The sequence below is a fragment of the Micromonospora zingiberis genome, from assembly GCF_004331455.1.
In the GTDB taxonomy this organism is placed as follows: Bacteria; Actinomycetota; Actinomycetes; order Mycobacteriales; family Micromonosporaceae; genus Micromonospora; species Micromonospora zingiberis.
This window is the reverse complement of sequence record NZ_SJJR01000033.1, coordinates 1-40373: the sequence shown is the minus strand read 5'-3', so window position 1 is coordinate 40373 and position 40373 is coordinate 1. Positions and strand designations below refer to the sequence as shown.

Below are 40373 nucleotides of genomic sequence, written 5' to 3'. Positions count from 1 at the left end.
GGTGACCGTGCCGGCGAAGCCGCCACCCTGACCAACATCGGCCGCGTGTACGACGGGCTGGGGGATCGGCAGCGGGCTCTCGCCTACTACGGGCAGGCCCTGCCCATGATGCGGGAGGTCGGTGACCGTGCCGGCGAAGCCGCCACCCTGACCAACATCGGCCGCGTGTACGACGGGCTGGGGGATCGGCAGCGGGCTCTCGCCTACTACGGGCAGGCCCTGCCCATCCGGCGGGAGGTAGGTGACCGTGCCGGCGAAGCCGCCACCCTCAACAACATCGGTGCCGTGTACGACGGGCTGGGGGATCGGCAGCAGGCTCTCGCCTACTACGGGCAGGCCCTGCCCATCCGGCGGGAGGTAGGTGACCGTGTCGGCGAAGCCGCCACCCGATACAACATTGCGATGATCCACCGAGCGGAGGGGAACCTCGACCTGGCTATCGGCGAGCTCGAACTCGTCGTCGACCTCGACCGCCAAGTCGGCCGTCCGGACCTTGCATCCGACCTTGCTGTGCTCGAACAGGTACGCCAAGAACGAGCAATGACTCGGAACTCGAACTGACCGTTGTTCAGATCGTCTCCGGATCACTCCTGCCGCTGCCTGCCCAGCAGCAGTCTTACCTGTCAGCCGCTACCCGTAGCGGAGTCGACCCGGATGTCCACCCGTAGCCGCTCCCGGTAGCGCCGCCGACAACCGGCGCTCCGCAGCATCGCCGGCATGGAACCCGAGCATCACGATCCTTGGAGCGAGGGCAACCAGCGCGCGATGGAACGGCTCATGGCCCTCGGCGTACTTGTCGAGGCCGGGTCGCGGCTGGCAGCTGAGAACGCCCGCGCCAAAGCCAACCGAGCCGAACAGGAACTACGCGACCAGACACGCCGGGAACAGGACAAGCAAAAGGCGAAGCGGGACGAGCAGAAGGCGAACCGGAAAGCCGAGCGGCTCGCCGCAGCGGACGCCTCCCGACGCAAGCGGGAATGGGTCCGTCTCGTCGGGGACGAGAACGGGCTACGCGGCTACCTTGCGGACCTGCCCGCCGTGGAGGTGGCGCGGCACTGGGGACAGGCGGCCCGGAACGCCGACCGCAATCCCACCGACGCCGCTGTGCTGACCGCCGCCGAAGAGGAACTGCGCCGCCGCGCCCCGAGCCTGATCGACTTCTACCAACGGGGCCGCGACGCCGGCCTGTCACGCCAGGACGCGATGGCGGACGCGGCCCGCTACGTCTGGTCCGGATCGGGTCCCGCCCGTCCGCATGGTGGCCAGCCCTCCACCGTCGGCGCGCTCACCCAAGTCGGTGACGAACTCGACCAGGAAATCACCCGACTCGCCGGCACGCTGGACCCGGTTGGCCGGGCCCGACTGCTACGCAACCTCGAAGACAGCGGCTGGTCCGCGCAGTCACTCGCTCACATCGAGACCCTCCTCGACCGGGCCGAGGCCGAGCAGCGCACTGCGGCCACCACCGAAGCCACCCCTGACGACCCCGCCACCGCCGTCAACGAACACCAGGCAGCTCGCGCCGCCGCAGCAGCGGCAACCGGCCGCGCCGGTGACCTCGCCGCCGATGCCAGCGCCCACGATGCGACCGCGCCAGCGGCGGCGCGGCTGGCGGCCGAGTCCTTCGCCCTGCCCGCGCAGCGGGCACTCACCGCTCACCCGAGCGCCATGCCAGCCCGTACCCCGACCGCGCATCCCGCCCTGAGGAGGACCCGGTGACCAGCCGCCGTGACGAGGACCTGGTCGGAATGGTCGCCGCCTTGCAGACCCAGGTCGCGGAACTCACTCAGCGGCTCGACGACCAGGCGCCCGGTGCCACCGAGGCGCCGGCCGCCTTGAGGTTCCCGACCGTAGAAGCCTGGGTCACCGGCTTGTTCCTCCCGATGTTCGCGTGGCGTGTCGACGGGCAACGCTGGCACTGGTGCCCGCAGTGGTGGCGCCACGCAGAGGCCATCTGGCGCCTCGAACTGCTCTGGCGTTCCTGGGAAGTCAGCCGTCTCGCCCCGACCGGCATGTCCGGCTGGTCGGTCGAGGTCGACCGGCACATCCACGAACTACTCGGCGACAGCGGGTCCTTTAAACAGTGCCGGGCCGCCGACGAAGATCGCGCAGCCCGTCACACCGACCTGCCGTCGGCGACCGCCGACTCCGCCCCCGACGGGTGGTGGGACTGATGACCGCCCCGATCCGAGCGGTCGCGTTCGGCGGAGGCGTCCAGTCGACGGCGCTGCTGGTCCTCGCCGCCACCGGAAAGATCAACTTTTCCACATTCCTCTTCGCCAACACCGGTCGCGACTCTGAGGACCCAGCAACTCTGGCGTACCACCAGCGGTACGCCAAGCCGTACGCGGCGGCGCACGGCATCGAGCTTCACGAGCTGCACCGCCCACGCCGCGACGGCACCGTCGAGACCCTGTGGGGCCGACTCACCCGCGAGGGATCACGAAGCCTGCCCATCCCGGTTCGCATGTCGAACGGCGCACCCGGCACCAGATCATGTACTGCGGATTTCAAGATCAAGGTCATCGGGAAGTGGTTGAAGCAGCACGGCGCGGGCCGTGACAGGCCGGCGACGGTGGGCATCGGCATCAGCCTAGACGAGGCGAGCGGGTCAACAGACGCCAGGCGATGCCGTACGAGATCCCGGTGTACCCCCTGCTTGACCACGATCCTCCACTACGCCGCCACGACTGCGCGGGCATTATCGCCAGAGCGAAACTCCCGGTTCCGCTCAAGTCCGCGTGCTGGTTCTGTCCTCTCAAGACGCCCCGAGGCTGGGGCGAGATGCGGCGCGATCGGCCGAGCCTCTTCCACTCGGCCTGCGACCTGGAAACTCTCCTGAACGCGCGGCAGAGCACGCTCGGCAGAGATCCGGTCTGGCTGTCGCGGTACAACCGCCCTCTCGCCGAAGCGATCCCCGAAGCGCAGCAAACCCTGCCAGGGCTCGACCTTGAACCTGGCGACGGCCTCTGCGACAAACAACTCTTGCTTCACCTGACCAGCGCCGACAACTGCTCGGTGCGAGCACCCGAGGGCGGATGCGACGCCGCTTTGGTCAGTTATTCACAGGGCTTCGCTGCCGTTGTGGACAGAGTTCTGGGCTGTGGAAAGGATCCGGGAATGGACTACATCACCGCGCTGCAGCAGGCCATCACTCGTGTGGAGGAACGGGGAATCGTCGACGACACGGAGGCGCAAGCCGGCCTGCGACTGGCCTGTCTGGCCTTCGACTCTCCGGACGTGCCCTCCCAGCAGTGGGCACTGCTCGGGTTCGAGTTGCTCACTGCGCTCGCCGAGCTGTATCCCGAACCGGCACCGATCGCCGTCACCGTCACCACGGCGCGGTCCTCGATCGCGTCCACCGCAACGCAACGGACCCTCATCCGCCTCGTCTCGGTGCTTGGGGACGGCTACGACCAGGCGAGTCAGCAGCCGGAGTTGTCGGCTCAGCGCCGCTTCGCCTACGCCGCGACAGCCGAGCGATTGAACGCCGCGGTGCGAGGTCTGGTGTGACGTACGGAGATTGGCTGTCGCGGGCGCACGACGAGTTGAGCGAGGCGCAAGCACGCCTGGCGTCGGATCCGGCGGTCACCCTCGACGACGTCGGAGCGACCGTCGTGGCCCGGCAGCGGGTCTATGCCCGGCTGGCCAAACTCGTGGAGCTGGTCGTCGGCGGCCAACCGGCTCGTGCCGACATTGACCGCGGAACCGTCGATGTCGCTCTGCGGATGCAGGCGGGGGATCACACGACACGGCTCTACCTGGGACTTTCCGCTGCGGCTCGCAGCGACCGGCGGCCCGTTCTCCCCACGGTGCCGATCTGCCGGGTCGGCCGCCATCTGGAGTCGGCGGCGGAGGCGATCGCGGTGGCCGGGGAGATCCTGGCCGGTCACGCGCCGCCGGCCCGGGAGCCGCTGACGCCGGAGGGCGCGGCAATTCGTGCCGGTGCCGGGCGGAAAGCCGGCTTGGTCGACATCGCCGTACTGACCACCGACATGCTGGCCATCGACGCAGGGCTACCTGAGTGGCTGTCCGGCAGCCATCGACTCGCGTACGGCGTCTTCGAGACGGTGGCGGACGAGGCCCGCTGGACGAGCAGCGGCTCCCTGACCGAGGTCGTGCACCAGATGATCTCGGACGCCGGCGACGCTCCATCGCTGCTGCACCTGCTGGAACCGCCGCCACCGGTCCCGGTAGGTCGCCCGGCGATCAGCGATGGCGCGTCGGCGCTGCGCTCGCTGGTCGCCACGCGAGACTGGATGCACCGCAACCCCGGCGAGGTGCGCGTCATGCACCTGGCCAAGGCGACCCAAGCGGCACTCGCGGTCAGCGCACTCGCCTCACCCGGCGCTGTTGGAGCGGACTGGCGATCGTGGAGCGCAGCGGCCCACGCAGCCGGTCAGCTACACGGCACGCCCCCACACGGCCCGGCAGCAGCGCAGACAGCTCGTGAGCTTGATCTGGTGACAAGATGGGTCCGTCCTGGGCCACCGCGACCAGGCCATGTCACCAGCCGTGGGTCCCGACTCGAAGCGATCGACAAGCTGGCGGCGGTGCTTCCGTCACTGTCGGAGGTTCTGCGTGTGGCAGCCCAGATGGCCGCTCGAAACCGCCACTTCTTCGTTCTCGGCCGCCGGGAACTCGAACGCGTGCCCAGGTCGCTCGTGTACCACGCTGTCGCCCGATGGTGCGTTGCGCAGCCAGACGACGAGCAGGTCTACCGGTTGAGGTCAGCGCTCGCCGCTGCGGGCTCCTCCGCACTCGCATCGACGCCGTCGCAGCTACCCCGCGCGGCACCACGCCTGGCCAAGCTCGCCTTCGCGGCGCCGGTCGACGCCGAGCCAAGCCAGCAGGCGAAAGGCGCGATAGACCGGGCTGCACGGGAGGTCGTGCCACGTCCGAGCCGCCACGATCATTCGCGCCGGTGAGTCGATGTCGCCGGACAGGTTGGTGCGAGGTGCCGGCTACGACGCCGGAAGCAAGGCTTCAATCGGTCCCCGGGTCTTTCCCGGGGACCGATTGCGTGTTCCGCGATCGGACGCACAGGGCCACAGCCGCTCAGCGCCAGCGGCCGGCGGCCGGCTGACCGAACCTTCGCACCGACTCGGCCTGCGGCGTCGTGACCGCCGCAGGTCCGGTTTCTGCGTCCGTGAAGCAGGTCTTGGCCAGGGCCGCCGGGGATCCTGACGCCGTCACCGTCGCGTGGGCGTTGGTCCTGGTCGTGGTGACCAGAGCCGGTGGTGCGGATCGGGCGTGGATGAGTAGGACCGTCGCATCTCGCGCGTTGTGCTGCCCGACCCCGCGGGCGAGCCGGTCGGCGCTGGCTTGGGCATCGCTCATGCCCGCCAGCTCTGCCGCGAGCTGGCGCTCGGGGATCGCGCGGTGCACGCCGTTGTTGCACAGCAGCAGGGGCCCTTCATCAAGAGGGCATACGCTGATGTCGCCGGCGCGAATGCTGGAGGTGAGCAGCACGTCTGCGATACCAGGCGTCGGGTGTTCTCCCCGATCGCGGCGTTGCCGGCTGGCGGTGTGATCGGCGGTGACCTGGGCAAGTTGGCCGGCGCGGATGGTGTAGGCGCGGCAATCGCCGGCCCAGGCAAGCTCCCACCGTACGCCGTGACGGTGTGTCGGGGATGGGTACGCAGAGACGACGAGCAGGGAGGCGTCGCCCGCCTGGCTGGCGTGGACCCCGCCGTAGAGGGCATTGATCGCTGCCCGTGCAGCGTGCAGCCCGGCCGCTGGCGTGGAGCGCAGGCTGACCGTCGCCGCGATGTCGGCCGCCATCTGCGCGGCGGTCGCGGCTTGCGCGTGGCGGCCGATGCCGTCGGCAAGTGCCCAGACGGTGATTCCGCTGCTCGGGTCGTGGCGTGTGATCGCGGCAGTGGTGCCGGCGCGGCGGCCCACCGTGCAGTGAGCTGTGGCCGAGACGGTCATGTCTGTCTCGGTGGCTGCACGAGGGCTGACGGGAGTCGAGCCCTCGGCCGGTGGGCCTGCCGCCGGTTGAGCGGCGGGGGCCTGGGCAGCTACGTCCGGCGGCGGGTCGGTTCCGCCGGGGGTGTCGGTGCGGGCGCTCCATGCCTCGATGACCCCACGCGCGACGTCGGTCGAGGCCAGGCCGAGCCGCTCGGCGGCGGCTTCGGCCATGTCACGGGTGGCGTGCGGCGCGTCGACGAACAACTCGGCGATAGCCCGGTAGGCGATGAGCCGATCTTCGACGAATCGGACCGGATCGGTGATCCGCTTGGTGGCGAACAGCCGGTCGATCATGTTGGTCATCTGGACCTGAGCGAGGGGTTGGATGGCGCCGATGATTTCGCTGATCGCCCAGGCGGGATCCATGGCGCCGAGCATGTCGGCGGGGTCCTGTCCCTTCGGCAGGCGTACTCCGGAGACCTGGCCGGGCCATCGAGAGGCGATCGGATATGCCCGGTCGACAGCTCGACGTCCGGCGTCGTCGCCGTCGAATGCCAGGATCAGGTGCGCACCTGGCAGGGTTTGTTGGATCAGGTCGAGCTGATCTCGGGTGAGGTTGGTGCCACATGGTGCGACTGCGTACAGCGACTGTTTGTCGGAGACAGCGGCGTGCGCGGCGGCCATGCGGTGCATCGCGAGGACATCGGCGGCGCCTTCGACGACGAACACGATCGGGTCGCCGATACCGGCGGGCCGGTTCGCGAGCTGCTGGCCGAGACCGTACAGCAGCAGGCGTTTGCGGTAGATGGCCGTCTCCGGCGTGTTCAGCCACTTGGCCTCACCGCGTCCGCCCAGGTCGCGGGCGGTGAATCCGACGACGCGGTTGTGCACGTCGGTGATGGGGAACATGAGCCGGTCGCGGAAGCGGTCCAGCAGGTGTCCGCTCCTGTTGTGGACGAAACCGAGGCCGGCGCTGGTCACCTCGTCTTCGGTGAATCCCGCTGCCCGGAGGTGGGTGGCCAGCTCGGTCCACCGTCCCGGTGCGTAGCCGACCTGCCAGGGGCCGGTGGGGTCCGCTGCGGTGCTGATGCCGTGGCTGTGCAGGTAACGGGCCGCCTTGCCTGAGGCGGGCAGCCGGCTGGCGTAGAACTGGGCGGCGGCGGCGTTGACCGCGTAGAGGCGTTCCGGCGGCGGGGCGGGGCGTTCACCGGGCATCGTCGGTCTCCGTCGGTGTGGCCGGCGCGACGGTGCTGTCCGTGTCCGCCCGCAGCGTTGCGAGGGTGTGCACATGCACGAGGTGGGACAGCGCCCGCAGCTCACCGGCGAGCTCGTCGATCTGCCGCTGCAGGTCGGTAAGCATCGCCTCCACCCAGCGCAGGTCGGCCGACAGCCGTGAGGAGTGGCCGCTCATGACAGGCCTCCGCGGTCGGTGGACTTTGTTGCGTCCGAACTCGACGGACCGAGGTGGTCGGCACCCAGGTCGGCGAGGGCGGTGCGGGTGATGGCCTCGACGTTGGCGGTGGTGTCGGCGCCGATGATTTCGGCGTGCTCGCCGCGGTACCACGGCATCAGATCGATCATCGCGGCTCGGGCGCCGGTGGCGAGCAGGATCGCCCGCCCCCGCTTGAGGGCGCGAAGGTCACCCGGTTCGAGGATCCGGCGCCGTTGAGCGCTGGTGGAGTAGCTGGTGTGACCGTTGCCGTCGCGGTTGATCGAGGTCGTCGCGACGTCGTGGTCACCGATCAGGCGGGAGATGTCCTCGGCGTGGCGGGCGTCGTCGAGCCCGGCACCGATGAGCTTGACGGTGGCGGCGGACCAGAGGGCCGTCATGCCGCGTTCACCCCACACGCCCTGGCCTTGGGCGATGTTCTGAATGATGGTGATCGGGATGACCCCTCTACCGCCGAGATGGCTGTAGAGCTGCGGCAAGTCATTGATCTTGCAGATGTTGGCCGCCTCGTCCAATACCGCCAGGACGGGCGGGTCGATGCGGCCACCGGCGGCCTCGGCGTGGACGACGGCGGTGCGGAACACGGCGTCGGTGAGCGCGGCGACCAGGGGAGCGGCGGCACCTGCACCTTCCTTGCTGAGCAGGTAGAGGGTGTCGCGGGCGCCGGGGAACGTGGTCACGTCGAGCCGGTCCAGGGCGCTGGTCGGCGGTGTTACCCAGGCCATGATTTCCGGATCAGAAAGGCACCGGGCGGCCGTACGCGCGGTTTCATAGACGCCGTCCCTGGTTTCCGGGGCCCCTCCTTGACGGCCGGCGAGCGCACGGGCGGCCTGGGGGTACCCGGCGGCGCGCAGCAGCGTGACCGGCTCGCGGCTGGTCACGTCGGACAGCCAGGCTTGCACGTCGGTGAGCGTGCCGCCGGAGTTGGCGGCGGCGAGGAAGAGACACATGAGCAGGTCCCCGGCGGCCAGCGGCCAGAACGGGTCGGAGGAACCGACGCCCCGGATCTCCTGGATGAAGTGGTCGGCGAGCCGTGCGGCTTCCTCAACTCCGTTGATGGTGGCCAGGGGGTCCCACCAGAGCGTTTGAGGTTGCCGGGTCACCCGCTGTGGGTCGAACGTCCAGACCCGGCCGACCCGCTCGCGGGCTCGGGCGGTGGCCGCCCACAGGTCGGAGCGATTGCTGGTAGCGAGCACCGGTCCCGGTGCGTCCAGGATCGGGGGCACGGCGAGGCTGGTCGTCTTGCCGGCCCGGGGCGCCATCACGGCGAGGAGCACGTCTTCCCAACTGGACCGCAGCACCGGCCCGCGGCGGTGGCCCCCGCTGACGAGTCGTCCAAGCGCGATGCCGATCGCGGTGGCGGGCACCTGCTTGGGTGCACGTCCGGCGAGGCTCGGCCGTAGCCGCTGTGCCCGCGCAAGCGCGGTCGTGCCGATGAGTTCGTCGACGTCGCGGGTGCGGGCGAGGGACGGCAGTGGGTCTCCGGCCTGCGGGCGGCGGGCCTGCCACCACGCCCACGCCCAGAAGCCGGGCACGACCGTCGTGGTGAGCAGTAGCGCGTAGATCAGCGCTACCAGTAGCGGTGGCACGCCGGGCCACAGATGCTGCCAGTCCTGGTCAAGCAGGCGCTTCGTGAACTCCCAGCCGAAGGATGGGCCGGTGTCCCAGGGGCGGCCGGCGGCCACGGCGGCGAGGCGGCCGGCGATCCACGCCAGCCAGGTCAAGGCCGCGGTGGCGGCGCAGGCCCCCAGGATCAGCCATGGGGCTAGGGGGTATCCGCCGGCGCTACCGCGTGGGTAGATCGGCTGCTGGTTGCGGATGCCGCTCATCGGGCACCTGCCCGTACGGCGGCGTCGGTGTCGTAGAGGGCGAGTTCTTCGCCGACCAGGTGCAGTGCGACGGGCATTCCCGCCCGCTCGCCGGTCTTGACGAGGTACTTTCCGCGACCGGGATGCATGGCGCCGGGCACCAGTGCTTCGGGGGCGGCCCAGGATGCGACCATGTCCCGCTCGGGCTCGGACAGCCGGACCATCTGGCTGATCCGGTCCAGTTCCCGGCCGGGCAACGCGGCCAGGACCTTGATGGCGCACCGTTCGGCCATGCCGCGTCCCTTGGCGCGGTCCTCGTCGCTGGCCAGCGCGTCCAGGTCGTCCAGCGAGTGGGTGAGCATGATCTGTGCGACGCCGAGGTTGCGCGACAGCCGGGTGAGCGCGTCGGCCGGCTCGACCAACCCGGGCGCTCCCCGGAGCGCCCGCCACAGCTCGTCCATGACGGCGAGGTGTCGTCGTCGGGGAGCGAGGCCCTGGTCGGCGAGCACGGCGGCAGCGTCGATGACGGCGTATCCGTAACTCCAGGTGGACAGCATCGCGGCGGCGACCAGCTTGTCGCCGGCGGCGGCCACCCGGGAGATGTCGATGCTGACCGCCTTGGCGGACAGGTCGATCGGGGTGGAGGTGGCGGAGTCGAAGACACCGGCGAGCGTGCCCTCGCACAACAGGCGCAGGGTGGCTACCAAGTCGTCGATTCGGCGGCGGTAGTCGGCCGCCGAGGTAGCCCGCGCCGCGGCGCGGATGGTGTCCGGCCCCTGGTCAAGCACCGCGAGCACGTCGGGGATCACCGGATCTCCGGTGCGCCGTTCGGCAAGCAGGTCGACGACCCTGCCGAGAACGACCTCTTCCGTGTTGCTGACCTGCCCGCCGTCACGCACAAGCGTGCACAGGGCGATGAGCAGGGTCAGCCGCCGCCCGCGTACCTCCAGACGAAGCTGGTCGGCGTCGGGTCCGCTCATCCGTGACAACACGGTGCCGAGCGGACCGGCGTCGAGCGGGTTGATCCGGTCCAAGCCCCTGCCGACCCGAATGACCTGGCCATCCAGGTGCTGCACGACCCGGGTGTAGTCCGGCTTCGTGTCACCGAGAATCAAGATCTGGGCACCGGTGGCGGCCATTCCCATGACCAGCCGCTTGGCCAGTGCGGACTTGCCGGCGCCCGGCTGGCCGAGCACGAAGACACCGGTGTTGGTGATCAGTCCGGCGTTGAGCCACTCGAACGGGTCGAGCAGCACGGACTCACCCCAGAGCTGGTGGCGGCCGATCGGCACGCCCAGCAGGGGAGCGCCGCTGCCGGCGGTAAACGGGTACAAGCCGGCGGCCTGCACGGTCGTGGCCTGGTACTCGGTACCGGCCGTTACGTGGACGGCGCGCCCGGCACCGGGTCGACGCCATCCCCAGGCCGGGGGCATGGGGCCGAGCGCGGACACGTCAATATCTGCGAATGCCATGGGAGTGCTCCTGGAAAGAGGAAGATCAGTTCGGCCACTGCTGGGCCAGCACCGGCGGGCAGATCCCGGCCGGGAGAGTGACGGCGAACCCGGCCGCCTGGGAACGCCACAGGCGACGAAGCCGCACCTTGCACGTCTCCGCGCGGCTTTCCACATCCGCGACGGCCCGGCCGAGGTCGGCCGGATCGAGCACGGTGGTGGTCACCCAGAGGCTGATCAGGCCGACACCTGCGCCGAGCGCTTCTTCTCGTGCGGCTTGCGTGGCCTGCTCGTGGTCGGCGATGTCCCGGGCGGTCGGATCGAGCTTGCGGGCTCGCCGGTAGGCGGACCGGAACTGGGCGGCGTTGACCTGCCGCTCGACCTCGCCGGCGGCTTGCCCGGCGGTCATCGGGCGGTACAGCAGCGTGACCCGTTTCGGCTGCTCGCCGGGGGCGAGCAGCCGGGCGAGCACGTGATGCGTGACCGGCTGACGCGGTGCCTCGTGCCACGCCCAGGTCACACTGGTGGCGCCATCGTGCTCGTAGCGATCGGTGTGCTCCTCGGCGGCGACCGGGCCGGCGTTGCTCCAGTCCAGCAACTCGGCTGCCGCGTCCGGCGCGGCGCTGAGCAGCCGGGTCACCTCGCCTCGACTGGTCGGATCGAAGGCGTGCCGCACGATTCCGGCGATCTGCGCCGCTGTCGCTCGCCCCAGCACCGTCAGCCCGCACCCGGCCAGCGCGTCCTGCAAGCCGGGCAAGGCGCGATCGACCTCCGCGAGACAGTCCGGCACCGTCCTGGGCCGGGCCGGCGACGCCGCCGGCTCGAAGGTGATCGACACGGTCGTTTGCACGTCAGCGGCGGCCTGTGGTGCGGCGGCGATGAGCTGCTGGATCACTCGCACCGCTGCCGCTGGCCCGTCCGGTGCCAGCCGGCCGGTGATGTAGTCAGCCAGCCGGGTGCCGGAATCCGGCGCGGTGTCCACCGTGACCGCGACCCACCGCACGATCGGCACGTGACCGAGGCCGGCCAGCCAGCCGCCCCAGTTCGACACCCAGGCGGTCGCCGCCTCCGGGTCAGCCAGCCAGGTCGACTGCGCGGCGCACCGCAGCGTGACGGTCATGGTCCTGAGCCGGCGATGCCACACCACGCCATACGTGCCGCCGTGGCCGTCATCGACGGACAGCAGGACGGTCGGGGCGAGCACGCCCGGCAGTTGCCAGGCGTGCTCCTGCGCCGACATCACGCCGCCGCGGAAGCTCGTGCGGCCACGGCCGGAACCGGTGACCCAGCGGAAGCGCTGCACGAGTGCCTGCGCCAGGGACACACCGTCCCACTGAGCGACGTTGCCGACGATGACGATCAGGCAGACGGGGCCGACCACCGCGAGAGCGGTCAGGCTCACCGACACCGTGATCAGCGCGACGGTCATCGCCGCCAGCACCACCATCGTCTGACCGAAGCCGAGCCCGAACATGCCCAGCGGTCGAGCGCGACGCCAACCGCCGTAGGTTCGTGTCTCCTCGGCCTGAGCCTTCGTAGACATCCCGATCACCCGGTTTCCGTCGATCGGGACGCGGTGCTCGCTGCGGACTTGACTGCTGCCCCCGCAACCTGCGCGCCGACAACGACACCGGCGACGACAGGCGCGGCAGGGCCTGCGGCGGCGGACGCCCCGGCCGCACCGGCGCCTGCGGCACCAGCGCCCGCACCCGTTGCGGCGCTGCCGCCCGCGGTCGCCGCCGTCGTCGTAGCGCTACCGGCTGAGGCGCCGGCGGTGGTGGTCGTCGCGGTACTCGCCGAGGGGGCGGCACCAGCGGTGGGGGAGGGGCCGGTGAATACCGGTGGGGTCGGTCGAGGCGTGCCCGATCCGCTGTCGCCGCCGCTGGGCTGCGGCGGGTAGCGGCGGTCCATGTCCCGGGCATAGTCCGTCGCGGACATGCCGGAAGAGCCGCGTCTCGACGCGACCGCGTGCAGCCCTGCGGCGCCCGCCGCAGCCAGCATGCCGGCGGAGTTCCCGCTGGTTTGTACCGCGCCGACGGTCCAGTTGAAGAACCGCATCATGGCCGGCAACGCCACGAGCGTCATGCCGAGCATCCCGGCGCCGGTGAACCATGTCGAGATGTCCCGGTTCTGCGGATCGCCGACGAGCATGAACGCGACCGCGTAGCTGGTGGCGGCGAACGGCTCGTAGAAGACCATCGCGAGCAGCCAGCCGAGCACCCGCTTCAACCAGTTGCTGGTGGCTGCGGTGAAGCTGCCGCTTGCGGCGAGTTGCAGCATTCCGGCGAGAATGATGATGGCGCCGTTGCGGAACAGCAGCAGCATCGCCTGCACGATGCTCGCCACGAGCACGACCATGCCCACGACGACCACCAGGACGCTGCTGATGCTCGGTCCCGCGGGAAGCAGCAGCATCTGCATCCGCGCGGCCAGCGCGTTGGTCTTGCAGCCCGGGTCGACGCCGAGACCTGGCGCGCAGTCCATACCCCAGGTGAGGACCCATTCGGTGTAGGACTCGCACGCCCGGAGCAGCATCTGCGTGCCGGTGAGGCTTACCGCGCCGAACAACGCGGTCGTGAACAGACCTTTCACCACCGCGACGAGCGGTTCCCCCTTGCGGTTGATGATCAGCAGGAGGGACTGCCACATGATGCCGCCGACCGAGACGATCAGGGCGAAGGGCAGCATCCATCGCTGGAGAGTCTGCGCCGCTGGCGCATGCTCGACGTCGACCGGCGGCAGGTACAGCCACCACGTCACGGTCGACGTGATCAGCGTGGACTGGGCCTGGCTGATCAGGTCCGCCAGTTGACCGATCATCGTCTCGGCCACGGCGCCCGCCACCTCGGTCGCGCCCTCTTTGAACTGGCATTTGAGATCCCACGCGTCGCACATGGCTACCTGCCCGGCAACGGCGTGTAGCTACGGGTGACGGCAGGGCCGACCAGAGCACGGACCGTGGACCAATCACCGCGGGGCGGAGCGATCAGACTCCAGTCCGTGCCCGTCCAGGAGACCTGCACCACCGTGGCCGCGCGAGCCACGCCACCGCTGCCGTCCGGCGCTTCGATGAGCAGCCGCAGGCTGGCCGCCTGCGGGCCGTACGAGTCGATGCGGACCCCGGCGATCGAGGCGTAGATCGGAGACAACGGATCGCCGTAGGGAATCTGCAACTGCTCCTGGGCAACGGCGTAGTCCTGGGTCACCGCGTCGATGTACGCCCCGACGTCCGGCCCGACGACCTGCTCACGCAGCGTCGGTTCCCAAACCCGGGGCCCCACCTGCGGACTGGTCCGCACCAGCAGATGCAGCGCGGCGAGAACGGCACCGGACGATGTCTGCGCGAAACCTCGCGCTCGCCCAGCGGCGGAGTCGCGTGGACCCGCGGTAGCGGAGACCGGCAGAGCGAGCCCCGCCACGGTGATCCAGGTCAAGTCGGTAGGCCAAGAAACCTCGACGGCCACCTGCTGGGGTACGTCGGGCGCCGGGGCATCCGCCGGCGGATTCGCCTCGGTGAGTGGCTGTCCGGGCGAGGCGTGATCGTTGCGGTTGTCGTCGCCACTGCGGGCGACCGCAACCGAAGCCAGCACAAGCAGTGCCAACCCGACGGTGACGATGACCGTGGGACTGATGCGGCGACGGGGTGTCGCTTGCGAGATGCGGCGGTTCACGAGAGCGCCACCCCCGCGATGCCGGCGGCCAAGCTGGTCAGCGCCAGTCCGGCGAGCACCCAGGGCACGCCCGCGGCACCATCCACGGCGGTCTGCGACCGGTTACGCCGTCCGATGATCATCATACCGGCGCAGATCATGAACCCGAGAACACCCGCGACCAGCAAGATCCACTTTCCCCAGCTGAGGAAGCTGGTGGCTACTGCTTCCATTCCGGGCGGTGCTGACGGCGCAGGGTTCGGGGCGTCCGCGGCGAGCACCGCTTGGCCGGCAACGACGAGCTTGAGGATCATGTTGATCTCCTCCGACAATCGAAGTGCGGCCCGGTTGGGGCCGCTGCCGGAGACGTTCGTTGGGGTGCGGAGCCGTTACGGTTGCTGCCGACGTTGACGGGAGGGCTACGGGCGCTAGGGGTAGCCCTGGTCCGGAACTGCTCTCCGCTGCTGCGCGGGTGTCCGGCGCGACAGGGCTCGTCCTCGATCTGTTGAGCAGGCCGGTCTCGTGGCTGGCTCTCCGTGCGTCGCCGGACTGATTGGTGCCGGTGAGGCGAATCCACGCCTCGGCTTCTTCTGCTCCCCGGGCGCGCGGAGCCGGTGGGTTACGGCGCTACGGCAGCGTCGCCGCCTACGGGCGGGCCTGAGCGTGACCAGCATGATCCGCTTCAGTCGCATTCCCGCCCTCCTGGCGGGCGCATTCCTGGCCGGGCTACTCGCTGCCTGTTCGGCGGCGGCCCCCCAGCCTCGTCCGCAGCCGTTCGAGGCGTCGCCTCTGCTCGTCGACCCGTCGGTGAACTACCGCGACCCGTACGCGGTGTGCGCCGCGTTCGCCGTCGCCGTGCATCGTGTGGACACCGCCGTCGACCGTGATCGCGCCGACGTCTACCGGCGGGCCGCGATGTACCTGGACGCCAGGTTGGCTGCGACGGTGGTCGACCAGGACTCGGCGCGCCAGACCCCGCAATGGCAGGAACTGGTCCACCACCGCGCCTACACCGAGGTTCAGCTCGGCCCGTATGTCGGAGACGCGCTTCCGCCCGATACCGCCGAGCAGCGGCACGTCGGCGCACTCGTGACAGTGCAACCGATCGGGCGTGACGGCTGGCGGGGCCCGCTCGTACGCCACACCGTCGTGTGCGGTCTGCGGCCGAGCACGGTCGGATGGCGGATCAGCGAATACGAGATCGGCTGATCGGCGATGACCGACACGAACGGACTGGCCAGCCCGACATCGGTGCGCGCCCTCGTACTGCTGCTCACCGGCGTGGTGGCCATTGCGGCCGGTCTGGTCGCCTTCGTGGCCTCGGGTGCCGCCGCCCTGCTCGCCGCGAGTCCAGCGCTGGTCGCCGCCCCCGCCAGCGGCCCACTCAACGCCGACGCCATACCGCCCCATGCGCGTTACCTCGCTCCCTGGGTGGTCCGCGCCGGATCGATCTGCCCCCAGATCACGCCGCCGATGATCGCCGCGCAGATCGACCTGGAGAGCAGTTGGCGTGCCGACGCCGTCGCCGACAATCCGCCCGAGCGCGGTGGGCCTGCCATCGGCATCGCGCAGTTCCAGCGCGGCACGTGGGCGAGTTGGGGCGACGACTACGACGACGACGGGCGCAACGGGCCGGACGACCCCGAAGACGCCATCTACGCGATGGGTCGCCTGATGTGCGACCTCGTCGCGTGGGCCTCCCGCAACATTACGGCGAACGTGCTGAAGGGCGACCCGCTCGACATCGCCTGGGCCGGCTACTTCTGTGGCCGTGGCTGCATCGCCAGCGCCGGCGGGGTACCGGCTGCGGGCAAGGCACACGACTATCCCCATCAGGTCCGCTCCCGCATCGGCAAGTACACCCTCGAAGCAGGAGGCACCGGCGCCTGGCGCCTTCCGCTACCCGCCGACAGCTACCAATTCGTCAGCAGGTTCCGGCCGCCATCGCGGCCCAGCCACGACGGTGTCGACCTCGCCGCGGCGACCGGAACTCCGATCTACGCCGCTGCGGCCGGCGTCGTCTTAGCCGCCCGGTGCGACAGCGCGTACTGCGACCGGCCCGGAAACCCGAACCTGTCGGGCTGCGGGCTGCTGGTCAACATCAACCACGGCAACGGCATCGCCACCCGCTACTGCCACGCGGTGCGTCTCGCCGTCTCCGCCGGCGAGCAGGTCCAGGCTGGGCAGCTCATCGGCTGGGTCGGCAGCACAGGTCGCTCCTCCGGTCCACACCTGCACTTCGAGGTCCACCGAAACGCGCCGCCGCTGACGGCTGCGAACGCGGTCGACCCGCTGTCCTGGTTGGACTCGGCGGGGGTGCATATCCGTCGATGAGCAGGAACTCGGCATTTCCGACCTTCTTGTCGCTGGTTCCTGCTGGCGCTCCTCGCGAGCCCGGCCATTTCTGGAGGCATCACCAATGTTGGTAAGTGCTTACGACTCTCAGTCCTCGCGACAGATCGCCGGCTCGATCACGGTACGGGCGGTGGGCCGAGCTGCTCATCGCAGTCATCTGGCCGAAACGCGCGTCATCGACGTCGGCGGCGGGTGGCACACGGGCACCTGGCGTGTCGACCTACGACGGCTTGCCGACCGCGCCCGCGTGACGGCACTCGCCCTGCGTACCCAACCCGGTGAGCGCCAACTCTCCGACCACGACTGGTCGGAAATCGTGCGCGGCATGGCGGACCGTATTGGTCTTGGGGACCGGCCATGGGTGGCTGTGCGAACCAACCCGACCACGCTCACCCTCCTCACCGACGCCACCAACGGGCCACTGCGCACCGAAGCCGCACGGGCTTATGCCCGTACGCCAGCAGTCACCTCCCGAACTACGCCCACCCATCCACCACCGGCGTCGGCAACACCCACCGCCGCTGCCGACCCCGGCACCGCCGGGACGGCCAACCCGGAAGCTCCGCCGAATGGCGTTGCCCAGCTGAGCTTTGCAGTCCCGCCCACTGCCGCGCCGGGCGCTGCCGCCGGCTCCCCGGCCCACCAACCCGGTGGAGCGCCGATCCATGGGGCAGGCACCCGTCCGCACACCAGATAGACGAGGAGCCGCAGCATGACGCCCAGCGCCGACGACGCCATCCTCCGCAAGTCACCGTCAGGAGACAAGCCACGCGAGGCCCCATCGGCGGCCAAGGACCACCACAACAACGGCCGGGATAAGGGCGACCGCAGGCAGCGGGGGATGTGATTCCATTGGCCAGGAAGCGCAGGGAGATAGCCGGGCAGCTGTCGTTCGACGACTACCTCTGGGCGCGTGCGTCGGAGCCGGACGACTTCGACGAGTTGGAGGTGGAGGCGAGTGAACCAGTACGCAGCGCAAGCAATGAGTCACTGGAGGAGCCACCTGCCGAATCGGTATCGGCAGGTCGAGGACCCGGACGAGTTCTTCACGGAGTTGGGGGAGCAAATCGCCCAGCAGATCGAGGAGCTGAGCAGGACGCTGGCAGGCCCGGACCCGGAGCAGGAGACGTACCTGAGCAAGGTCGGCCGGCTCAACAACGCCAGGCTGAGCGCCGAGGGCCAGGTCCTGCGGGAGATGCTGCCCGACCCGGCAACCGACCTGAGCCCGGCCCGCTAGAACCTGCCGTACCGCTACCGGGGGCTGCGCTACCGCCCCCGGTGGCGATGGCTTCACCCGACTCCACCGCGCCAGACATCACCCAACCCGCTCAGCGGCCGACGAACAACCCGACCGCGGCCACCGACCTGCTTGGCGAACTGGCGAACCTGCCACACTCCGCGCCGCCCGTACCCGCAATCGAGCCGGAGAACGATCCCGTTCCTTCCGCCCGCTCCTCCGGCTTCGAGTCGCACGACACCGAGGCGGCGCCGAGCGGACCGAGGTTCCGGCCCACCGAGCAGACGGACCTTGCCCCCTCCGGCCAGGCCGCCCGAATCAAGGCGAACATCGCTGCGCTGTGGGTGCTGCGCACGCTGCAAGCCGACCAGCGGCCCGCCACCGTCGAGGAGCAACAGGTACTCGCTCGCTGGTCCGGATGGGGTGCCGTTCCGGCCGTCTTCGACCCGGATCGCGACGACAGCACCTACGTGTGGGCGCGGGAGCAGCTTGCCGAACTGCTCGACGAGACCGAGTGGCGTGCCGCGCGACGGACGACGCTCAACGCGCACTACACCGACGTCTCCGTCGTCAAAGTGGTGTGGGACGCCGTGCAGCAGCTCGGCTTCACCGGCGGCGACGTACTCGAACCGGGATCCGGCAGCGGCAACTTCATTGCCTTTGCGCCGGAGCATGCGCGAATGGTCGGTGTCGAGCTGGACCCGGTCACCGCAGCCATCTCTGCAGCCCTCTACCCGGACGCCCGGATCCTCAACGAGAGCTTCGCTGACACCCGCATTCCCACAGGTGCCTTCGATCTCGTCATCGGAAACCTTCCCTTTGGCAAGGTCGCTTTGACGGACCGCCGGCACAACCCGGGCGGTCATAGCATTCACGACCACTTTATGATCAAAAGCCTTCACCAGCTGCGGCCAGGCGGGCTCATGGCGGTGCTCACCTCGCACTTCAGCATGGACCGGGCGAACCCTGCGGCCCGCCGGGAGATCACGGGACTTGCCGACCTGGTCGGTGCCGTTCGGCTGCCCTCAAAGGCCATGGCGAGAGCTGCGGGCACCGACGCCGTCATGGACGTACTGATCCTGCGCCGTCGAGAGGAAGGCCGCCCCGCCACCGCCGCGCGGGAGTGGGAAACCACCCGGCGGGTCACCTTGGGCGAGGATGAGGTACGCGTCAACGCCTACTTCCTCGACCGCCCGGGCCGGGTGCTCGGCCGGCTCGGCACCGGCGGCCTCTACAGCGGAGACGAACTGGCCGTCGTCGGTGACCGCGACTGCGCACAGGCCCTGCGCGTTGCTTTGCAGGAGGTGGTGGGGGAGGCGCAAGCCCAGGCGCTCACCTACAGCCCCGCCCGGCAGGCCACGCAGTCGCAGCCGATCGCGTTCGTCGCCGCGACGGAGCAGCAGCCCGATGGCTACCTGGCGCTGCGCAAGGACGGCATGTTCACCCGGGTGATCAACGGCCAGGCCGAGCCGTATGCGCCGCCGAAGACGCAAGCTGACGAACTGCGAGAGCTGCTGCGACTGCGCAACCTCGCCATGCGGCTGCTGGAGGCAGAGGCCGCGACGCTCGACGACACCGAGGAAATTGGCCATTTGCGTGCCCAGCTTGGCCGCCGCTACGACAGCTACGTTTCCCGGTTCGGGCCGATCAACCGTTACAACACGTACGAGACGGGCAAGGTCGACGAGGAGACCGGAGAACCGATTCTGCGGCGGGTCGCCCCCGCACAGGGCGGATTCCGTGCCGACCCTTTCTCCAACCTCGTCTACGCCCTGGAGCGCTTTGACGAGGCGTCGCAGATCGCCTACAAGTCCGACATCTTCACGACCCGGGCGATCGCTCCTCGCGCACCGAAGCTCGGCGCGGAGACGCCTGAGGACGCCCTCGCCATCTGCCAGGACGTGTACGGCCAGATCACGCTGGAGCGGGTGGCGTGGCTGCTCGGCGTAGACCAGGACGAGGCCCGTCAGCAACTGGGCACCCTGGTCTTCGACGAGCCCGGCACCGACCGGCTTGTCCCGGCGGCGGAGTATCTGTCCGGCAACGTGCGGGTCAAACTGGACCAGGCCCGCGCCGCAGCTGAGCAGGACGAGCGGTACGCGCCCAACGTCGAGGCCCTGACCGCCGTGAAGCCCGCCGACCTCACGCCGGAGGAGATTCGCGTACGGCTGGGCGCGAGTTGGGTCAGCGGTGAGACCGTGCAGCAGTTCCTGCAAGAGCTCTTGGATGATCCCACCCTCGCTGTCGAACACGGCGCCGGCGGAGCCGACTGGACGGTCACCTCGAAGCGGCGCGCTACGACCCTCGCCACAAGCACATGGGGCACCGAGCGGAGATCCGCAGTCGACATCGCCGAGGACCTGCTGAAACAGCGGCCCGTGCGCGTCTACGACATCGATCCCGTCACGGAAAAGCGCCGGTTGAACGCCGACGCCACACTCGCGGCGCAAACCAAAGCGACCGAGATCAACGAGCGGTTCAGCGACTGGCTGTGGGGAGAGCCGCAGCGCGCCAACGCCCACCTGGCCATCTACAACGAGCGATTCAACTCGCTCGTCCTGCGCTCCTACGACGGGGCAAAGCTGACACTGCCGGGCCTGGCTCTCACCTTCAAACCACACCCGCACCAGTACAGCGCCGTGGCTCGGATCGTCAATGAGCCGTCGGTCGGACTCTGGCACGAGGTCGGCGCCGGCAAGACCGCGGAGATGGTCATGGGGGCGATGGAGTTACGTCGGCTCGGCCTGGTACGCAAGCCGATGATCATCGTCCCGAATCACATGCTGGAGCAATTCAGCAGGGAATTCCTCCAGCTGTACCCCCAGGCGCGGCTGCTGTCCGCCAGCAGCGCGGACCTGACCGCGGACCGTCGCAGGTTGTTCCAGGCCAGGGTGACGACCGGGGCGTGGGACGCGGTCATCATGACCCACCGCGCGTTCGAGCAGGTGGCCATGTCGCCGGAGTACCAGCGCACGTACCTGAAGTCGAAAATCGAGAAGCTGGAGCGGCGGCTGGCGTCGGCGGACGCCGCCGGTCAGAAGCGGCTCGTCAAACAACTCGAAGGGGCCATCAGTCGGGCCGAGGAACGGATCAAGAAGAAGCTCACCACGAAGAAGGACCCCGGCCTGACGTTCGAGATGATGGGCGTCGATTACCTGTTCGTCGACGAAGGCCACCTGTTCAAGAACCTGGAGCGGCCGAGCCGAATCCCGGGCATGGGCATCCCTGGATCCAACCGGTCCACCGACCTGGACATGAAGCTGCGGTGGCTGCGCGAGACCAACGACCGGGTGGGCACCATCGCGACCGCGACCCCCGTAGCGAACTCGCTCGGCGAGGTCCACACCATGCTCATGTACCTCGCCCTGCACCTCATGCGTTCCCTGAACATCGACGAGTTCGACGCGTGGGCGGCGACATTCGGCGAGACGGTCGAGGGAATCGAAGTCGTCCCCGAAGGCGGCGGACTACGCATGAACAGCCGCTTCGCCAAGTTCTACAACGTGCCCGAGCTGCTGCGGTTGCTGCATCAGGTCGCCGACGTCAAGACGGCCGAAGACCTAGCCCTGCCCGTACCAGCGCTCAAGCAACGAGAGGACGGCCAGCGGCTGCCCCGCACGGTCGTCATACCCGCCAGCGACGGGCTGAGCGACTACCTCACCGCCCTGGTCGACCGGGCCGACAAGGTCCGGCGCGGCGACGTCGACCCCACCGACGACAACCTGCTGAAGATCACCCACAACGGCCGCTCCGCCGCGATGGACCTGCGGTTGGTGCCACCCACGGCAGACGAGATCGCCGACGTCCTGCGCCGCTTCGAGGTCCTCGAAGACGAGCCAGCCGCCGCCGTGGCTGCGAACCTCGCCGCCCTGTGGTCCCGGCAACGGCCCAACCCCTTGGACCCCACCACTGCCGCATGGCCCGGCGAGGTGTGGCAGGACGAGGGCGCTCCGCCTGAACTGCTGTGGTCCGGGCCATTCAGCGAGGAAGTCCAGTCCGCGCTGCTCGCCATCCGCGGCATCGACACCGAAGCGCCGAGCAAACTGGCCGCCGCGGCGGAGACCATCGCCCGCATCTACGCCGAACACCGCGACGACATCTTCAGCGACAGCGACGGCCAACCCCACCCGCGACCCGGTGCGCTTCAGATCGTCTTCAGCGACCTCGGCGTACCGGCGGCCGGCTGGAACGCCTATGACGAGCTGCGAGAGCAGCTCGTTGCTCGCGGCGTACCCCGGGCGCAGATCCGGTTCATGCATGAGGCCGGCAACGACGCGGAGAAAGCGGGCCTGTTCGCCGCTGCCCGCGACGGACGCATCAGCGTCCTGTTCGGCAGCACCGAGAAGATGGGTGTCGGCACGAACGTGCAGCAGCGCGCGGTCGCCCTGCACCACCTGGACTGCCCGTGGCGGCCAGCGGACCTCCAACAAAGAGAAGGCAGGATCCTCCGACAGGGCAACCAGAACGCTGAAGTCGAGATCATCCGGTACGTCACCGAAGGCTCCTTCGACGGGTTCATGTGGCAGACGGTGGCGAGAAAGGCCGAGTTCATCGCGCAGCTCATGCGCGGCCGGCTCGACGTCCGCGAGATCGAGGATATCGGCGACGCCGCGCTGTCCTACAACGAAGTGAAAGCGCTCGCGACCGGCAACCCCCTGCTGCTCGACCAAGCAGCACTGCAAGCCAAAGTGACCAAATTGGAGCGCCTGGAGCGCTCGCACCACCGGGAACGCGATCGGATGGCCTGGGTCCGGCGCGAACGTGAACAGGACATCACCATCCTGCGGACCGAGATCGAGGAAGCCACCGCGGCTCGGGCCCGTCGCATCGACACGAGCGGAGACAAGTTCCGCATCACCGTGCTCGGCCAGAGCACCGCAGAGCGCAAGCAGGGCAACCTCCTCCTACGCGACGCGCTCAAGGCGCTCACCGCCCCGCCCCCGCGCGGCGAGCAGGAGGTCGCCACCATCGGTGGATTCCACGTCGTCGCCGAACATCGGTGGATCGAGGCCCAGAACCGGCGCCTGCTGTACGTCAGCCTGCCAGACCTGCCCCGAGCCGAGTTCGCTCTCTCGCCCGCCGAGCTGGACAACGCGGACCTGGTCAACCGGTTGGAAAACCGGCTACGTGGACTCGACGCCATCGTCGGGCAACTGCAACGCGACCTCACGGCCAAGGAACAGGACCTCGACCGGATCACGAGCGGTCTGGACGCGCCCTTCAAACACGCCGACGCGCTGCGCACCGCCCTCCTTCGGTTGGAGGAGGTGAACGCGCAGATCGCCGACGCAAGCAAGTCCCAGCCTTCAACGACGCCGGCTGCCCCCGCCGAGACCACAGCGGCGCCGAAGCACGTCGATCCGGCTATCATCCGCACCGGCCGTCCCGGACACCCCGACGGCAACGACACCATGCAGGTCCTCACCCTCACCGCCGCCGCCATCCAGACCTACGGCTGGGTATCCCGCCGGGACGCCGACGCCAGCGACGGCAAGCTCGTCCCAACCGCCGCCATCGTCGACACCGCCATCAACGGCGACGGGTACGACGCCACCGGGCTGCGGCAGGAACTAGACGCCGCGGTCACCGACGAGACGCGCGCCTACGCCGCGGCGGCACGCGAGTACGCCATCGCGCTGCCCGACGCTGACGTCAGCGATTACGCGTACCAACTTCGGCTCGCCGCCACGGAAGACACCGTCGGCCCACGCCACTTCGCCACCCTGGTCTCCGCCGTCTCCAGCTACCGGCGGCACCTGCAAGACCAAACCATCCGTCATACCACGGCAACGTCCACCTGGCAGGGCCAGAAGGGCGACAAGGCCAGCTTCGACGCCCGTGTCCTCGCCGCTCGCAGCTACAACCGACACCGACGTGGTGGCGGCCAGTCCGCCGCCACCACGCTCTACCTCGCCGACGCGTCCGGAAACCTGTGGACGTGGCGGGCACCCAACCTCAACGCCTTTCGCGACGGCGCATACGTCCATGTCAACGGCAAGATCAAGGGCCACGACACCACGGACGGCCACCGGCAGACCGAACTCGGCCGGTGCCTACTCACCCCGATCGACCAGCCCGCAGACTGGCCCGGGGCGCACAAGGACACCACCAACCCGCCGACAGAAGCCGCCCCACCCCCCGCTGAACCTGAACCTCGCCGTGCCGAGCCGCCGCCGGACCGGGCGCAGCAACTCGCCGAGACACCTGAACCGTCGGCAGAGTCTGCGGGGACACTGCCAGCTGCCACCGTCGCCGTGACGGCACCGGTCAACCTTGATGCCTGGGCTGCCGGCCGCGGGACACGCGCGAGCGCAGACGACATCACCTGGCTCTCCGACGTGCTGACCAGTCTGGCCAACGATCCCCAGACGCAGATGTGGGCGCTGGCCAACTCCCTGGACAACTTCGCGCACCCGTTCGCCAACATGCTCGCCAACACCTTCATGGACGCCTTCGAGGAGCGCATCGACTTCCTCCGGTGGGCCTACTTCGGCGACAAGCAGGACCAGGCCGCGTTGCAGGAAGCCGCCACCGAAGCAGTCCACGCCGCAGTTCGATCCGCGGCCCGTGTTCAAGCCATCGCCGCTCGGGCTGAGGCGGAACCGGAGGCAACCCAGCCAGCCGGCATACCGGACGACGACGAGCCACACGTTGATCCCGACCACACCGCAGAGCCCGAGCGCGGTGCGGGTACGCCGGGGCCCGACCAGGCAGAACCTGCAAGCAGCGATGACCTCGATCAGCGGGAGCAGCAGATCCGTTATCGCCAGATCGCGCTGAAGATCGAGGAGCACGCCGCCGGCTACCACCGAAGCACCGGATCAGCGCACCGCTACATCGCCGAGATGGTCGGCGCTACCCCAACCGAACTCGAGTGGATCAAGACCTACATCGCCGACCACCCCGAGGTCCTCGAACTTCCGTACCGCACACCAGGCCAGTGGGACCAGATCCGGCAACGGCGTGGCGAAGAGGCATTCCAGCAGGCCGAGGCCGCCCACGCCGCAGGCGACCTGACCAGCGCACTGGACTGCCTCGACGAGGCACGCGCCTGCGGTGTGCTCTCCCTCGCCGAGTGGCACGCGGGCCGCGAATACGTGCTCACCCACGCCACCAACGAGATCCCGTCCCCGCCGACCCCGAACCCCGAGACTTCGGATCGTCGCGAAGAACCTCAGCAGCAGACGCCCCACGACGTCGCTCTCACGGACCGGCAAACCCGGATACGGCAGCGCCGGCTGGTACTAGCGCTCGAACAGTACGGCCCCGGAGAAGAGCAGAACCCAGGCGACGGGCTGCGGTGTGCCGCCGAAACAGTGCGCGCGACGGAGCAGGAGCGCAAGTGGATGGCCGACTACGCACAGGCCAACCCCCAGGTGCTGGAGGGCGAACGCCTCGGCGACGCGCGCATCCACGACATCAATCGCAGGGCCGGACGGAAAGCATTCGCGGCTGCCACCGAAGCGATGAGGCGAGGCGCTTTCGGCCTCGCCCTGGCGCGGCTCGATGACGCCGAGGTGCATTGCCCGGAAGGGCACCCTGACCGCGGCGTCACTTGGGATCACTACCGAAGAATTGTGCGATCAAAGGCGGGGCCCTGCGCCGATGGAGAGCCGGGCGCAGCCGCTCGCTCGGGATCTGGGCGGACGGACTCGGCGACACAGGAACACTCAGGGACGGCAGCCCTGGCGAGGGCCGGCCACGCAGCACTGCAGCCCGCGCCGACGGCCGATGCCAGCCGGGCACTGGCAAATCCGGCTCCACTGGCGACTGCCACGCGGCAGTGCTCAGGGACGTTGACCGAAACTCGGTGCCATCAGGAACGGCCGGGCGCCCGGAGGCCATGAGAGCAAATTCGATCACGAGGCCATACGTATCCACACCTAAAGGGTGGCCCGGTTGCCCAGGTGGAGGACTTGCCGCAGGCCGCGACGAACGGGCACACTCGGGACGTGAGTGATGAGTTCGGATCGTCGAACAGAGGCCATCCTAATCGGACTGCTGACCCTGTCGTAGATAGCCACACCTTGGACAATCACCACCACACGGTTCGAATTGTGACAGGCGTGGCATTTTTAGTAACCACGGTTATCGTCGCAGTGCTATCAACGGCTGCCGTCGTGGGACGCGCATCCTGGCTTTGGCTGCTGCTACTCATCGCATTGCCACTCACTGCCGCACCGTTCTACTTTTCCACACGGGCCGAGTTGGGTTGGCCCGTTGCGCGAGAGCGGGAAACCGGCGTCTCCTGTATGGACCACCGTCGGGTTAGGTCAACTAGCCTGTGGCTGTCCGTGCAACTTATCGAGATGTGGGTGATTCCGCGTTTCCTAAGCACGGAGCTGCTGGAGGCACGGAACCGACAAGATGCTGAGCAGGCGCTTCGCTACGCGCACCCTCTGCTCGCGGCGGAGTTCCTGGCCTCGGCGGAGAGACTTCGGGCGCTTCGCCTGAAAAATCCTGCCATGGGCGGCGAGGCCTCGGTTGGCGATGGCGCACGAGCCCCCGACAAAAGCGATGGCATACCCCTCTCGATGTCCACCTACCAGAGGTTGATCGAGAAGACTGATGTTATGCACGAGCTTCTGCGGGCAGAGCGGAATAGGCGCCGGTTGCGACACGCCCGCTGGGCGTACAGGCTGAACCTGCCACTCACCAAGGACGCGTCAACCAACTTCGCAGTCGCCCAAGCCAGCGATCGTGTCGACCGGTTCACCTCCGCCCTGTCTACTTACTTGCCAACGACAACGACGCCATCGGATGGCCATCATGTCTGAGCAGTCCGTACCAGTGTCAGCCCAGACGGCTTGGCCAAGTCTGCTCCCACCCGGCGTGATCGCCGAATGGAAGAAGGTGGATCCTGAGGCGCCAAAGGTGCTGTTAGAGCAGATAGCCGCAGATGCGAAGTTTATGCGAAGGATGGCATGGTCGCGGCTGGCTGCAGCTGTGCTGCTGTTTGCGGGCTCGCTGGCGCTGTCGGCGTACTTCGTTCAGACGCAGGCAGTAGAGACGGGCACCGTGACTGCGGGGGCCGGAACGATCACCGTGGTAACGATCCTGCTAACCGGCAGGCCGCCGATTCCGAAAAAAAGGTAAGCACTTCCGGCTCGGTCCTGGGCTTACGATAGCGCGGTCAGGTAGGCACTTCCTCGGGCTCACCATCGTCGTCGTCCCGTTCGAAGTTGCGCAACGTACGTCCCAGGGCCCGGATCATCTCCAGCCGGCACTGCCCCGCTCGGGTCAAGGTCAACGTCCGGTGGCCGTCGACGAACGTCTCTTGGGCGAGTCCGCTTTCTAGTAGGCGAGTTACGGTCCGGGTGATCTCGCCGTCGCCGATGCGACTGCCGGTCCATCCGGTGATGGCGCTGCCCAGCTCGCTGTATCGCAGGGGTCGGCCTTCACCCAGGCACACCAAGGCGCCAATGACATAGCGATGTTGGATAATGTCCCGAATCTCCAGAAGCTCTCCGAACTTCACCCCGCCCCCCGATACCCCGCCGCTGGAGTCGTTCGATGTCGGTTACCCGACAGCAAGGCAACAGTGTGCCGCTGGTGGTGTACCCGGTGTCAAGGGAAATGAGCGGAGAGTCGAATATTGCCGGGCGCATCTTCGGACAAAGCGGATCGAAGTGGGGTCAGCTGAGGGCTAGGTGCTCGGTGGCATGGGCGGGTGCCGTGAAGTCGATTACCTGACGCACCAAGTCGCAGACCTTGACGCCTTTGCCGGTGAGCGTGAGCAGGGGCTCTCCATCGTGGTCGGGCTCGGCCAGCTCGGTGACAACGCCTGCCTCCATCAAGGCCGCGATGGCTGCCTCGACGGCACCACTTTGGCTGCATGTCGCGGGGAGACTCCGGGGAGATCGCCCATCTCGGACGGCAAAGAGTACGTCGGCTATCAATGGGACGGCGAAGAAGTCGACCACGGACTGTAGTTCGCTGCGTTTTTCGGACATCCCTATCTGTCTCCCAGCGGGTACCAGCGGCATTCGGCGTCATCGGAGGCCGAGGCGCGATGAGCACAGTGTGACTGCGAGGAGGGGGCGGTACAAGAGGCAAGGTCTTCCAATGCCCGCCTGCGTGAGCTGCCGAGACACCCACCGAGAGTGAAGATCCCTCGCGTGGGGGCTGCGGTGCCGCGCATCGCGGCGGTCTGTTGCGAACGCACCCGAGAGCGCACACAGCCGAGTGCGTACAGCAGTGCTCGTTCGGCGGCGGCGTTCATTGCGGTACGTAGCGGCTTCCGATCATTTGCGCTAAGACCAATGGGTGCGTCCTACTGCGTGGGGAGGTGACAGGGATGCCCGCTGGCTCATGGCGCAGTCGTGGAACGAGGGCTCTCGGACTGCTGTCCGTCGGACCCGCCAGTGAAGCTGGTGAGGGGGCATCACTCCCACCGGTTGGTCCGGCTCTGCCGGGCCGCGCACGCAGGGAGGCGTCCAGATGACACGAATCGCCAAGATGATCAGCTCATTTGCCCTCGCGCTGGGCTTGGCGTACGCGCTCGCGGCTTGTTCCGGTTCGTCGAGTTCGGGCCCGGACGCCACACCGTCGGCTGTTCCGTCCACGGCGATGCCGTCTCCCGTGGACTCCGCTGAGGAGCAGGCTCGGCAGGATGTTATCGCCGTGTACGACGGCTATCTGGAGGCCTACGTCAAGGCGTCGGCCACCGCGGACTACCGCACGAAGGAGCTGGCCAAGTTTGTGGGTGAGCCGCTGCTGGGGCAGCTGCTCAACAACCTGCAGAACATGTCACGCAGCGGCGTACACAACGAGGGCCGCCCGACCTGGAGCCCGACGGTCACAGGGCTTCAGCTCGATGCAGGTGAGGCGGTGATCCAGGACTGCTTCGACTCGACGAACTGGAACGCCGTTGGCGGACAGGCCCCGCCCACCACCCAGGCGAAGCGGTATCCGGTGGTGGTGAAGGTCAAGCGGGTCAGCGAGAAGTGGTACGTGTACGAGTCGACAGCCCAACGAAGTTCGACATGTTGACGCCAATTCTGCGGGCCGCCGCAGCGTCCGGAGCGGCTCTCCTCCTGGTTGTCGGCTTGGCCGGTGCACCGGCCCGCGCCGACTACTGGGTCTGCCCGCCGATCGGGGACTGCTACGTCGAGGTCGAAGACCCTGGTGGTGGCGGTGCCGACAGCCCACCCGGTGCAGGTAAAGGCGGTGGAAGTCAGGAGTGCACCTCAAAGGGAGAGGCGGTCCCGTGCTGGCAAGCGGGGTGGGGGCACCTCAATCCGGCCGACGGTTGCTACTACATCGTCGAATCACCGCAGCCGCCTGCGGGTGACCCGGTCTGGGAGGGCCGTGAGCCCGACGAGGGCTCGGTCTATCGGCAGCGGTGCTACGGAGATCCCATCGGTGATCTGGTGTGGCGTGAGGACCCGCCGCCGGGAACGCCGGGCAGCTTGAGCCCGGCGCAGCTCGCGACCCGGGCCATCAGCGAGCTGCCAATGCGTGGTGCCCAGATTGGCATCAGCCCGAACCCGGACGGCGCCGGGCTGGTGGGCCTGCCGGTCTGGCTTTGGACTGCCGTGACACCGCAGACCTGGGGGCCCGTCACGGCGACCGCCTCAGTTCCCGGGATGTCCGTCACCGCCAGAGGCCAGGCCACCCGGATCAGGTGGGACATGGGGAACGGGCAGTCCGTCGTCTGCGACAACCCGGGCACGCCGTACAGCAAGGCGAAGAACAGCGCATCGGCGTCAACGACGTGTGGCTTCGACGGGTATGCCGGACCCAGCCGGACCCAGCCTGGCGGCCGGTACACGATCACCGCCACGACGACGTGGGAGATCGACTGGTGGGTCGCTGGTGGCGGTGTGACCGGGAGCGAGACGGTGACCCGTGAGGCGACCACATCCATCCGCATCGACGAGCTTCAGGTGGTGACCGGGTGACGTCCACAGCGGCTGGTGATGTGTCGGGTCGTCCCACGGCAGCGATTCCGCAGCGACGGGTGGTCCGCGAACGCAGCGTACGCCGGGGTCGTCTCGGGGTGGCGGTGGCCCTGATGGCGGTCTGTGCCCTCGGCGCGGTGGCGCTGTTCGGGTATGTGAGCCGTACTCAGCCTTACCTGGCGCTTGCTCGGGACGTGCCGGTTGGTGCTCAGCTCACCGCCGGTGACCTAGTGACGGTGCATCTCAATCCGAACCCGGGGATCGCCGGTGTGCCTCAGGACCAGGCGCAGGACATGATCGGCAAGTACACCGCGGTGGCATTGTTGTCCGGCACTCTGCTCAACCCGGGTGCCCTGGTCGACAAGCCGTTCCCTGCGCCCGGCGAGCAGGTGGTCGGCCTGTCACTCAAGGCAGGGCAGATGCCGTCGACGCCCCTGCGACCGGGCGCGACCGTGCTGCTCGTATCCACCGAGGAAGCGGCCCAGGGCGAGCCAGCTGCCGCGGCTCCTACGATCCGCGCGATGGTGGTGCACGTCATCGCGGGAACGCGGGACGGCACGGCCACGGTGTCGGTCGCGGTAGGGCAGAACGACGGACCCGTTGCCGCCCGGCTCGCCGCGCAGGGACGGCTGGTCCTGACCCTCACCGCAGGGGAATAGCCATGGCTCTGATCTCCCTAGCCAGCGCGAAGGGATCGCCGGGGGTAACGACTGCTGCTCTTGCTTTCGCCCTGACCTGGTCGCGCCCCGTAGTGCTGGCTGAGTGCGATCCGGCTGGTGGTGACATTGCGTCCGGCTACCTGCGGCACCTGGATCTGGACGGTGGACACGGTCTGATGCAGCTCGTGGTGGCCGAGTTGCGCGGCCAGGCCGGCGAACAGTTCTGGTCGCAACTGGTCGACCTCGACCCGCCTGCAGCGCGACGACTGCTACTTCCCGGTATCGCGGCGCCGGCGCAGGCGGCCAGCCTCGCCCCCAACTGGCACGGGCTCGCTGGCTTCTTCGCCTCGCTCGAACATGGCGTGGGCTTCGACGTCTTCGCCGACTGCGGACGGCTTGTCGCCCCGCACGCCCCGTGGCCGCTGGTGAGCCGCGCCGACCTGGCGCTACTGGTGGTCAGGCCGACGCTGACATCGCTCCGCCCGGCCCAAGCTGTGGTGCAGAACCTGCTCGCGGGCGCCGGCCCGGCGAGCGGCGGTCGGATCGGGCTGCTGGTCGTCGGCGATGGGGATTACGACGATCACGTCGTGGCTCGGCACCTCGGCGTACCGGTGATAGCCCGTCTGCCCGACGAGGCTCGATCCGCCCAGGTGCTTGCGCGCGGCGGCACTCTCCGGACCAAGTGGCCGTTGCTGCGTGCGGCGGCCACGGCCGAGCACCACCTCGTGGGAGCCATCGCCCACCGACGGGGCCGGTTCCGCCACCCTGGAGGCCAGGAGGCGGAACATGTCGACGTTTGAGCAGCCACGGTGGCGCGTACCCGCCGACGGACCACCCTCGACGCGGCGCGTCCCCAGGCCGACGCCGCACAACAGTCACACCAATGGCAGTAGTGCCGCGCTCGCCGTACCGGTCTCACCGGGCCCCGCGCCCACGGCACACGAGCCCGACTACTCCGTCATCCGGTCACTGCAGAACGCCGTCAGCGAAGAGCTGTCGCGACTGCTGGCGGGACGCGAGTCCGTCAGCCCGGCCGACCGGGAAGCCGAAGGGCGGCGGGTCGCATCGCGACGGGTCAGCGAGTACGTCGACCAGCAGCGGGTCAACGGCACCCCGTTGAGCCGACACTACGAACAGCGGCTGCTCGACGGGGTACTCGCCGCGCTGCTGGGCCTCGGCCGACTCGACCGGCTGCTGCGCGAACCCTTCGACACCATCACGATCCTCGGCTGCGACGGCGTCCGGGTCGAGCGCCCGAACGGACGCATCGACCTCGCGGCGCCAATTGCAGACAGCGATGAGGAACTTGTTCTGCTGCTGCAAGCTTTGGCCCGTCGGGCCGGCGGTACTGAACGGGCGCTGACCAAAGACAAACCCACCCTGAGTATGGAGCTGCCCGGCGGCCAGCGCCTCGCCGCGACGTACCTGGTGACGCAGCGGCCTGTCGCGGTCATCCGCAGCCATCAGATTCTCAAGGTCACCCTTGAGGAGCTCGTGACGCTCGACCAGGCCGACCCGAACAAGAGCGCCATGATCGACCCACTGCTGCGCGATTTCTTCCGCGCCGCGATGCGGGCGGGCCTCAACATCATGGTCGCGGGTGTGCCCGGCAGCGGAAAGACCTCACTTCTGCGGGCGCTGGCCAGCGAGATCCCGGCTGACGAGTGGATGATCACCATGGAGGAGGCACGCGAGCTCGGCCTGCACAAGACCGGACGCCACCCGTGGGCGGTCTCCATGGAGACGCGCGAGGGCCACGGTGAGCGCGGACCAGACGGCCGGCCGGTCGGGGAGATCACGCTCCACGACCTGATCCCGATCGGATTACAGCTCAACGCCCGCCGCATCATCGTCGGTGAGGTCCGGTCCCGCGAGATCGTCGCAATGCTCCAGGCGATGGGCACCACCAACGGGTCCCTGTGCACCATCCACGCACGCGAACCTGGTCTGGTCTTCGATCGTGTGGTGGAGCTTGCCCTCAGCCACCGCGACGAGCGGTCAGATCGGCGGGCCTATCTGCAGGTCGCCAATGCGCTCGACCTGGTCGTCTACGTCTCCTTGATAGACGAAAGCGCGATCGGCGGGCGCAAGCACCGCTTCGTGTCCCATGTGATCGAGGTTGGCGGCCTGGTGGAGGACGGCCGCCCACGCACCACTCACCTCTTCGGACCAGGGCCCGACGGTCGCGCCGTACCAATGCACCAGCCGGACCGGCTCAAGCAGCAACTCCTCCTCGCCGGCTACGACCCGACCGTCCTGACCACGTACCGCGGCCGAGGCGCCTGGCCCCGACCGCTACCACGTCTGGCCGTACGACCATGAATCCCCTCCTTGTCGCGGGCCTGCTCGGCGCCGGTCTCGTCGCCAGCCTGGTCCTCGGTATCACGGCACTCACCGGCACCGCCCCGGATCGCCCACCGTCCCGGCTGGCAGCGCGGGCGCGCTGGCTCTGGTACGGATCCGGCACCACCCGACAAGCCCAACGCCGCCACCAAGCCTGGATCGTCGGCGCGCTCGGCGCAGGAATCCTCGCGTGGATCGTCAGCGGGCTACCCGTGGCGGCCCCACTGGTCGCCCTCGCCGTCCCCGGCGTGCCCTGGCTGATGTCCGCAGGCCAGGAAGAACAACGCGCCATCACTCGCGTCGAGGCGGTAGAAGCCTGGACCCGCCGGCTGCGCGACGTGGAAGACTCCGGCGTCGGGCTCCAGGAAGCCATCGTCGACACCGCTCAAACCGCGCCGACCGCGATCGCCACCGAGGTCCAACTACTCGCGGCGCGCATCCAGGCCGGATGGGACACCGAGGCGGCACTCTACGAGTTCGCCGATGCCCTCCGAGATCCCGTCAGCGACCAGGTCGTCGTGGCGCTCGCGCTGCACCTCAGCGACCGGGGCGCCCGACTGACCGACGTATTGACCGGCATTGCGGAGGCAGCGACCGACGAGGTCGCGATGCGTCGAGAAATCTCATCCAAGCGGGCCCGAGCACGGTTCCAGATCCGGTTCCTGACCATCGGGTCGGTCCTGCTGGTCGCGTACGGACTGGCCAGTGGCCAGTACACCGCCCCGTACACCGAACCTCGGGGCCAGGTCGTACTCGCGATCCTGGCGTGCGCCTTCGTCGGCTGCCTCTGGTGGGCACGGACACTGAGCCTGCCGCCCGCAGAGGAACGCTTCATCGCGGCCGACACCAGCGCCCGGAGCGTGCCATGACGACCACCTGGATCGGCGTCACCGCCCTGCTCGGCGCAGGATTCGGCCTGGCTGTGTTCCTGGCCTTCCACGAGTTTCGTCCAGCCAGTCCGGCACTCGGGCCGGCGCTCGCCCGGCTGCAACCTCCGACCGGTGACTCCGCGACACCGACCGGAAGACCCAGCAGCATCAGCCGTCTCGCCGCGCGCCTGCACCGGATCATCCCCGCAACCGATCTGCGGCTGCTCGGCCGTACGCCGGAGGAGTTCGTCACCAGCCTGATCGTCGCAGGACTCCTCGGGCTCGCCGTACCGTCGATCATGCTCGGCCTGCTGGCCCTCATCGGGCGAACCTTTGGTACCGGGCTGCCGGTCTTCGCGGTGATCGGCTTTGCCGTCCTGCTCATCGTCATCGTCTACCGCGACGTCGGCCAGAAAGCGGTCATCGCCCGGCGCGAATGCCGCCGCGCCGTGTGCACATACCTCGACCTGGTCGCGTTGCAGCGGGCCGCTGGGCGCGGCACCGAGGAGTCGCTCACCCGAGCGGCAGGCAAGGGCAACGGCTGGGTGTTCGCGCGCATCCGGCAGACCCTTCTGCACGCCGAGCTTTCGGTCTCCGCCCCGTGGGACGGGCTGAAGCGGCTCGGGAACGACCTCGGCGTGCCGGAACTCGGCGACCTCGGCGACATCATGCAAGCCGCCGGTGTCACCGGCGCCCAGGTCTACCGGACGCTGCGTGCCCGAGCCACCTCGCTTCGCGCCCAGATCCGTACCGACGAGCTGGCCCGGGCCGAGCTTCGCACCTCCCAACTGGAGATCCCCGGTGCGCTGCTCCTTGTTGTGCTCATGCTGCTGGCCCTCTACCCCTTCGCGGCACGACTGCTCGACGCACCCACCGTCGACTAACCAACAGACCAGGAGGTCGCCATGGACGCGCCAAGGCAAGCCGTTTGGGTCGGGCACGCGCTGCGGATGCTCACCACGCTGCGCCGCGACGACCGAGGCGAGGTCGTACCGACCGCGATCATCTACGCCATCGCCGCAGTCGTCGCGGTCGCTCTGCTGACCGCCGCGTCCGACTACGTGTTCGGATGGATCGGACTCTGGCCGGACGCCGCAGCCCCGGCCACGCCATGACGAAACCACGGACAGGGCTCCTGGGCCGAAGATTCAGCGGACCGGTGGGGGACCGAGGCTCGACCAACATCGAGATGGCGATCCTCTTCCCGATCTTCGTGGTGATGCTCCTTCTCGGCGTCCAGATCGCACTGGTCTTCTACGGCCGCACGGTCGCCCTGGCCGCCGCGCAGCAGGGGGCCGCCGCCGAGGCGGCCTATGGCGCACCGGACGGAGCAGGCCATACCCAGGCCAGCGCATACCTCACCCGCATGGGCGACGTACTCACCGACTGGGAAGTGACGGTCACCTCGGTTACCGAGGGTGCCCCGGAGTCGACCGGGGTGCGGGTCACCGTCACGGGCAGGGCTCTCGGCTGGCTGGGCATGCAGTTCGAGGTCAGCCAAACCGCCTACAGCCCCGTGCAACGGTTCACTACGGAGAACGACTCGTGATGCGGGCACGAGACTGCGGCTCGGTCACCATCGAGCTGGCCATCCTCGCACCCAGCCTGCTGTTGGTCGCCAGCTTCGCCATGCTCGTCGGCCGGCTCGCCCTGTCAAACGCCGCACTCGACGCTGCGACCTATTCCGGCGCTCGGGCCGCGTCACTGGCCCGGGACGCATCCACTGCCCAGGGCCGAGCGGAATCCTCCATCCACGCCACCCTCGATGCACAGGACATCAACTGCCTCAACCTGATCGTCGACGTGGACACCACACAGTTCGCCCGTGACGTCGGCGAACCAGCAAGCGTCATCGTGACCGTCGAATGCCGCGTCGACCTCTCCGCCGGTGCCATGCCCGGCATGCCCACGTCCCGATGGATCACCGCGACCTACAGCTCTCCACTCGACCTGTTCCGGAGCAGAGCCGGATGACACACCGCCTTCTCGCAGGCCCTGCCGGTCGTGACGCCGGCCGAATCGGGCTGTTCTACGCCATCATGATGCCGGGCCTGATCGCGATGATCGGGCTTGCCGGAGACGGTGCCGGATACGTCCGCACCACCCAGCGCGCGAACAACATCGCCGCCGAAGCAGCGAGGGCCGGCGGGCAGGCGATCCGACTTCCCGAGGCCATCAACGGCGAAACGAAGACGGTCGACACGACCAAAGCGATCCAAGCCGTGTCCGCCTATCTCACCACCGCGGGCATCACCGACTGGCAGGCGACCGTCGACGACGACGGCCAACAGCTCACCGTCACGGTCACCGTGCAGTACGACCCGCTCCTGGTCGACGTCCTGCCGGGCGTCACGACCATCCCCGCACACGCCACCGTCACCGCAACACTGCTGGTGGGATGACCGATGACCAGACACAGTCCCTCCGCCCGGCGTACCGGTGCCGGGCTCCTCCACCGGCTCGTCGCTCAACTGAGCATCCTGGCCACGCTCGGCGGCATCCCGTACGCCCTGTATGCCCTCGCCGGAAACCCGCTGCCCGACCACATCCCCAGCTGGTCGCAGCTCGGGGAACTACTCACCACCCGCGACGACGGCGGGCTCTTCCTGACCGCGATCGCCTGGGCCGGCTGGATCGGCTGGACATCCTTCGCCCTACCGCTGCTCGTGGAGATCGTCTGCCATGTCTTCCGCTGGCGACCACCGAGACTCCTCGGCCTCGCCTGGCAACAACGTCGCGCCGCCGCCCTCGTCGCCGCGGCCCTGTCCATCGGTGCGGCACCAGCCGTGGCCAGCGCCAACGCGGTCACCATGCCGACAGCACCACCGGCCGCCACGGCGTACGGGCAGAACAGCGTCACGCTCACCTCCGCGCAGACCGTGACGCCGGACGCCGTCGTCAGCCATCGGCCCGCGACCGAGAGCAGAGCAACCTACGTGGTGGCCCGCGGCGACTGGCTCTACTACATCGCCGAACGCACCCTCGGCGACGGCGACCGCTACGTCGACATCGCCGACCTCAACCCAGAGATGAAGAAGGCGGACCCCCGCTTTCCCGATCACATCGTTCCCGGTCAACGACTCCGGCTCCCCGCCGACGCCGACGACCGCGGCTCCCGCCGCCACGCCACCGGCACTATCCGGACACCCTCGCAACCTCCAGCAGCCGAGGACGCGCCCACTCCGGAGGACACGCCCAGTCAGATCACACCCGCCACGCCGCCACCACCCACCTCTGTGCCAACCCCTGAGGCGTCCAGCGCACCGACGGCGATCCCCGATTCGACATCGACCACCCCCACCGCTGCGGCCGAGGAAAAGCCAACAGACGACGACAGCGACTTCGATGCCGTGCTACCCATCAGTGCAGCCCTCGCCACCGCCGGACTGCTCGCCGCGCTGCTGCTGATCCGCCTCACCCAACGCCGACGCCGGCAGCGTCAGCACCGGCGCCCTGGCCGTCGCATCCCCACACCCCACCCCGTCGCCGAACGACAAGTCCGCGCCGCCGCCCAACCCGTTGACGTCAACCGGCTCGATCAGGCGCTTCGCGCCCTGGCCGTCGGCCTACGCGACCACGACCCGGCCGACGTACCCGATCTTGCCGCTGCCTGGCTGTCCGGCGGCGAAGTCCATCTCATGCTGACCCAAGGCAACCCGTCAGCGCCGGCACCCTTCCAGGCCGACAGCACCGCGATGAGCTGGATGCTGCCCGCCGCAGCGACCCTCCCCGACGTGGACGACACCCTGGCACCCTTGCCGGTTCTCGTCACTGTGGCGTCCCGGCCCGGCGGCGACCACCTCCTCATCGACCTCGAACGCACCGGGCTGCTCGCCATCAGCGGCGACCCGGAACGCGCCGCCGACCTCATCCGATACATCGCAGCCGAACTGGCAACCAACCAATGGAGCGACGACGCCGAAGTCGTGCTCGTCGGCTTCGACCCCGTCGACGCGGAGAACCTGATCACCATCGGCGGTAACCGCATCACCGCGGCAACCTCCACCACTGAAGCGATCGAACGCGCCCGACGACGCGCCGCCGCCAACGCCAAGGCCATGACCGACAGCGGTATCACGTCCACCCTCGCCGGGCGGATCGGCGACATCGCCGCCGACGCCTGGATGCCGCACGTCCTCCTGATCGCCGACAGCACGGACGCCAAGGACCAGCTGACGACGCTCGAAACCGAACTCCGGTTGGCGGGCCGCTGCGGAGTCGCGGTCGCAATCGTCACCGACACGGCGACGACCTGGCAGGTCGAGGTCAGCAACGAAGGCAGCCTCGCCATCGACTGGCTCAGCATCACCAACACCACCGCCACCCGGCTACCGCGCGACCAACTCGCTCGCCTCGCCCCCGTTATGCGGGCCGCCCGCGCCGCCGCCCCCATCGTTGACGAGCAGGTGCCTGCCGCGCCCGAACCGGAGCCGTGGGCGGAAGGCACCGACGCGCACGGACACCTGCTCGACGACAGCGACGCTCCGGCGCAGGACCAGGACGAGCAACAGGAAGAAAACGGTGTACGCGGTGGCCCTGTCGCCGAACACCGGACGACGAACGAACGCGTACAGGAAGGGCTGCCGGCCGTGCCCGAACCCGATCGCACCCCGGTGTCCGCCCAAGCCGGCACCACCGCGACGCAACCAGTCGACATCCAGGCCCTCGCGCCAATCAGCGAGGTGGCAAGGTCCCGAACGACGACGCCGACAAGCAGCCGGGAACCCCACGACCCCACCCTCGACGAGGACGTTGACGCCTGGTACCGCCCTGATCCCTACCGCCCGAAGATCGCCATCCTCGGGCCGGTCGAGGTCGAAGCCGCCGGCGAGCCGCCCGACGAGCGCATCCGCTTCTACTCCGAACTGGTCGTCTACCTCGCGCAACGCGGCCGAGCCGGTGCCACAGGCGACCAGATCGACGACGCGATATGGCCCGAACGTGGCGTCAACGCCCGGAGCCGCCGCGTCGCCATCAGCAAAGTACGCCGCTGGCTCGGAGAGAGTGCAGACGGCGCGCAGTGGCTGCCGCCCAACGCCGGGCCGGACCGGCTCTACCGCCTGACCCCCGGCGTCCTCCTCGACTGGCAGCTGTTCCGCCGCCTCCGAGCCCGCGGCGAAGCCAGGGGAGCGGCAGGAGCAGAGGATCTGCGGCGCGCACTGGAGCTGGTCCGCGGCGAGCCCTTGGCAGGAGCCGAGCTGCCCTACTCATCGGGCTACCGTAATCCCTACACCTGGCTACCGGGCAGCGACGTGCAACCGCACAACCTCGCCTCCGCGATCGTCGACACCGCACACGAACTCGTGAATCTGTACCTGGAGAGTGGAGACACCAGCGAGGCGCGATGGGCGGTGGAACGAGCCTGGCTCGCAGACCCTGCGCGTCTCGACGACCACCCCTGGCTCGACGCCATGCGGGTCGCGCACGCGGACAACCGGTCAGCCGAACTCCGCGCCCTCCTCGACGACCTCGTGCGTACCCGCGAGGTAGAAGTCCCCGAAGACCTTTCCCCTGACACTTACGCTGCACTCCGCGAACTGGTCGGAAACCTGCTGAAAGTGAGTTAGCCCGTTCTTCGTAGAGCATGCCTGCCACCGCGCTCGCGCAATCATCATGACTGCTCGCCTGCTCACGCTGGCCGCCGCCGCTGCTGACTGACTCCGAACTGGTCTGCCTGGCCGTAGCGCAGGTCCTGCTCGGCGCCCGCTCCGGAGGCGCACTGGATCCGATACGCCCGTGTCCACCTGGCCGGCATGTTCCCGTACCTGCCACAGCGGCCGGGCTGCAAGCGACTCCGCGCCGCCCTGCCGTTGATCAAGAAGGTGATCCGGGATGTGGCTCGCGACAGTGACTTCTGGTTCGACAACCACTGGATCGTCGACTCCACCCCCATCCCCTGCGGCATGTCCCGCCCTATGGTCCAGCGCTCGGACCTGGCCGGCTGGGTCGGAAACGGCTCCTGCGCTTCGCGCTCCCGGTCTTCTGAGGGCTGAGGCTGTAGCTGGTGTGTACCCCGACCGGCATGCCGATCCTGTGGGCCCTGGCCAACCCCAAGATCGGCGAACGCGCGGTCCTCGCGGTGATGCTGGGGGCCGTCCCATGTGGCGAGGTCAAAGCGGTCAAGAAGCACGTACGCTAATCGCTGCCCACCCTGCCGCTGGCATGCATCGCCCAGCAGCGCACGTTGGCCTCCGTGGCCGGAACCTTGACAACTCCACGAACGCAACTCAGGCCGGTAAGCGGACGACTTGATCTAGGAACCCCAAGCGGTCACGCCGCAAGCATGGGGTTCCGAAGCTTCAAAAGGCGCAAAAGCGCACATGTTGCCTACCGGGGTCATTCGGTAAGCAATCAGCAGCAGCTATCTGCGCTGTTCACGAGCCCCTTCACCGACCCGCTGAGGTCGGTCTCCATTGCGGCGTCGACGAGCGGCTGGCGGCCGGCGAGGTCGGCCGGGGCCCTTCACCGACCCGCTGAGGTCGGTCTCCATTGCGGCCAGCAGTGCATCCGGGCGGGGCACAGGTCACACAGCGGGCCTTCACCGACCCGCTGAGGTCGGTCTCCATTGCGGCATGGCGTACGCGGCCACCGAACGCGCGAGGCTACGCGCCTTCACCGACCCGCTGAGGTCGGTCTCCATTGCGGCATGGCGTACGCGGCCACCGAACGCGCGAGGCTACGCGCCTTCACCGACCCGCTGAGGTCGGTCTCCATTGCGGCATGGCGTACGCGGCC

At 68.8% G+C, this 40373-nt stretch carries 33 protein-coding genes and 1 pseudogene; 24 read left to right on the top strand and 10 right to left on the bottom strand.

From position 1 onward, the window contains the following. The 5 genes from E0H26_RS27955 to E0H26_RS27930 form a co-directional block, all read left to right on the top strand. On the top strand, positions 1-561 hold a 561-nt coding region (locus E0H26_RS27955), incomplete at its 5' end, for a tetratricopeptide repeat protein (RefSeq protein ID WP_131309311.1). A gap of 156 nt (positions 562-717) precedes the next feature. After that, the gene (locus E0H26_RS27950; protein ID WP_131309310.1) at positions 718-1719 is read left to right on the top strand and encodes a hypothetical protein; all 1002 of its coding nucleotides are present in this window, start codon (positions 718-720) and stop codon (positions 1717-1719) included. Then, entirely contained in the window at positions 1716-2174 is a 459-nt protein-coding gene (locus tag E0H26_RS27945) for a DUF4913 domain-containing protein (protein WP_131309309.1), read from the top strand. The genes E0H26_RS27950 and E0H26_RS27945 overlap by 4 nt, the downstream gene beginning before the upstream one ends. Before the next feature lie 454 nt (positions 2175-2628). After that, complete coding sequence (locus E0H26_RS30205) at positions 2629-3513, top strand: hypothetical protein (RefSeq protein ID WP_240742431.1); 885 nt, start codon at positions 2629-2631, stop codon at positions 3511-3513. A gap of 104 nt (positions 3514-3617) precedes the next feature. Beyond that, positions 3618-4928, top strand: coding sequence for a hypothetical protein (locus E0H26_RS27930; RefSeq protein WP_240742430.1), 1311 nt, complete (start codon positions 3618-3620; stop codon positions 4926-4928). 130 nt (positions 4929-5058) lie between these two features. Here the strand turns inward: E0H26_RS27930 and E0H26_RS27925 are convergent, their stop codons facing one another. The 8 genes from E0H26_RS27925 to E0H26_RS27890 form a co-directional block, all read right to left on the bottom strand. Further along, positions 5059-7128 (bottom strand): toprim domain-containing protein, encoded by a 2070-nt coding sequence (locus E0H26_RS27925; protein ID WP_131309306.1) that lies wholly within the window; start codon positions 7126-7128, stop codon positions 5059-5061. Continuing rightward, positions 7118-7324: a hypothetical protein gene (locus tag E0H26_RS27920; RefSeq protein WP_131309305.1), complete on the bottom strand. Its 207-nt coding sequence runs from the start codon at positions 7322-7324 to the stop codon at positions 7118-7120. Before E0H26_RS27920 ends, E0H26_RS27925 begins: the two co-directional genes overlap by 11 nt. After that, the gene (locus E0H26_RS27915) at positions 7321-9192 is read right to left on the bottom strand and encodes a type IV secretory system conjugative DNA transfer family protein (RefSeq protein WP_131309304.1); all 1872 of its coding nucleotides are present in this window, start codon (positions 9190-9192) and stop codon (positions 7321-7323) included. The genes E0H26_RS27920 and E0H26_RS27915 overlap by 4 nt, the downstream gene beginning before the upstream one ends. Next, positions 9189-10643: a hypothetical protein gene (locus E0H26_RS27910; RefSeq protein ID WP_240742429.1), complete on the bottom strand. Its 1455-nt coding sequence runs from the start codon at positions 10641-10643 to the stop codon at positions 9189-9191. Before E0H26_RS27910 ends, E0H26_RS27915 begins: the two co-directional genes overlap by 4 nt. Before the next feature lie 25 nt (positions 10644-10668). Beyond that, the gene (locus tag E0H26_RS27905; RefSeq protein WP_240742428.1) at positions 10669-12165 is read right to left on the bottom strand and encodes an SCO6880 family protein; all 1497 of its coding nucleotides are present in this window, start codon (positions 12163-12165) and stop codon (positions 10669-10671) included. A gap of 5 nt (positions 12166-12170) precedes the next feature. After that, entirely contained in the window at positions 12171-13517 is a 1347-nt protein-coding gene (locus E0H26_RS27900) for a hypothetical protein (RefSeq protein WP_240742427.1), read from the bottom strand. A 2-nt stretch (positions 13518-13519) separates the two neighbouring features. Beyond that, positions 13520-14212: a DUF8175 domain-containg protein gene (locus tag E0H26_RS27895; protein ID WP_476703383.1), complete on the bottom strand. Its 693-nt coding sequence runs from the start codon at positions 14210-14212 to the stop codon at positions 13520-13522. Positions 14213-14289: 77 nt separating this feature from the next. Then, positions 14290-14586, bottom strand: coding sequence for a hypothetical protein (locus E0H26_RS27890; protein WP_131309298.1), 297 nt, complete (start codon positions 14584-14586; stop codon positions 14290-14292). 358 nt (positions 14587-14944) lie between these two features. On the opposite strand from E0H26_RS27890, the gene E0H26_RS27885 reads away from it, so the two are divergent. The 6 genes from E0H26_RS27885 (at position 14945) to E0H26_RS27855 (ending at position 26960) form a co-directional block, all read left to right on the top strand. Further along, on the top strand, positions 14945-15481 hold the full coding sequence (locus E0H26_RS27885; RefSeq protein WP_131309295.1) for a hypothetical protein: 537 nt from the start codon (positions 14945-14947) through the stop codon (positions 15479-15481). Positions 15482-15487: 6 nt separating this feature from the next. Then, positions 15488-16606: a M23 family metallopeptidase gene (locus E0H26_RS27880; RefSeq protein WP_131309293.1), complete on the top strand. Its 1119-nt coding sequence runs from the start codon at positions 15488-15490 to the stop codon at positions 16604-16606. Between the two features lie 1003 nt (positions 16607-17609). Further along, complete coding sequence (locus E0H26_RS27870) at positions 17610-17864, top strand: hypothetical protein (protein ID WP_131309287.1); 255 nt, start codon at positions 17610-17612, stop codon at positions 17862-17864. Positions 17865-17911: 47 nt separating this feature from the next. Continuing rightward, positions 17912-25711, top strand: a complete 7800-nt coding sequence (locus tag E0H26_RS27865; RefSeq protein ID WP_131309284.1) for a hypothetical protein — start codon at positions 17912-17914, stop codon at positions 25709-25711. 447 nt (positions 25712-26158) lie between these two features. Further along, positions 26159-26641 carry a hypothetical protein gene (locus E0H26_RS27860; protein WP_131309281.1) on the top strand — a complete coding sequence of 161 codons (483 nt, stop codon included), beginning with the start codon at positions 26159-26161 and terminating at the stop codon, positions 26639-26641. After that, positions 26634-26960, top strand: a complete 327-nt coding sequence (locus E0H26_RS27855; RefSeq protein WP_131309278.1) for a hypothetical protein — start codon at positions 26634-26636, stop codon at positions 26958-26960. Before E0H26_RS27860 ends, E0H26_RS27855 begins: the two co-directional genes overlap by 8 nt. A 37-nt stretch (positions 26961-26997) precedes the next feature. Here E0H26_RS27855 and E0H26_RS27850 read toward each other — a convergent pair whose 3' ends face one another. Both E0H26_RS27850 and E0H26_RS27845 read right to left on the bottom strand, forming a co-directional pair. Then, positions 26998-27342 carry a hypothetical protein gene (locus E0H26_RS27850; protein WP_131309275.1) on the bottom strand — a complete coding sequence of 115 codons (345 nt, stop codon included), beginning with the start codon at positions 27340-27342 and terminating at the stop codon, positions 26998-27000. Between the two features lie 157 nt (positions 27343-27499). Next, a complete protein-coding gene (locus E0H26_RS27845) occupies positions 27500-27817 on the bottom strand; it encodes a hypothetical protein (RefSeq protein ID WP_131309272.1) in 318 nt (105 codons plus the stop codon). A 487-nt stretch (positions 27818-28304) separates the two neighbouring features. Between E0H26_RS27845 and E0H26_RS27840 the strand changes: the two genes are divergently transcribed. The 13 genes and pseudogenes from E0H26_RS27840 to E0H26_RS27780 all read left to right on the top strand — a co-directional run. After that, entirely contained in the window at positions 28305-28856 is a 552-nt protein-coding gene (locus E0H26_RS27840) for a hypothetical protein (RefSeq protein WP_131309270.1), read from the top strand. A gap of 641 nt (positions 28857-29497) precedes the next feature. Next, positions 29498-29767 carry a hypothetical protein gene (locus E0H26_RS29480; RefSeq protein WP_165522010.1) on the top strand — a complete coding sequence of 90 codons (270 nt, stop codon included), beginning with the start codon at positions 29498-29500 and terminating at the stop codon, positions 29765-29767. Positions 29768-29865: 98 nt separating this feature from the next. Next, positions 29866-30426: an SAF domain-containing protein gene (locus tag E0H26_RS27830; RefSeq protein WP_131309265.1), complete on the top strand. Its 561-nt coding sequence runs from the start codon at positions 29866-29868 to the stop codon at positions 30424-30426. A gap of 2 nt (positions 30427-30428) precedes the next feature. Next, the gene (locus tag E0H26_RS27825; protein WP_131309263.1) at positions 30429-31226 is read left to right on the top strand and encodes a CpaE/TadZ family protein; all 798 of its coding nucleotides are present in this window, start codon (positions 30429-30431) and stop codon (positions 31224-31226) included. After that, positions 31213-32748 (top strand): TadA family conjugal transfer-associated ATPase, encoded by a 1536-nt coding sequence (locus E0H26_RS27820; RefSeq protein ID WP_131309260.1) that lies wholly within the window; start codon positions 31213-31215, stop codon positions 32746-32748. Before E0H26_RS27825 ends, E0H26_RS27820 begins: the two co-directional genes overlap by 14 nt. Next, positions 32745-33638, top strand: a complete 894-nt coding sequence (locus E0H26_RS27815) for a type II secretion system F family protein (RefSeq protein WP_131309257.1) — start codon at positions 32745-32747, stop codon at positions 33636-33638. Before E0H26_RS27820 ends, E0H26_RS27815 begins: the two co-directional genes overlap by 4 nt. Then, positions 33635-34522 (top strand): type II secretion system F family protein, encoded by an 888-nt coding sequence (locus tag E0H26_RS27810; protein WP_131309254.1) that lies wholly within the window; start codon positions 33635-33637, stop codon positions 34520-34522. Before E0H26_RS27815 ends, E0H26_RS27810 begins: the two co-directional genes overlap by 4 nt. A gap of 21 nt (positions 34523-34543) precedes the next feature. Continuing rightward, positions 34544-34753: a hypothetical protein gene (locus tag E0H26_RS27805; protein ID WP_131309251.1), complete on the top strand. Its 210-nt coding sequence runs from the start codon at positions 34544-34546 to the stop codon at positions 34751-34753. Between the two features lie 44 nt (positions 34754-34797). Continuing rightward, positions 34798-35187, top strand: coding sequence for a TadE family protein (locus E0H26_RS27800; protein ID WP_165522009.1), 390 nt, complete (start codon positions 34798-34800; stop codon positions 35185-35187). Next, positions 35187-35612 carry a TadE/TadG family type IV pilus assembly protein gene (locus E0H26_RS27795; RefSeq protein WP_131309245.1) on the top strand — a complete coding sequence of 142 codons (426 nt, stop codon included), beginning with the start codon at positions 35187-35189 and terminating at the stop codon, positions 35610-35612. The genes E0H26_RS27800 and E0H26_RS27795 overlap by 1 nt, the downstream gene beginning before the upstream one ends. Then, positions 35609-36040: a pilus assembly protein TadG-related protein gene (locus tag E0H26_RS27790; protein ID WP_131309242.1), complete on the top strand. Its 432-nt coding sequence runs from the start codon at positions 35609-35611 to the stop codon at positions 36038-36040. The genes E0H26_RS27795 and E0H26_RS27790 overlap by 4 nt, the downstream gene beginning before the upstream one ends. 384 nt (positions 36041-36424) lie before the next feature. Beyond that, positions 36425-39205 carry a LysM peptidoglycan-binding domain-containing protein gene (locus E0H26_RS27785; protein ID WP_240742424.1) on the top strand — a complete coding sequence of 927 codons (2781 nt, stop codon included), beginning with the start codon at positions 36425-36427 and terminating at the stop codon, positions 39203-39205. Between the two features lie 65 nt (positions 39206-39270). Next, a pseudogene (locus E0H26_RS27780) lies at positions 39271-39726 on the top strand (transposase family protein); the annotation flags it as partial. Positions 39727-40373: the final 647 nt, after the last annotated feature.

Excerpts from the sequence above, each read along its gene's own strand:
- E0H26_RS27950 (WP_131309310.1), top strand. The coding sequence starts at position 718 with ATGGAACCCGAGCATCACGATCCTTGGAGCGAGGGCAACCAGCGCGCG.
- E0H26_RS30205 (WP_240742431.1), top strand. The coding sequence starts at position 2,629 with ATGCCGTACGAGATCCCGGTGTACCCCCTGCTTGACCACGATCCTCCA.
- E0H26_RS27925 (WP_131309306.1), bottom strand. The coding sequence starts at position 7,128 with ATGCCCGGTGAACGCCCCGCCCCGCCGCCGGAACGCCTCTACGCGGTC.
- E0H26_RS27920 (WP_131309305.1), bottom strand. The coding sequence starts at position 7,324 with ATGAGCGGCCACTCCTCACGGCTGTCGGCCGACCTGCGCTGGGTGGAG.
- E0H26_RS27915 (WP_131309304.1), bottom strand. The coding sequence starts at position 9,192 with ATGAGCGGCATCCGCAACCAGCAGCCGATCTACCCACGCGGTAGCGCC.
- E0H26_RS27910 (WP_240742429.1), bottom strand. The coding sequence starts at position 10,643 with ATGGCATTCGCAGATATTGACGTGTCCGCGCTCGGCCCCATGCCCCCG.
- E0H26_RS27905 (WP_240742428.1), bottom strand. The coding sequence starts at position 12,165 with ATGTCTACGAAGGCTCAGGCCGAGGAGACACGAACCTACGGCGGTTGG.
- E0H26_RS27900 (WP_240742427.1), bottom strand. The coding sequence starts at position 13,517 with ATGTGCGACGCGTGGGATCTCAAATGCCAGTTCAAAGAGGGCGCGACC.
- E0H26_RS27890 (WP_131309298.1), bottom strand. The coding sequence starts at position 14,586 with ATGATCCTCAAGCTCGTCGTTGCCGGCCAAGCGGTGCTCGCCGCGGAC.
- E0H26_RS27885 (WP_131309295.1), top strand. The coding sequence starts at position 14,945 with ATGATCCGCTTCAGTCGCATTCCCGCCCTCCTGGCGGGCGCATTCCTG.
- E0H26_RS27880 (WP_131309293.1), top strand. The coding sequence starts at position 15,488 with ATGACCGACACGAACGGACTGGCCAGCCCGACATCGGTGCGCGCCCTC.
- E0H26_RS27870 (WP_131309287.1), top strand. The coding sequence starts at position 17,610 with ATGAGTCACTGGAGGAGCCACCTGCCGAATCGGTATCGGCAGGTCGAG.
- E0H26_RS27865 (WP_131309284.1), top strand. The coding sequence starts at position 17,912 with ATGGCTTCACCCGACTCCACCGCGCCAGACATCACCCAACCCGCTCAG.
- E0H26_RS27855 (WP_131309278.1), top strand. The coding sequence starts at position 26,634 with ATGTCTGAGCAGTCCGTACCAGTGTCAGCCCAGACGGCTTGGCCAAGT.
- E0H26_RS27845 (WP_131309272.1), bottom strand. The coding sequence starts at position 27,817 with ATGTCCGAAAAACGCAGCGAACTACAGTCCGTGGTCGACTTCTTCGCC.
- E0H26_RS27840 (WP_131309270.1), top strand. The coding sequence starts at position 28,305 with ATGACACGAATCGCCAAGATGATCAGCTCATTTGCCCTCGCGCTGGGC.
- E0H26_RS29480 (WP_165522010.1), top strand. The coding sequence starts at position 29,498 with ATGGGGAACGGGCAGTCCGTCGTCTGCGACAACCCGGGCACGCCGTAC.
- E0H26_RS27825 (WP_131309263.1), top strand. The coding sequence starts at position 30,429 with ATGGCTCTGATCTCCCTAGCCAGCGCGAAGGGATCGCCGGGGGTAACG.
- E0H26_RS27820 (WP_131309260.1), top strand. The coding sequence starts at position 31,213 with ATGTCGACGTTTGAGCAGCCACGGTGGCGCGTACCCGCCGACGGACCA.
- E0H26_RS27815 (WP_131309257.1), top strand. The coding sequence starts at position 32,745 with ATGAATCCCCTCCTTGTCGCGGGCCTGCTCGGCGCCGGTCTCGTCGCC.
- E0H26_RS27810 (WP_131309254.1), top strand. The coding sequence starts at position 33,635 with ATGACGACCACCTGGATCGGCGTCACCGCCCTGCTCGGCGCAGGATTC.
- E0H26_RS27805 (WP_131309251.1), top strand. The coding sequence starts at position 34,544 with ATGGACGCGCCAAGGCAAGCCGTTTGGGTCGGGCACGCGCTGCGGATG.
- E0H26_RS27795 (WP_131309245.1), top strand. The coding sequence starts at position 35,187 with ATGCGGGCACGAGACTGCGGCTCGGTCACCATCGAGCTGGCCATCCTC.
- E0H26_RS27790 (WP_131309242.1), top strand. The coding sequence starts at position 35,609 with ATGACACACCGCCTTCTCGCAGGCCCTGCCGGTCGTGACGCCGGCCGA.